At 72.6% G+C, this 57671-nt stretch carries 49 protein-coding genes and 2 rRNA genes (2 of these 51 only partly in view); 40 read left to right on the top strand and 11 right to left on the bottom strand.

The genetic code is table 11. The features are described 5' to 3' along the window. Positions 1-2467 (top strand): 23S ribosomal RNA (locus O7607_RS18935) (it extends 643 nt beyond the left edge of the window). A 75-nt stretch (positions 2468-2542) separates the two neighbouring features. Then, positions 2543-2659: ribosomal RNA gene (gene rrf, locus O7607_RS18940) — 5S ribosomal RNA — on the top strand. A gap of 84 nt (positions 2660-2743) precedes the next feature. Here the strand turns inward: rrf and O7607_RS18945 are convergent. Further along, positions 2744-3421, bottom strand: coding sequence for a hypothetical protein (locus O7607_RS18945; protein WP_269704547.1), 678 nt, complete (start codon positions 3419-3421; stop codon positions 2744-2746). A gap of 69 nt (positions 3422-3490) precedes the next feature. On the opposite strand from O7607_RS18945, the gene O7607_RS18950 reads away from it, so the two are divergent. From O7607_RS18950 to O7607_RS18960, 3 genes are all read left to right on the top strand, one after another. Further along, positions 3491-6109 carry a valine--tRNA ligase gene (locus O7607_RS18950; protein WP_269704548.1) on the top strand — a complete coding sequence of 873 codons (2619 nt, stop codon included), beginning with the start codon at positions 3491-3493 and terminating at the stop codon, positions 6107-6109. Between the two features lie 68 nt (positions 6110-6177). Continuing rightward, a complete protein-coding gene (locus O7607_RS18955; RefSeq protein ID WP_269707024.1) occupies positions 6178-7449 on the top strand; it encodes a bifunctional folylpolyglutamate synthase/dihydrofolate synthase in 1272 nt (423 codons plus the stop codon). Beyond that, complete coding sequence (locus O7607_RS18960) at positions 7446-7835, top strand: DUF4233 domain-containing protein (protein WP_269704549.1); 390 nt, start codon at positions 7446-7448, stop codon at positions 7833-7835. The genes O7607_RS18955 and O7607_RS18960 overlap by 4 nt, the downstream gene beginning before the upstream one ends. Positions 7836-7910: 75 nt before the next feature. Here O7607_RS18960 and O7607_RS18965 read toward each other — a convergent pair whose 3' ends face one another. Further along, entirely contained in the window at positions 7911-9275 is a 1365-nt protein-coding gene (locus O7607_RS18965; RefSeq protein ID WP_269704550.1) for a VOC family protein, read from the bottom strand. A 145-nt stretch (positions 9276-9420) separates the two neighbouring features. Here O7607_RS18965 and ndk point away from each other — a divergent pair, with 145 nt between their 5' ends. Further along, a complete protein-coding gene (ndk, locus tag O7607_RS18970; protein ID WP_269704551.1) occupies positions 9421-9846 on the top strand; it encodes a nucleoside-diphosphate kinase in 426 nt (141 codons plus the stop codon). A 61-nt stretch (positions 9847-9907) separates the two neighbouring features. On the opposite strand, the gene O7607_RS18975 is transcribed toward ndk, so the two are convergent. Continuing rightward, positions 9908-10348, bottom strand: coding sequence for a carboxymuconolactone decarboxylase family protein (locus tag O7607_RS18975; RefSeq protein ID WP_269704552.1), 441 nt, complete (start codon positions 10346-10348; stop codon positions 9908-9910). Positions 10349-10746: 398 nt separating this feature from the next. Here O7607_RS18975 and ileS point away from each other — a divergent pair, with 398 nt between their 5' ends. Both ileS and O7607_RS18985 read left to right on the top strand, forming a co-directional pair. Continuing rightward, entirely contained in the window at positions 10747-13917 is a 3171-nt protein-coding gene (ileS, locus tag O7607_RS18980) for an isoleucine--tRNA ligase (protein ID WP_269704553.1), read from the top strand. 141 nt (positions 13918-14058) lie between these two features. Next, positions 14059-14766 carry a lysophospholipid acyltransferase family protein gene (locus O7607_RS18985; protein WP_269704554.1) on the top strand — a complete coding sequence of 236 codons (708 nt, stop codon included), beginning with the start codon at positions 14059-14061 and terminating at the stop codon, positions 14764-14766. A gap of 4 nt (positions 14767-14770) precedes the next feature. On the opposite strand, the gene O7607_RS18990 is transcribed toward O7607_RS18985, so the two are convergent. Then, complete coding sequence (locus O7607_RS18990; RefSeq protein ID WP_269704555.1) at positions 14771-16732, bottom strand: hypothetical protein; 1962 nt, start codon at positions 16730-16732, stop codon at positions 14771-14773. Positions 16733-16937: 205 nt separating this feature from the next. Between O7607_RS18990 and O7607_RS18995 the strand changes: the two genes are divergently transcribed. The 10 genes from O7607_RS18995 to O7607_RS19040 all read left to right on the top strand — a co-directional run bounded on the left by O7607_RS18995 (position 16938) and on the right by O7607_RS19040 (position 30197). Beyond that, positions 16938-18923 carry a TIGR03960 family B12-binding radical SAM protein gene (locus O7607_RS18995; protein WP_269704556.1) on the top strand — a complete coding sequence of 662 codons (1986 nt, stop codon included), beginning with the start codon at positions 16938-16940 and terminating at the stop codon, positions 18921-18923. 171 nt (positions 18924-19094) lie between these two features. Next, entirely contained in the window at positions 19095-19532 is a 438-nt protein-coding gene (locus tag O7607_RS19000; protein WP_269704557.1) for a hypothetical protein, read from the top strand. 14 nt (positions 19533-19546) lie between these two features. Next, complete coding sequence (locus tag O7607_RS19005; protein ID WP_269704558.1) at positions 19547-21037, top strand: hypothetical protein; 1491 nt, start codon at positions 19547-19549, stop codon at positions 21035-21037. A 10-nt stretch (positions 21038-21047) separates the two neighbouring features. Continuing rightward, positions 21048-22526 (top strand): type VII secretion-associated serine protease mycosin, encoded by a 1479-nt coding sequence (mycP, locus tag O7607_RS19010; protein ID WP_269704559.1) that lies wholly within the window; start codon positions 21048-21050, stop codon positions 22524-22526. Positions 22527-23016: 490 nt separating this feature from the next. Further along, positions 23017-23736, top strand: a complete 720-nt coding sequence (locus O7607_RS19015; RefSeq protein ID WP_269707026.1) for a TIGR03936 family radical SAM-associated protein — start codon at positions 23017-23019, stop codon at positions 23734-23736. Positions 23737-23866: 130 nt separating this feature from the next. Beyond that, complete coding sequence (locus tag O7607_RS19020) at positions 23867-27271, top strand: Rne/Rng family ribonuclease (protein ID WP_269704560.1); 3405 nt, start codon at positions 23867-23869, stop codon at positions 27269-27271. A gap of 295 nt (positions 27272-27566) precedes the next feature. Continuing rightward, positions 27567-27881, top strand: coding sequence for a 50S ribosomal protein L21 (gene rplU, locus O7607_RS19025; protein ID WP_018787289.1), 315 nt, complete (start codon positions 27567-27569; stop codon positions 27879-27881). 11 nt (positions 27882-27892) lie between these two features. Beyond that, positions 27893-28147, top strand: a complete 255-nt coding sequence (rpmA, locus tag O7607_RS19030; protein ID WP_013288010.1) for a 50S ribosomal protein L27 — start codon at positions 27893-27895, stop codon at positions 28145-28147. Between the two features lie 89 nt (positions 28148-28236). Further along, positions 28237-29688, top strand: coding sequence for a GTPase ObgE (gene obgE / locus O7607_RS19035; RefSeq protein ID WP_269704561.1), 1452 nt, complete (start codon positions 28237-28239; stop codon positions 29686-29688). Positions 29689-29747: 59 nt separating this feature from the next. Further along, the gene (locus O7607_RS19040; protein WP_269704562.1) at positions 29748-30197 is read left to right on the top strand and encodes a GNAT family N-acetyltransferase; all 450 of its coding nucleotides are present in this window, start codon (positions 29748-29750) and stop codon (positions 30195-30197) included. Positions 30198-30211: 14 nt separating this feature from the next. On the opposite strand, the gene O7607_RS19045 is transcribed toward O7607_RS19040, so the two are convergent. Both O7607_RS19045 and O7607_RS19050 read right to left on the bottom strand, forming a co-directional pair. Further along, positions 30212-30871: a DUF6766 family protein gene (locus O7607_RS19045; protein ID WP_269704563.1), complete on the bottom strand. Its 660-nt coding sequence runs from the start codon at positions 30869-30871 to the stop codon at positions 30212-30214. An 85-nt stretch (positions 30872-30956) separates the two neighbouring features. After that, positions 30957-31427, bottom strand: a complete 471-nt coding sequence (locus tag O7607_RS19050) for a DUF4383 domain-containing protein (protein ID WP_269704564.1) — start codon at positions 31425-31427, stop codon at positions 30957-30959. 197 nt (positions 31428-31624) lie between these two features. Between O7607_RS19050 and O7607_RS19055 the strand changes: the two genes are divergently transcribed. Genes O7607_RS19055 through O7607_RS19065 form a run of 3 tightly spaced genes read left to right on the top strand, consistent with a single transcriptional unit; the run spans position 31625 to position 33529 of the window. Next, a complete protein-coding gene (locus tag O7607_RS19055) occupies positions 31625-32410 on the top strand; it encodes a hypothetical protein (protein ID WP_269704565.1) in 786 nt (261 codons plus the stop codon). A gap of 31 nt (positions 32411-32441) precedes the next feature. Then, positions 32442-32894 (top strand): phage holin family protein, encoded by a 453-nt coding sequence (locus O7607_RS19060; protein WP_120573620.1) that lies wholly within the window; start codon positions 32442-32444, stop codon positions 32892-32894. After that, positions 32891-33529 carry a DUF3618 domain-containing protein gene (locus tag O7607_RS19065; RefSeq protein WP_269704566.1) on the top strand — a complete coding sequence of 213 codons (639 nt, stop codon included), beginning with the start codon at positions 32891-32893 and terminating at the stop codon, positions 33527-33529. The genes O7607_RS19060 and O7607_RS19065 overlap by 4 nt, the downstream gene beginning before the upstream one ends. 65 nt (positions 33530-33594) lie before the next feature. Here the strand turns inward: O7607_RS19065 and O7607_RS19070 are convergent, their stop codons facing one another. Next, the gene (locus O7607_RS19070; RefSeq protein WP_269704567.1) at positions 33595-34683 is read right to left on the bottom strand and encodes a glycosyltransferase; all 1089 of its coding nucleotides are present in this window, start codon (positions 34681-34683) and stop codon (positions 33595-33597) included. A 122-nt stretch (positions 34684-34805) separates the two neighbouring features. Between O7607_RS19070 and O7607_RS19075 the strand changes: the two genes are divergently transcribed. Together O7607_RS19075 and O7607_RS19080 are read left to right on the top strand one after the other, a co-directional pair. Then, the gene (locus tag O7607_RS19075) at positions 34806-35444 is read left to right on the top strand and encodes an SRPBCC family protein (protein WP_269704568.1); all 639 of its coding nucleotides are present in this window, start codon (positions 34806-34808) and stop codon (positions 35442-35444) included. Next, positions 35441-36619, top strand: a complete 1179-nt coding sequence (locus tag O7607_RS19080) for a zinc-dependent alcohol dehydrogenase (protein WP_269704569.1) — start codon at positions 35441-35443, stop codon at positions 36617-36619. The genes O7607_RS19075 and O7607_RS19080 overlap by 4 nt, the downstream gene beginning before the upstream one ends. 21 nt (positions 36620-36640) lie before the next feature. On the opposite strand, the gene O7607_RS19085 is transcribed toward O7607_RS19080, so the two are convergent. Next, on the bottom strand, positions 36641-37921 hold the full coding sequence (locus O7607_RS19085; RefSeq protein ID WP_269704570.1) for a cytochrome P450: 1281 nt from the start codon (positions 37919-37921) through the stop codon (positions 36641-36643). Positions 37922-38159: 238 nt separating this feature from the next. Here O7607_RS19085 and O7607_RS19090 point away from each other — a divergent pair, with 238 nt between their 5' ends. Next, a complete protein-coding gene (locus O7607_RS19090) occupies positions 38160-38546 on the top strand; it encodes a hypothetical protein (protein ID WP_269704571.1) in 387 nt (128 codons plus the stop codon). A gap of 7 nt (positions 38547-38553) precedes the next feature. Here the strand turns inward: O7607_RS19090 and O7607_RS19095 are convergent, their stop codons facing one another. Continuing rightward, positions 38554-38772, bottom strand: coding sequence for a DUF397 domain-containing protein (locus tag O7607_RS19095; protein ID WP_013287999.1), 219 nt, complete (start codon positions 38770-38772; stop codon positions 38554-38556). A 66-nt stretch (positions 38773-38838) separates the two neighbouring features. Here O7607_RS19095 and pepN point away from each other — a divergent pair, with 66 nt between their 5' ends. The 10 genes from pepN (at position 38839) to O7607_RS19145 (ending at position 50153) form a co-directional block, all read left to right on the top strand. Then, entirely contained in the window at positions 38839-41355 is a 2517-nt protein-coding gene (gene pepN, locus O7607_RS19100; RefSeq protein WP_269704572.1) for an aminopeptidase N, read from the top strand. Positions 41356-41437: 82 nt separating this feature from the next. Beyond that, positions 41438-42034 (top strand): nicotinate-nucleotide adenylyltransferase, encoded by a 597-nt coding sequence (gene nadD, locus O7607_RS19105; protein ID WP_013475510.1) that lies wholly within the window; start codon positions 41438-41440, stop codon positions 42032-42034. Between the two features lie 110 nt (positions 42035-42144). Continuing rightward, positions 42145-42549 carry a ribosome silencing factor gene (gene rsfS, locus O7607_RS19110; protein ID WP_210898053.1) on the top strand — a complete coding sequence of 135 codons (405 nt, stop codon included), beginning with the start codon at positions 42145-42147 and terminating at the stop codon, positions 42547-42549. Beyond that, positions 42546-43175 carry a histidine phosphatase family protein gene (locus tag O7607_RS19115; RefSeq protein WP_047893492.1) on the top strand — a complete coding sequence of 210 codons (630 nt, stop codon included), beginning with the start codon at positions 42546-42548 and terminating at the stop codon, positions 43173-43175. Before rsfS ends, O7607_RS19115 begins: the two co-directional genes overlap by 4 nt. Before the next feature lie 48 nt (positions 43176-43223). Next, entirely contained in the window at positions 43224-44078 is an 855-nt protein-coding gene (locus O7607_RS19120; protein ID WP_269704573.1) for a DegV family protein, read from the top strand. A 9-nt stretch (positions 44079-44087) separates the two neighbouring features. Beyond that, positions 44088-44864: an SDR family NAD(P)-dependent oxidoreductase gene (locus O7607_RS19125; RefSeq protein WP_269704574.1), complete on the top strand. Its 777-nt coding sequence runs from the start codon at positions 44088-44090 to the stop codon at positions 44862-44864. Between the two features lie 449 nt (positions 44865-45313). Next, a complete protein-coding gene (locus O7607_RS19130; RefSeq protein ID WP_433496189.1) occupies positions 45314-46135 on the top strand; it encodes a helix-hairpin-helix domain-containing protein in 822 nt (273 codons plus the stop codon). Positions 46136-46203: 68 nt separating this feature from the next. Continuing rightward, a complete protein-coding gene (locus O7607_RS19135) occupies positions 46204-48555 on the top strand; it encodes a ComEC/Rec2 family competence protein (RefSeq protein WP_269707028.1) in 2352 nt (783 codons plus the stop codon). Positions 48556-48678: 123 nt separating this feature from the next. Next, positions 48679-49659, top strand: a complete 981-nt coding sequence (gene holA, locus O7607_RS19140) for a DNA polymerase III subunit delta (RefSeq protein ID WP_269704575.1) — start codon at positions 48679-48681, stop codon at positions 49657-49659. Further along, positions 49656-50153, top strand: a complete 498-nt coding sequence (locus O7607_RS19145) for a hypothetical protein (protein WP_269704576.1) — start codon at positions 49656-49658, stop codon at positions 50151-50153. The genes holA and O7607_RS19145 overlap by 4 nt, the downstream gene beginning before the upstream one ends. Positions 50154-50555: 402 nt before the next feature. Here the strand turns inward: O7607_RS19145 and rpsT are convergent, their stop codons facing one another. Both rpsT and O7607_RS19155 read right to left on the bottom strand, forming a co-directional pair. Beyond that, on the bottom strand, positions 50556-50822 hold the full coding sequence (gene rpsT / locus O7607_RS19150) for a 30S ribosomal protein S20 (protein WP_013287988.1): 267 nt from the start codon (positions 50820-50822) through the stop codon (positions 50556-50558). Between the two features lie 428 nt (positions 50823-51250). Further along, entirely contained in the window at positions 51251-52327 is a 1077-nt protein-coding gene (locus O7607_RS19155) for a phosphotransferase family protein (RefSeq protein ID WP_269704577.1), read from the bottom strand. On the opposite strand from O7607_RS19155, the gene O7607_RS19160 reads away from it, so the two are divergent. From O7607_RS19160 to O7607_RS19185, 6 genes are all read left to right on the top strand, one after another. Then, a complete protein-coding gene (locus O7607_RS19160; RefSeq protein ID WP_269704578.1) occupies positions 52326-52862 on the top strand; it encodes a DUF4240 domain-containing protein in 537 nt (178 codons plus the stop codon). The two genes, O7607_RS19155 and O7607_RS19160, sit on opposite strands and share 2 nt — an antisense overlap. Positions 52863-52988: 126 nt before the next feature. Then, on the top strand, positions 52989-54866 hold the full coding sequence (gene lepA, locus O7607_RS19165; RefSeq protein ID WP_194802358.1) for a translation elongation factor 4: 1878 nt from the start codon (positions 52989-52991) through the stop codon (positions 54864-54866). 220 nt (positions 54867-55086) lie between these two features. After that, positions 55087-55374, top strand: coding sequence for a GlsB/YeaQ/YmgE family stress response membrane protein (locus tag O7607_RS19170; protein WP_116507974.1), 288 nt, complete (start codon positions 55087-55089; stop codon positions 55372-55374). A gap of 253 nt (positions 55375-55627) precedes the next feature. Further along, entirely contained in the window at positions 55628-55912 is a 285-nt protein-coding gene (locus O7607_RS19175) for a GlsB/YeaQ/YmgE family stress response membrane protein (RefSeq protein ID WP_013287983.1), read from the top strand. A 224-nt stretch (positions 55913-56136) separates the two neighbouring features. Then, positions 56137-57429 carry a sugar ABC transporter substrate-binding protein gene (locus O7607_RS19180; protein ID WP_269704579.1) on the top strand — a complete coding sequence of 431 codons (1293 nt, stop codon included), beginning with the start codon at positions 56137-56139 and terminating at the stop codon, positions 57427-57429. Continuing rightward, positions 57426-57671, top strand: the start of a protein-coding gene (locus tag O7607_RS19185; RefSeq protein WP_269704580.1) for a carbohydrate ABC transporter permease. It continues 741 nt past the right edge of the window; only the first 246 of its 987 coding nucleotides appear in the window; the start codon lies at positions 57426-57428; its stop codon lies beyond the right edge, outside the window. Before O7607_RS19180 ends, O7607_RS19185 begins: the two co-directional genes overlap by 4 nt.

A 57671-nucleotide genomic window follows, 5' to 3' on the forward strand; every position in this document is an offset into this window, starting at 1 on the left:
GTGCCTTTTGAAGAATGAGCCTGCGAGTTAGTGGCATGTGGCGAGGTTAACCCGTGTGGGGGAGCCGTAGCGAAAGCGAGTCTGAATAGGGCGTTTTTAGTCGCATGCTCTAGACCCGAAGCGGAGTGATCTAGCCATGGGCAGGCTGAAGCGCGGGTAAGACCGCGTGGAGGGCCGAACCCACCAACGTTGAAAAGTTGGGGGATGACCTGTGGTTAGGGGTGAAAGGCCAATCAAACTCCGTGATAGCTGGTTCTCCCCGAAATGCATTTAGGTGCAGCGTCGCGTGTTTCTTGCCGGAGGTAGAGCACTGGATGGTCTAGGGGGCCCACAAGCTTACCGAAATCAGCCAAACTCCGAATGCCGGTAAGTGAGAGCGCGGCAGTGAGACTGCGGGGGATAAGCTTCGTAGTCGAGAGGGAAACAGCCCAGATCACCAGCTAAGGCCCCTAAGCGTGTGCTAAGTGGAAAAGGATGTGGGGTCGCATAGACAACCAGGAGGTTGGCTTAGAAGCAGCCACCCTTTAAAGAGTGCGTAATAGCTCACTGGTCAAGTGGTTCCGCGCCGACAATGTAGCGGGGCTCAAGCACACCGCCGAAGCTGTGGCATTCACATTTCAACTTCGTGCCTCCTTGATGGGGTATGCAGGTGTGTGGATGGGTAGGGGAGCGTCGTGCCGGGGGTGAAGCAGCGGGGTGACCCAGTTGTGGACGCGGCACGAGTGAGAATGCAGGCATGAGTAGCGAAAGAAGGGTGAGAAACCCTTCCGCCGGATGACCAAGGGTTCCAGGGCCAGGCTAATCCGCCCTGGGTGAGTCGGGACCTAAGGCGAGGCCGAGAGGCGTAGTCGATGGACAACGGGTTGATATTCCCGTACCCGCGAAAGAGCGACCCTGACGAACCTCGTTGTGCTAACCACCCGAACTGCCGGCGGTCTTCGGACCAAAAGCGGGGAGCGTGGGAACCTGGCGGGTAGTAGTCAAGCGATGGGGTGACGCAGGAAGGTAGCTGAGCCCGGCCGGTGGTTGTGCCGGGGTAAGCGTGTAGGCCGTGCCGTAGGCAAATCCGCGGCGCATACAGGCTGAGACGTGATGCCGAGCCGATTCAGGTGAAGTCAGTGATCCTATGCTGCCGAGAAAAGCCTCTAGCGAGTTCTTAGCGGCCCGTACCCCAAACCGACACAGGTGGTCAGGTAGAGAATACCGAGGCGATCGGGCGAACTGTGGTTAAGGAACTCGGCAAATTGCCCCCGTAACTTAGGGAGAAGGGGGGCCGGAGACGTGAAGCCCCGCGCGGGTGGAGCGTTGTATGGCCGCAGAGAGCAGGGGGAAGCGACTGTTTACTAAAAACACAGGTCCATGCGAAGAAGTAATTCGATGTATATGGACTGACGCCTGCCCGGTGCTGGAACGTTAAGGGGACCTGTTAGCTCTTCGGGGCGAAGCGGAGAACTTAAGCGCCAGTAAACGGCGGTGGTAACTATAACCATCCTAAGGTAGCGAAATTCCTTGTCGGGTAAGTTCCGACCTGCACGAATGGCGTAACGACTTCCCCACTGTCTCAACCACAGGCCCGGCGAAATTGCATTACGAGTAAAGATGCTCGTTACGCGCGGCAGGACGGAAAGACCCCGGGACCTTTACTATAGCTTGACATTGGTATCTGAATTAGCTTGTGTAGGATAGGTGGGAGCCGGTGAAGTCCATACGCCAGTATGGGTGGAGGCAATCTTGAAATACCACTCTGGTTGATTTGGGTATCTAACTTCGGACCGTTATCCGGTTCAGGGACAGTGTCTGGTGGGTAGTTTAACTGGGGCGGTTGCCTCCTAAAGGGTAACGGAGGCGCCCAAAGGTTCCCTCAGCCTGGTTGGCAATCAGGTGTTGAGTGCAAGTGCACAAGGGAGCTTGACTGTGAGACTGACAGGTCGAGCAGGGACGAAAGTCGGGACTAGTGATCCGGCACTGGCATGTGGAAGCGGTGTCGCTCAACGGATAAAAGGTACCCCGGGGATAACAGGCTGATCTTCCCCAAGAGTCCATATCGACGGGATGGTTTGGCACCTCGATGTCGGCTCGTCGCATCCTGGGGCTGTAGCAGGTCCCAAGGGTTGGGCTGTTCGCCCATTAAAGCGGTACGCGAGCTGGGTTTAGAACGTCGTGAGACAGTTCGGTCCCTATCCGCCGTGCGCGTAGGATACTTGAGAAGGGCTGTCCCTAGTACGAGAGGACCGGGACGGACGAACCTCTGGTGTGCCAGTTGTCCCGCCAGGGGCACGGCTGGTTAGCTACGTTCGGAAGGGATAACCGCTGAAAGCATCTAAGCGGGAAGCTCGCTTCAAGATGAGGTATCCCACCCACATTGTGGGGTAAGGCCCCCAGCTAGACGACTGGGTTGATAGGCCGGAAATGTAAGCCCGGTAACGGGTTCAGTTGACCGGTACTAATAGGCCGAGGACTTGACTACCAAGCTGCTACGCGTCCACTGTGCAACTCTGAACAAACCACCACCCACCAGGGTTGGTTGACATGTTCATAGAGTTACGGCGGTCATGGCGGAGGGGAAACGCCCGGTAACATTCCGAACCCGGAAGCTAAGCCCTCCAGCGCCGATGGTACTGCACTCGGGAGGGTGTGGGAGAGTAGGACACCGCCGGACAACCTTTCAAACTCAGGGCCACCCCCAAACGGGGGTGGCCCTGAATTGCGTTTACGGGAAGCCGGCCCGAAGGCCGGCCCTCAATCAGCGGCTCTGAACCGACTCGCGGATCTCGCGGAACAGCGCCGCGGCGTTGTCGACCCGGCGGCCCGGGAACATGCCCATCACCACGCTGCCGTGGTCGGCCCACCCGCAGACCGCGAAGTCGCCGCCGTCGCCGCTTGTCGTACCGCACTTCATGACGCCGCCCAGGCGGCCCGCGTCCACCTCGCGCAGCCCCGCCACCCGGCCGGTCTCGTCGGCCATCAGCCCGAACAGGGTGTCCAGGTCGCGTTCGGGCTGCCAGAGCAGCGTGGTGCCGCCGAACAGCAGCACCGAGCGCTTGGCGTCCCCGCGGTCGGAGTAGACCGCGCCGTAGCCGCGGTCCAGCTCGATGTCGGCGGCCAGCCCGTCGCGCAGGTAGTCGGCGGTGCTGCGGGCCCGCTCACTGTCGTCCCGGACCAGCCCGGCCACCTCGGCCGGCTGGCCGAGCGTGGTGTCCTTCTGCTGGATCACCCGCCAGCCGCTCAGCCCGAGCGCACCGGCCCCGGCCAGGCCGACCGCCAGCAGGGCGGACAGAATGATCTTTCGGCGCCGGGAGACGGGACGGCGTTCGGGCTCCTGCGCGGGATCGCGGCGGCTCAGCTCGATCGGCTCATCGGTCAGCTCGACCGGATCGGAACCCCCGTCGACCGGGCGCTCGGTGAGGTGCGCGTCGGACATGACCGCCACCGTACGCGAATCACAGGTGGTGCACGTCGGGTCCCCGAAAGCGCTCCGTAGACTTTCAGGGTGACCGAGAGACTGGATGCCCGACGCCCCGACGCCCCGACCCTCGCCGGCCAGTACCAGCCCGGCGAGGTAGAGCAGCGACGGTACGAGCAGTGGGTAGCCGGCGGGCACTTCCGGGCGTCGGCAGACAGCGAGAAGCCGCCGTTCACCATCGTCATCCCGCCGCCGAACGTCACCGGCTCGCTGCACATGGGCCACGCGTTCGAGCACACGCTCATGGACGCGCTCACCCGGCGCAAGAAGATGCAGGGGTACGAGGCGCTCTGGCTGCCGGGCATGGACCACGCCGGTATCGCCACCCAGAACCTGGTCGAGCGGCAGCTCGCCGGTGAGGGGCTGTCCCGCCACGACCTCGGACGGGAGAAGTTCGTCGAGCGGGTCTGGCAGTGGAAGGCCGAGTCCGGCGGCGCGATCCTCGGCCAGATGCGCCGGCTCGGCGACGCCGTCGACTGGGACCGAGAGCGGTTCACCATGGACGAGGGCCTGTCCCGGGCCGTGCAGACCATGTTCAAGAAGCTCTTCGACGACGGGCTCATCTACCGGGCCAACCGGATCATCAACTGGTGCCCGCGCTGCCTCACCGCGCTGTCCGACATCGAGGTGGAGCACACCGACGACGAGGGCGAGCTCGTCTCGATCCGCTACGGCGACGAGGTCGTGGTGGCGACCACCCGGGCGGAGACCATGCTCGGTGACACCGCGGTGGCGGTGCACCCGGACGACGAGCGCTACCGGCACCTGATCGGCACCGAGGTGGAGCTGCCGCTCACCGACCGGCGGATCCCGATCGTCGCCGACGAGCACGTCGACCCGAGCTTCGGCACCGGCATGGTCAAGGTGACCCCGGCGCACGACCCGAACGACTTCGAGATCGGCCAGCGGCACGACCTGCCCTCACTGACGATCATGGACGAGCGCGGCGTCATCACCGCGCCCGGCCCGTTTGAGGGCCTGGACCGGTACGAGGCCCGCCCGGCCATCGTCGCGGCGCTGCGCGAGCAGGGCCGGATCGTCGCCGAGAAGCGGCCGTACCTGCACGCGGTGGGGCACTGCTCGCGGTGCAAGACGACCGTCGAGCCGCGGCTGTCGCTGCAGTGGTTCGTCAACACCGCCCCGCTCGCGAAGGCCGCCGGTGACGCGGTGCGCGACGGCCGGGTGAAGATCGAGCCGGCCGAGCTGGCCAAGCGCTACTTCGCCTGGGTCGACAACATGCACGACTGGTGCATCTCCCGCCAGCTGTGGTGGGGGCACCGCATCCCCGTCTGGTACGGCCCGGACGGCGAGATCGTCTGCGTCGGCCCGGACGAGAAGCCGCCGTCCGGCGAGGGCTGGCGGCAGGACGAGGACGTCCTGGACACCTGGTTCTCCAGCGGGCTGTGGCCGTTCTCCACGCTCGGCTGGCCCGAGCGTACCCCCGACCTGGCGAAGTTCTACCCGACGAGCGTGCTGGTCACCGGCTACGACATCCTGTTCTTCTGGGTCGCCCGGATGATGATGTTCGGCCTGTACGCGATGGACGGCGTGCAGCCGTTCGACGTGGTGGCGCTGCACGGCATGGTCCGCGACGAGCACGGCAAGAAGATGTCGAAGTCGTTCGGCAACGTGGTCGACCCGCTGGACTGGATCGACCGGTTCGGCGCCGACGCCACCCGGTTCACGCTGGCCCGGGGCGCCAACCCCGGGCAGGACGTGCCGGTCAGCGAGGAGTGGTGCCAGGGCTCCCGCAACTTCTGCAACAAGCTCTGGAACGCCACCCGGTTCGCGCTGCTCAACGGCGCGCACACCGACGGCCCGCTGCCGGACGCCGGCGACCTCTCCACCGTCGACAGGTGGATCCTGTCCCGGCTGGCGCACGTCACCGCCGAGGTCGACGAGCAGTTCGAGGCGTACGAGTTCGCGAAGGTCTGCGACCTGCTCTACCACTTCGCGTGGGACGACGTCTGCGACTGGTACGTGGAGCTGAGCAAGCCGGTGCTGGCCGAGGGCGGCCCCGCCGCCGACGCCACCCGCCGGGTGCTGGGCCACGTGCTGGACCAGCTCCTGCGGCTGCTGCACCCGGTCATCCCGTTCGTCACCGACGAGCTGTGGTCCGCGCTCAGCGGCGGCGAGACCGTACTGACGGCGTCCTGGCCGGTCGCCGACCGTACCCTGATCGACGACGCCGCGGAGGGCGAAGTCGGCACCCTGCAGCGGGTGGTGACCGAGGTCCGGCGGTTCCGGTCGGACCAGGGGCTGCGTCCCACCCAGCGGGTCGCCGCGCGCCTCGACGGCCTGGCCGGCGCGGGCATCGCGGCGCACGAGCCGCTGGTGCGCTCGCTCGCCCGGCTCGACGCACCCGGTGACGACTTCCAGGCCAGCGCCACGCTGGCCATGCCCGGTGAGGTGAGCGTCGCGCTCGACACCCGCGGCTCGATCGACGTGGCCGCCGAGCGGGCCCGGCTCACCAAGGACCGGGCGGCAGCCGAGAAGGAGGCCACCCAGGCGCGGGCGAAGCTGGACAACCCGGCGTTCGTCGGCAAGGCGCCCGAGCCGGTGGTGGCGAAGATCCGCGAACGGCTGGCGGTGGCCGAGGCGGACCTGGTCCGGATCGACGCCGCCCTGGAGGCGCTGCCCTCGTGAGCGACCGCACCGACCGCACCGCGTTCGCCGAGGTGGAGGCCGCGCTCAACGCGCGCGGCTTCACCCGGATGCACTTCGAGCTGGAGAAGATCGAAACCCTGCTCGACCTGCTGGGCAGCCCGCAGCGGGCGTACCCGTCGATCCACCTGACCGGCACCAACGGCAAGACCTCGACGGCCCGGATGATCGACTCGCTGCTGCGGGCGTTCGGGCTGCACACCGGCCGCTACACCAGCCCGCACCTGGAGACCGTCCGGGAGCGGATCAGCCTGGACGGCGAGCCGGTGGGCGAGGAGCGGTTCGTGTCCACGTACCGTGAGATCGCGCCGCTGGCCGAGCTGGTCGACCAGCGGTTCGCCGAGCCGCTGACGTACTTCGACATGACCACGGCGCTGGCGTTCGCCACGTTCGCCGACGCCCCCGTCGACGTGGCGGTGGTGGAGGTCGGGCTCGGCGGCGCGGAGGACGCGACGAACGTCATCCAGGCCGGCGTCGCCGTGATCACTCCGATCGGCCTGGACCACACCGAGTGGCTCGGCGACACGATCGAGGACATCGCGCTGCACAAGGCGGGCATCATCCACCCCGGCGCCACCGTCATCGCGGCGGCGCAGGAGGAGGAGGCGGCCCGTCCGATCCTGGAACGCTGCGCCGAGGTCAACGCCACTGTCGCGCGCGAGGGCGCCGAGTTCGGCGTGCTGCGCCGGGCGGTTGCGGTCGGCGGCCAGGTGCTGACCATCCAGGGCCTGGGCGGAGTGTACGAGGAGATCTTCATCCCGCTGCACGGCGCGCACCAGGCGCAGAACGCGGCGGTGGCGCTGGCCGCCGTGGAGGCGTTCCTCGGCGCCGGCGCCCGGCGGCAGCTCGACATCGAGGCGGTCCGCGAGGGCTTCGCCGCGACCAGTTCGCCGGGCCGGCTGGAGCGGGTGCGTAGCGCGCCGACAGTGCTGCTCGACGGCGCGCACAACCCGCACGGGATGGCCGCCACTGTCGCCGCGGTGCAGGAGGAGTTCGCGTTCAGCAAGCTCGTCGGCGTGCTGGCGGTGCTCGGCGACAAGGACGCGGCGAGCCTGCTCGAACTGCTCGAACCGGTGCTCGACTCGATCGTGGTCGCGGAGAACAGCTCGGCCCGGGCGATGCCTGTGGACGAGTTGGCCGAGCTGGCGCGGGAGATCTTCGGGCCGGAGCGGGTGCAGGTGGCCCGGGAGATGCCCGACGCCATCGAGGCGGCGGTGGCGGAGGCCGAGTCGGACGTACCGGGTGAGCTGTCCGGGGTGGGCGTGCTGGTCACCGGATCGGTGGTGACAGTGGCCGACGCCCGCCGGCTGCTCAAGCGATGACCGGCCCGCAGCCTCGCCCGACCGGCCCGGAGCCGGCGGGCGGTGAGCGCCGGTCCGGGCTGCGGAACCCGGACAAGGCGGTACGCGGACTCGGCGCCGGCACGATGGCGCTGGAGGCACTGGTGCTGCTGCTGGCGATCCAGCCGATCCGGGTGGTCGGCGGTGACCTGAGCGGCGCGGCGATCGGCGCGATCGTCGCGCTGGCGGTCGCCTGTGTGGTGCTCGCCGGCATGATGCGCCGCCCGTGGGCGTGGCACGCCGGCACCGCGATCCAGGGACTGCTCCTGCTCTCCGGGCTGCTGCACTGGTCGCTGTTCGCGCTCGGGGTGATGTTCGCGCTGGTGTGGGCGTACGCGCTGCACGTGCGGCGGGTGATCCTCGGCTGAGCGTCGTCGCTGCGGGCTGCGCGGTGTTAAGAGGGGCCCCTTCCTCTACCTGAGGCGTTAAGAAGGGGCCCTTCCTTACACCTGGGCGAGGGTGCGCCACTGCGTCAGCGCGACGCCGTGGCCGTCGGGGTCGCGGAAAGCAGCCGCCCACACCTCCAGCTTGGTGCCCCGGTTGACCACGCGCGGGGCGTACGTGAACCGGACGCCGGAGTCGCGCAGCCGCTCGTACGCGCCCTGGATGTCGTCGACCTCCAGGTTGACGTGCACCAGCCGGCGGCTGATCGGGGCGGCACCGGTCACCCGGCGCAGCACGAGCCGGGTCGGGCCGGAGGAGAGCACGGCGTTGCCCTCGCCCCGGTCCAGCTCGTCGAAGCCGAGTTCCCGGTAGAAGTCGAGGGACCGGTCCAGGTCGGTGACGAGCAGCGTGATGCCGACGCCGCTGATCGGGCTGGCCAGCTCGTCCGGTTCGGCCGCGCCGGACGGGCCGAAGATCGCCTCGTCCAGCTCCTCGGCCGTCGGCGGTACGTCGGAGCGCCGAGGCGCGTCCGACGGGTCGTCCAGCGCCAGGTCGATCGGGTCGGTCCCGGTGTCGGCCGGCCCCGATCCGGCCCGTGCGGTGTCGGCCGGCCCGGTGTCCGCCGGCCCGGGGTCGACGAGCACGGTCTGGACCGGCACCGTGTCCACCGGCTCCTCGGCCGGCGAGCGGGGCGCCGGGGCACGGCGGGGGAGCGGGCCGGGGCCGGCCGCCCGGTCGGTCCGTTCGACGAGCTGTCCCTCGAGCACCACCGGGCCGCCGGGGCTCTGGTGCAGCACCACCGGCTCGCGTTCCTCGGCGCGGGGCGGCACGTCGTCCAGGTACGGGTCCGGCGCGGGCGGGTGGTCGTCGCGGAAGTCGTCCTCCGGCGCGCGCCCGGCCCACGGCGGCGCCTCCTGCGCGATCAGCGGCTCGTCCAGCGGGTCCGGCTCGGCGGCGTACTCGGGCGGCAGGTCGGCGACCGCGGCGGCGCTCTCGGCGTGCGTGGGCACCTCGTCCCAGAGCACGCGTACGTGCCGCTGGTCGTCCAGCGCCACCCGGACCGGCAGCGCCTGGCCCAGCGAGGGCCACTTGGCGACCGGCACCCGAGGCTCGATGATCTTCTTGGAGCGGGGCGGCAGCCCCGGCGCGTCGATGACCAGTTGCAGCTCGCACCGGCCGAACGCGTACTGGGTGGGTGGTTCGGAGGCGCTGTGCACGTGCCCCAGGCCGATCACCCAGGTGCGGCCGCCGCCGCGTACCGTGGCCAGGGCGATCGCCAGCACCAGCAGCGCCACGCCGAGGGCCACGATGGCCCAGCTGGTCATACCGAGCCCGAACACGGTCACGAAGGTGGCGACGGTGCCGAGCACCGCCCCGATCAGTTTGCGTACCGGCGCGATCGTGCGGTTCCCGCCATTCGCCACAGTGGACCTCCCAGGGGTTCCAGGGCCAGGCTAGGCCGCCGCGGCGGGCCAGGGAAGACGCAGCCGCCGCACCGGCGCCGGGACCGGGTCGCTACGCTGACCGTACCCAGCCGAACCCCGTTTGAGTGCGCAGGAGGAACCCAGCGTGTCCAGCAGCAGCCCGGACGAGCGGACGCTCGTACTGATCAAGCCCGACGCGGTGCGCCGCGGTCTGGTGGGCGAGATCCTGTCCCGTTTCGAGCGCAAGGGCCTGCGGATCGACGCGATGGTGAGCCGGACCATGGACGGCGACTTCGCCGACCAGCACTACGCCGAGCACGTCGAGAAGCCGTTCTACCCGCCGCTGAAGACGTTCATGACCAGTGGCCCGCTGGTGGCGCTGGTGCTCTCCGGCGATCAGGTGATCGAGGTGGTGCGCGCGATGATCGGCAGCACCGACGGCCGCAAGGCCGCCGCCGGCACCATCCGCGGTGACCTGTCGCTGTCGAACCGGGAGAACCTGGTGCACGCCTCCGACTCGGCGGACAGCGCCAAGCGCGAGATCGCGCTCTGGTTCCCCGAGCTGGCCTGACCGATACGCCGACGGCCCCGGCCCGCGCCTTCGCGGGACCGGGGCCGTCGTGTGTCGGCTGTCAGACCGACGCCGGCGGCTGCGTCTGAGAGGTCACCGCGACCCGGTTCCACACGTTGATGGTGGCGATCGCCACCACCAGGTCGGCCAGCTCCTTCTCCGACCACACCTTCGCCGCGGCGTCCCAGACGTCGTCCGGCACGCCGTGCTCGCCGAGGCGGGTCACCGCGTCGGTGAGGGCCAGCGCGGCCCGCTCCCGCTCGTCGAAGAACGGCGCCTCCCGCCACGCCGCGACCGCGAACAGCCGGCGGCTGTCCTCCCCGGCCCCCAGCGCCTCCCGGCTGTGCATGTCCACGCAGAACGCGCAGCCGTTGAGCATCGACGCCCGCAGCTTCACCAGCTCCAGCACGGTGTGGTCCACGTTCGTCCGGACGTACTTCTCCAGGCCCAGCACGGCCTGGTACGCCTCGGGTGCCACCGCTGCCATGTCCATCCGGCTCATCGCCGCCTCCTTGAGGTTCGGGTACGCGGACAGGACGGGACACGGCGGGTGCGGTGTGACGGCACGGCGGTGTGACGGTGGTCATGACCGGGTCAACCTCATGATCGCCGGGGCGGGCGATACTCGGCGGCGCCGGGGGCGGGGGGTCGAGTACGCTTGAGCGCACAGGCGACGACCCGGCCATCACCGGTGAGCCTCCGGAAGAACGGCCGGGTCACCGGCTCAGTAGAACCGGACGGGACGGCCCGTCACAGCCGGCCAACGAGCGGGCGGTCGCACCTCGACCGCCAAGCGGGGTGGTACCGCGGGCCACGCCCGGGCGCCGGTCACGGCGTACCGGATTCGGCTCGTCCTCGCAGACCACGGACGAGTGAGCTGCTGAGGGAGAGCGACAGGCGATGGCCTATCCGTTGCACGACCCGACCGGCGCCGGTGTCCCGGCGAGCCCGGACCTGCCCGCGGTCGAGCGCCGGGTGCTGGAGCACTGGACGGCCGACAAGACCTTCGAGGCGTCGGTGGAGGCCCGCGACGCGGGCCGGAACGGCGAGAACGAGTACGTCTTCTACGACGGCCCGCCGTTCGCCAACGGCCTGCCGCACTACGGCCACCTGTTCACCGGCTACGTCAAGGACGTGGTGCCGCGCTACCAGACCATGCGCGGGCGGCACGTCGAGCGCCGGTTCGGCTGGGACTGCCACGGCCTGCCCGCCGAGGTGGTGGCCGAGAAGCAGCTCGGCATCACCACGAAGGCGGAGATCCTCGACCTCGGCGTGGCCCGGTTCAACGACGCCTGCCGCACGTCGGTGCTGGAGTTCACCCACGACTGGGAGCGGTACGTCACCCGGCAGGCCCGCTGGGTCGACTTCGCCAACGACTACAAGACGCTCGACCTGGACTACATGGAAAGCGTCATGTGGGCCTTCAAGACCCTGCACGACAAGGGCCTGGTCTACGAGGGCTTCCGGGTGCTCGCGTACTGCTGGCGGTGCGAGACGCCGCTGTCGAACACCGAGACCCGGATGGACGACGTCTACCGGGACCGGCACGACCCGACGCTCACCGTCTGGTTCGAGCTGACCGCTGACGAGAACGCGCCGGAGCCGCTGCGCGGGCCGGTCAAGCTCGGCGTCTGGACGACAACGCCGTGGACGCTGCCGTCGAACCTGGCGCTCGCCGTCGGCCCCGACATCGAGTACGCCGTGCTGGAACACCGGGGTTCCCCCGACAGCGAGCGCAGTGGTGAGCGCTACGTCGTCGGCGCCGCGCGCCTCGGCGCGTACGCCAAGGAGCTGGAGGGGTACGAGCAGGTCGGCACCGTGTACGGCCGCGACCTGGTCGGACGCCGCTACACACCGCTCTACGACTTCCTGGTCGAGCCGGCCGGCCCGAACGCCTACCAGGTGCTCGGCGCGGACTTCGTCACCACCGAGGACGGCACCGGGATCGTCCACCTGGCGCCCGCCTTCGGTGAGGACGACCAGAACACCTGCAACGCCGCCGGCATCCCCACCGTCGTGACCGTGGACGACCACACCCGGTTCACCGCGCTGGTGCCGCCGTACCAGGGCGAGCAGGTCTTCGACGTGAACAAGCCGGTGATCCGGGAGCTGAAGGAGCGGGGGGTGGTGCTGCGCCAGGACACCTACACCCACTCCTACCCGCACTGCTGGCGCTGCGACACCCCGCTGGTCTACAAGGCGGTGTCGTCGTGGTTCGTGGCGGTGACCAAGTTCAAGGACCGGATGGTCGAGCTGAACCAGCAGATCAACTGGACGCCCGGCCACATCAAGGACGGCTCGTTCGGCAAGTGGCTGGCGAACGCCCGGGACTGGTCGATCAGCCGCAACCGGTTCTGGGGCTCGCCGATCCCGGTGTGGAAGTCCGACGACCCGAACTACCCGCGGGTGGACGTCTACGGTTCGCTGGAGCAGATCGAGCGGGACTTCGGCGTACGCCTGACCGACCTGCACCGGCCGGCGGTGGACGACCTGGTCCGCCCCAACCCGGACGACCCGACGGGCAAGTCGATGATGCGCCGGGTGCCGGAGGTGCTGGACTGCTGGTTCGAGTCCGGCTCGATGCCGTTCGCCCAGGTGCACTACCCGTTCTCCAACCGCGAGTGGTTCGAGCACCACTACCCGGGTGACTTCATCGTCGAGTACATCGGGCAGACCCGCGGCTGGTTCTACACCATGCACGTGCTGGCCACCGCGCTGTTCGACAGGCCGGCGTTCCGCAACTGCCTGAGCCACGGCATCCTGCTCGGCTCGGACGGACGCAAGATGTCCAAGAGCCTGCGCAACTACCCGGACGTCTACCACGTGTTCGACTCCTACGGGTCGGACGCGATGCGGTGGATGCTGATGTCCTCGCCGGTGCTGCGCGGCGGCGACATGGCGGTCACCGAGTCGGGCATCCGGGACGCGGTGCGCCAGGTGCTGCTGCCGCTGTGGAACGTCTGGTACTTCTTCTCGCTGTACGCCAACGCCGACGGCTACACCGCGCGTCGGCGTACCGACTCGGCGAACGTGCTCGACCGGTACGTGCTGGCGAAGACCAACGAGCTGGTGGCGACCGTCGGCGCGCAGATGGACGCGTACGACATCTCCGGTGCGTGCGCCACCGTGCGGTCCTACCTGGACGCGCTCACCAACTGGTACGTGCGCCGGTCCCGGGACCGGTTCTGGGCCGGGGACGCGGACGCGTTCGACACGCTCTCGACGGTTCTGGAGACGCTGTGCCGGGTGGTGGCGCCGCTGGCGCCGCTGACCGCGGAGGAGATCTGGCGCGGGCTGACCGGCGAGCGGTCGGTGCACCTGACCGACTGGCCGGACGCGGCCGAGTTCCCGGCCGACCACGAGCTGGTCTCCGCGATGGACAACGTCCGGGCGGTCGCCTCGGCGGCGCTGTCGCTGCGCAAGGCCAAGGGCCTGCGGGTGCGGCTGCCGCTGGCGAAGCTGACCGTGGCGTCGCCCGTCGCGGACCAGCTGCGGCCCTTCGCCGACCTGGTCGCCGACGAGGTGAACGTCAAGGAGGTCGTGCTCACCGACGAGGTGTCCGCGTACTGCCAGCAGGTGCTCACCGTGGTGCCGCGGGCGCTCGGCCCGCGCGTCGGCAAGGCCGTCCAGCAGGTGATCAAGGCGGTCAAGGCGGGGGAGTGGGAGCTGCGCGACGGCGCCCCGGTCGCCGCCGGGGTCACGCTGGCCGAGGGCGAGTACGAGCTGCGCCTGGTCGCCGCCGACGCCGAGCACTCCGCGCCGCTGCCAGGCGGTGAGGGAGTGGTCGTGCTGGACACCGAGGTCACGCCGGAACTGGCGGCCGAAGGGCTGGCCCGGGACGTGGTCCGGGTCGTGCAGCAGGCCCGCCGCGAGGCCGACCTGGACGTCTCCGACCGGATCACGGTGGCCGTCTCCGCGTCCGAGGAGGTGCGCGCGGCGGTCGCCGCGTACACCGGGTTCGTGGCCCGGGAGGTGCTCGCCGACAGCATCGACTTCGCCGAGGGCCTCGACGGCTTCGCCGGCGAGGCCGGCGAGGGCGAGCGCGTGACCGTGACGGTCCGCAAGGTGTGAGCGGACCGGGCCCTCCTGCACCCCCTCGGGTGGAGGAGGGCCCGGCCCCAGCGAGTGGACTGCGGGCCACCCGCTCGGTGGCGGACGGCCGCGTCCGCTACCGTGACAGCGCCTGTTTCACGTACGACCGCCGGAGGACCCGTGCCCCTGCTCTACACCATCGGCAAGCTCACCGTGGCGCCCGCGCTCCGGTTGGCCTTCCGTCCGCACGTGGAGGGTTTGGAGCACATCCCGGCGACCGGTGGCGCGATCTTCGCCAGCAACCATCTCTCCGTCGCCGACGAGCTGCTCCTCGGCACCGTGGTGCCCCGTCACCTGGCGTTCTGGGCCAAGTCGGAGTACTTCAAGGGCACCGGGGTCAAGGGCGGCTTCTCCAAGTTCGTGCTCACCGGGCTGGGCGCCATCCCGGTCGAGCGGGCCGGCGGCCGGGCGGCGCTGACCGCGTTCGACGCGGCGATCCCGGTGCTCAAGGCCGGTGACCTGGTAGCCGTCTACCCGGAGGGCACCCGCTCCCCGGACGGGCGGCTCTACCGCGGGCGTACCGGCACCGTCCGGCTGGCGATCGCCGCGAATGTGCCGATCATCCCGGTCGGCGTGACCGGCACCGACAAGGCCCAGCCGATCGGCACGCGGATCCCGCGACCGGGCCGCGCCAAGATCACCATAAAGTTCGGCAAGCCGCTGGACTTCACCGGCCGTCCCGACGACCGCACGTCGCTGCGCGCGATGACCGACGAGATGATGGCCGAGATCCAGAAGCTCAGCGGCCAGGAGTACGTCCCGCGCTACGCCCCGAAGCGCGCCGACCAGGCCACCGGCGACCAGGCCGGCGGCGAGCAGACCGCCTGAGCGGTCACGACTTCGGCACCACCACGCGCTTGCGCAGGTCGTTCAGCAGCCGCCCGCTGTCGTCCACCGACAGCCGGGTGAACACGCCCGTGGTGAGGCTGCCGTGGTCGGCCGATACGCAGACCACCACCGAGTCACCGTCCGCCCGGCCGACCGCGCAGCGTTCGTGGCGTCCCCGTACGCCGGTGTCCACCACCACCGACTCCTGCAGGGCGTAGTCCCCGGCGAGGCGCTCGAGTTCCGACTTGGCGTCCGACTCCGGGTTGAACCGCAGCCCGGTGCTGCCGAACAGCGTCACCCGCTTGCCGTCGCTCGTGCTGTAGATGCCGGCGAACGTGTCCTCGGCCAGCAGGTTCGACTCGCGTACCCGGGACTTCAGCTCCTCGGCGGCGGCCCGGCTGGTGTCGTCCTGGCGCAGCCGCATCGAGTCGATCTGGTCCGGGAGGGTGGCGCTGGCCGGGTACTGGCTGGAGATCGGCTGGAACCACCAGAGCGGGAGACCGCAGCAGCAGGCGACGGAGAGCAGCAGCACCCAGGGCCAGCGACGCCGGCGGCGGGTCCACTTGGGCGGCTGCTGCCAGCCCGGCGGCGGCGCGACCGGCGGCCCGGCCTTGCCCCGGCGCTGCTTCGGCGGCCGTCCGGGCTTCGCCGGCGGCGCGACGGGCGCCGCCGGTGGCAGGGGACGCGCGGCCGGCAGGCCGGGATGGTGCGGCGGCGAGACCGGCCGGGCCGGTCCGGGGTACGGCGGGCTGGGCGGCGGTGAGACCGGCCGGGCCGGTCCGGGGTACGGCGGGCTGGGCGGCGGTGAGACCGGCCGGGCGGCGGGCGGCGCGGCATGGGCCGGTGGTGCCGACTGCGGCGCGGGTTGGGCCGGGTGGGCCGCCGGTGGCGCCGGGTGGGCCGGATGGGGGTTCCCCGGCGTGGCCCAGGGCGCGGTGTAGGGCAGCGTCGGCGTCAGCGGCGGCAGTTCGGGCGCGTGCAGCTCCCAGCCGGTGGTGTCGACCCCTGCCCACGGGTCGACAGGTGTGGCCTCTTCCGGCGACGCGTGCGGCGGCACCGGCGTGGGCTCGGCGGACTCGCCCCAGGCAGGCCGGCGCGGCGGCGGTGGCGGTACGGCGGCGGAACCGCTCCAGCGGGGCGCGGACGCCTCGACCCGGGTCGGATCCGGGGTGTTCTCCACGCGGGTCGGGTCCGGCGTGTTCGCGGCCCGCGCGGAGACCGGGGCGTTCTCGACCTTGGTGGGGTCCAGAGTATTCGCGGGCCGGGGCGGCTGCGGCGCGACGTCGATCCGGGTCGGATCCGGCGGGCGCCCGGTCCGGGGCGTGGGGACGGGCGTGGTGCGGCCGGGAACCGCCGCGGATCCCCGGGCCCGGGTGACAGATACGGGCGGGGTGGCGTCGACGCCGTCCGGCGCTCCGGCGTCGACGGTCGGAGCCTCGTCGCCGGTGGGCGCGTCGGCCGGCATTCCGGCGTCGTCGGTGGGGGCGTCGGCGGCCGTCGCGCTCGCGTGGGCGTCGGCCGTGCCGGTGGGGACGGTGGCGTCGTCGGCCGGTGGGTGCGGGCTCGCGTCGTCGAGCGGGGCGGTGCCGGCCGGGTCCGCCGGTGCCGGTCCGGCTCGTCGGTCTCGCGGTGCCGGTTCAGCCTGGTCGTCCCGCAGAGCCTGCTCGGCCGGTTCGTCCAGCCGAGCGGGTTCGGCCTGTTCCGACTGCTCGTCCGGCGCGACGTCGGACGGCCGGCGGTGGGGCGTACCGTCGTGCGGCCCGCTCTCGGCGGCGCCGGACGGCTGGTCGGCCGGCACCCCGTCGGAGGTCCGGTCGTCGGTGGCGGCCTCCGGCGTGCCGGACGGGGACGCCGGAGCCGAGGCGCCGGTGGCGTCCTCGGTGTCGGCGGCGGTCGGCGGCTCGGTGACGGACGGCCTCTCGGCCCCGTCGGCCGGCCGGTCCGCCCCCGGCTGCGGCTGCGGCATCGCGGCTATCTCCTCTCGCGCCCGTTGCGAGGTTAGTACCGCCCCGCCACCCAGGACGAATTCGCCCGCTCCCCGGCCCCACTCCGGTGATCAAGGAGTTCGTGTCCGTCGGGAGCGCCGGAGAGCGCACAAACTCCTTGATCAACCCGGCGGACACGGGCGCGGGCGCGGGGGAGGGCGGGGGCACCGCGTACGCTTGGGCATCATGAGTGCCCCGTCCACGACCCCGCGTCCTGCCGCCGCCAACTCGGTCTGGCCCCGGCTGGAGCCGTTGCTGCCGCAGGTGACCAAGCCCATCCAGTACGTGGGTGGAGAACTCGGCGCGGTGGTCAAGGACTGGGACGCCGCGACCGTCCGGTGGGCGCTGATGTATCCGGACGCGTACGAGGTGGGCCTGCCCAACCAGGGCGTGCAGATCCTGTACGAGGTGCTCAACGAGCTGCCCGACGTGCTGGCCGAGCGGACGTACGCGGTCTGGCCGGACCTGGAGAAGCTGATGCGCGCCCACGGCGTGCCGCAGTTCACCGTCGACGCCCACCGTCCGGTGCGTGACTTCGACGTGTTCGGCGTCTCGTTCTCCACCGAGCTGGGCTACACCAACCTGCTCACCGCGATCGACCTGGCCGGCATCCCGATGCTCGCCGCCGACCGCACCGACGCCGACCCGGTGATCGTGGCCGGCGGGCACGCCGCGTTCAACCCGGAGCCGATCGCCGACTTCGTCGACGCCGCGGTGCTCGGCGACGGCGAGGAGGCGGTGCTCGAGATCACCGCCATCGTGCGGGAGTGGAAGGCCGAGGGCTCCCCGGGCGGCCGGGACGAACTGCTGCTGCGGCTGGCCCGCACCGAGAGCGTCTACGTGCCGCGCTTCTACGACGTCGACTACCTGCCCGACGGCCGGATCCAGCGGGTCGTGCCGAACCGCCCGGACGTGCCGTTCCGGGTGCACAAGCGCACGACCATGGACCTGGACGCCTGGCCGTACCCGAAGAAGCCCCTGGTCCCGCTCGCCGAGACGGTGCACGAGCGGTACGCGGTGGAGATCTTCCGGGGCTGCACCCGGGGCTGCCGGTTCTGCCAGGCCGGCATGATCACCCGCCCGGTGCGGGAGCGTTCGATCACCACCGTCGGCCAGATGGTCAAGGAAGGACTGGAGTTCTCCGGCTTCCACGAGGTGGGCCTGCTGTCGCTGTCGTCGGCCGACCACTCGGAGATCGGCGACATGTGCTCCGGCCTGGCCGAGCAGTACGCGGGCACGAACGTCTCGCTGTCGCTGCCCTCGACCCGGGTGGACGCGTTCAACATCGACCTGGCCCAGGAACTGTCCCGCAACGGGCGCCGGACCGGTCTGACCTTCGCCCCCGAGGGCGGGTCGGAGCGGATCCGCAAGGTGATCAACAAGATGGTGTCGAAGGAAGACCTCATCCGCACCGTGGTCACCGCGTACTCCAACGGCTGGCGCCAGGTGAAGCTCTACTTCATGTGCGGCCTGCCCACCGAGACCGACGAGGACGTCCTGGAGATCGCCGACATGGCGCACGAGGTGATCCGGGCCGGCCGCGCGGCCACCGGGTCCAAGGACATCCGCTGCACGGTCTCCATCGGCGGGTTCGTGCCGAAGCCGCACACCCCGTTCCAGTGGGCCTCGATGGAGCGGCCGGAGGTCATCGACGGCCGGCTCAAGCTGCTCAAGCAGGCCATCAACAGCGACCGGTCGCTCGGCCGGGCGATCGGCTTCCGCTACCACGACGGTGAGCCGTCGCTGATCGAGGGCCTGCTGTCGCGGGGCGACCGCCGGGTCGGCGCGGTGATCCGCAAGGTCTGGGAGAACGGCGGCCGGTTCGACGGCTGGAGCGAGCACTTCTCGTACCAGCGCTGGGTCGACGCCGCCGCCGAGGTCCTGCCGGCGTACGGCGTGGACCTCGACTGGTACACCACCCGCGAGCGCGAGGAGCTGGAGGTCCTGCCCTGGGACCACCTCGACTCCGGCCTGGACAAGGACTGGCTCTGGCAGGACTGGCAGGACTCGCTGTCGGAGTACGAGCAGGACGACTGCCGCTGGACGCCCTGCTTCGACTGCGGCGTCTGCCCGTCCATGGACACCGAGATCCAGATCGGCCCGACCGGCCGCAAGCTGCTGCCGCTCACCCCGGTCAACGGGCTGAAGCTGCCCGCAGCCGCCCAGGGCTGAGGCCGCCGACACCACCACGGAGCGCGGGAACCCGACCGGGTTCCCGCGCTCCGTGGTCTTTTCCCGGTGACCGGCGCGGTACGCGGGGTGGGGGTGCCCCGACTGGTCCTTCCTCGATACGCTGCGTCCGTAATGGACCGGCCGGGGCCGGCAGCGGGGAGGACAGGCAGCATGGGCATCAATCCGCCGGACACCGGCGATCTGCACGTCAGCGTCGAGGACCTGGATGCGGCGGCCGAGTACATCGAGCGCCTCAAGCAGTACGTCGAGGACACCATCTCCTGGGAGATGGAACGCATCAAGGAGAACATGAAGGGCGACAGCAACAGCCCGCAGATCGTCTCGAACGGCACCCCGTTCGGCGCGTTCGCCGACGCCCGGTTGCAGTGGCAGGCGCTGGAGCGCTCCACGGCCAACATGGAGGCGCACCTCAAGGGCCTCTCCGCCAAGCTGGCCGGCCTGAAGAAGGGCACCGAGGACATCGCCAAGGCGTTCCGTGACGCCGAGGAGCGCAACGCCGCGAACGGCAAGGACATCGAGCGGCTGCTGGAGTCCGCTGCTCCGCCGCCCGGTGGCGCCGAGCCGCCCACCTACCCGTACACGGCCTGAGAGAGGAGACGGTCATGGCTGGAGCCACCTGGGAACGCTGTGTCCGCGAGGTGACGCTGTCGGCGGATCCGTACACCGTCGGCCTGGTCGGCTCGGGGTGGAGCAACCTCTCCACCGCTCTCGGCCACCTGCGCGACTCCCTCGTCGGCCGGTCGTTCGTCGGCCCGATCGCGGCCGGTCAGGAGCGTCCGCACACCGGCGGCCTGCCCGGGATGCTCGCCGGCTGGAAGGGCAGCGGCGGCGACGCGTACCGCGAGCACCTGTCCGAGATCGGCAAGGACATCGAGGAACTCATCACGCACGCCAGCAACGTCGGCGGCGCGCTGTCGCGGATCGAGGGCGACATCCGCAAGACGGTGGCGAGCATCCCGATCCCGCTGATGGACAACTTCGGCTGGAACGAGTGGAGCCTGCCCGGCGGCACCGAGCTGGACGACGCACGCGACGGTGAGAGCCAGTCCGGCTTCCTCGCCGCCTTGCGCAGCGACTACCAGGGCAACCAGGCGTTGTACGCCGACGGCGCGTTCCGCGACAAGGCCGACGACCTGGAAGCCACCATGAAGATCGACGGCAACGCCAGCGACCAGAAGCGTGGCGGCTGGTGGGACACCAAGTCGCACCTCGACAACTGGTACAACGACAACCAGAAGGCGGCCAACGCGGCGATGGCGCCGTTGCCGGCCGCGGTGGAGGCCGAGCGCCCCAAGCTGGCCGTACCCCAGCACAAGGGCGACTTCGGCGACGGCTACCGGGGCGACCCGCGCGTTCCCCCGACCGGCGTACCCGGTGGTGGCCTGCCCGGCGGCGGCGCACCCGGCGGCGGCATGCCGGGCGGCGGCATGCCCGGCGGCGGTGGCGGCCCGATGCCGTCCATCGGCAGCACCGGCATCGGTGGCGGCACGCCCGGTGGCGGTTCGTACACGCCGCCGCCCGGCGCGCCCGGCGGCGGCATCCCCGGCGGCGGCTCCTACACCCCGCCGACCACCGGCGGCCCGCCCGAACTCGGTGGCGCCCCCGGCTCGGGCACCCCGGAGTACGGCAGTGGTCTGGCCGGCGCGGGCGGGCCCGGCACGATCACCGCAGGCGGGCCGAGCACCCTCGGTCTGGGCGGCGGTGGCGCGGGTGCACTGAGCGCCGGTGGTGGCGGCGTCGGCGGCGGTGGCGCCGGCCTGGGTTCGGCCGGTGGGATCGGCGGCGGCGGGATCGGCGCGGCCGGCGGCATGGCCATGGGCGGCCTGCCCGGCATGGTCGGCGGCGGTAACGGCAAGGTCCCGCCACTGACCAGCGCGGCCAGCGCGTTGAAGGCCGCGGCCGGGGCGGGACCGGGCGGCGCGGCCGGTGCGCGTGGCGGGATGGCCGGCGCCGGGATGATGGGCGGCGGGATGATGGGCGGCCACGGCGGCGCCGGCCACGGCGGCGACGCGGCAGGGCACTCGTCATGGTTGACTGAGGACGACGATCCGTGGGGCGCCGGTGACGGTGCGTCCCCGGGCATCCTGCGATGAGGACAGACGGATGAAGGTGCACGTCGGTGCGCTCCGGCCGGTGGCGGCCGGCCTGCTCGCCGGGCTGATGCTGCTGGGTGCCGCCGCCCAGCCGGCGGTCGCCGCTCCGCGCCGTGCCGAGCAGTGGTATCTGGACGAGCTGCGGATCGACAGGGCGCACCAGATCTCCACCGGCCGGGGCGTCGTCGTCGGCGTGGTGGACACCGGCGTCGACGCGGGGCACCCCGACATGCGGGGCCAGCTGCTGGCCGGGGGGAGCACCCGCGACTCCGGCGACGGGCGGCGCGACCCGGACGGTCACGGCACCCACATGGCCGGGATCATCGCGGCCAACGGGACCGGGGTGGTGGGCATCGCGCCCGACGCCCGGATCCTGCCCATCCGGAAGCCCGCCGGCGACGCGTTCACCTCGGACGACTCCGCGCGGGGCATCCGGATGGCTGTCGACGGCGGGGCGAAGGTGCTCAACCTGTCGTACGGCGGCGCCGGAGCCGTGGAGGAGATCGAGGAGGCCGCGATCCGGTACGCGCTGGAGCGCGACGTGGTCGTGGTGGCCGCCGCCGGGAACGTCCGGCAGGCCGGCCCGGACGTCACCTCACCCGCCAAGATCCCCGGCGTGATCGCGGTGACCGGCACGGTGCGGGGCGGAGGCTTCTGGTCCGGATCGGCCCAGGGCCCGGAGGCGGTGATCGCCGCGCCCGGCGACGAGGTCTACAACATCGGCCCGGACCGGGGCTACGGCTGGGGTGACGGCACCTCCGACGCGGCCGCCGTCGTCTCCGGCGTCGTGGCGCTGATCCGGTCGAAGCACCCGAAGCTCTCCGCGCCCGATGTGATCAACCGGATCATCCGTACCGCCCGGGACGCCGGTCCGCCCGGCCGGGACCCCCGGTTCGGCTTCGGCCGGATCGACCCGGTGGCGGCGCTCACCGCCGACGTGCCGTCGGTGTCGGCGAACCCGCTGCTCGGGGCCGCCCCAGCGAGCGGGTCCGCGCCGCCGGCCGCCGCCGAGGACGACAACTTCGACGTGACGAAGTACGGCGACCGGGGCGGTCCCACCGACCAGCAGGTGATGGTCATCGGCATCGGCATCGCCGTGGCGGTCGTGGTGCTGCTGACGCTCGTGGTGTTCCTGATCTGGAACCGCCGCCGTCACCGGCGCGAACTGGCCGAAGCCGGCTCGATCCCGGACGACGCGCTGGACCGGATGAACGGCGGTGGGCAGGGTCCGCCGGTGCCCGCCGGTCACGCGGCCGCCCCACCGCCCGGCTACGGCGGCTACCCGCCACCCGGCGCGCAACCTCAGCCGGGCGGATACCCGCAGCAGGGCGGATACGCCCAGCCGGGTGGATACGCCCAGCCGGGTGGACATCCGCAGCCGGGCGGGTATCCCCAACCCGGTGCGGGCGCCTACCCGCCCCAGGGCCAGGTCCCCCACGCCCCGCCTGGTCAGAGCCCGTACGCCCCACCCGGCGACAACCGCTCCTGACCCGTCCCGCGCCGGAGGCCCGGCGGCGTGCACCAGCACCCGCCGGCCCTCCGGCAGCCCGGCGCCGAGCGCCCGGCGCCCGCAGCTCGGGCGCCCGCAGGTCGCCCTCGCAGCCCCAACCCGCGCGTCCCGCCTGCACCCCACACCCCGCACCGCGCCCGCCCCGCACCCCGCCCGCACCCGCTCCGCTCCGTCGATCATGAAGTTGGCGGCATGATCAGAGATCAACTTCGCCGTCAACTTCATGATCGACGGGGTTGGGCGGGGTTGGACGGGGTGGGGTGGGAGGCGGCGGGGTGGGAGGCGGTGGGGTGGAGGGAAGGGCGGCGGTGTTTGTGGGGGTTTGGGGTGGGTGGGGTGGCCCCGGGTGTGGGGCGCGGCGGGCGCTGCGCCAGGATGGGACCGATACGCAGGCACAGCCGAGGAGCTCACGATCGCCAGAAAGCCTCAACCCGAGGGCGGCCAGGCCCCCGTCGTCCAGCGGGTCCGTATCCGGTACGCCAAGCGTGGTCCGCTGCGGTTCACCTCGCACCGGGACTTCGCCCGGGCCTTCGAGCGCGCGTTGCGCCGGGCCGGTGTGCCGATCGCCTTCTCCCAGGGCTTCACCCCGCACCCGAAGATCTCGTACGCCTCGGCCGCCCCGACGGGTGTGGCGAGCGAGGCCGAGTACCTGGAGATCGGGCTCCGGGAGCCGGTCGACCCGGCGCGGCTGCGCGAGGCGCTCGACGCCGCGCTCTCGCCCGGACTCGACGTCCTCGACGCGGTGGAGGCCACCGGCGGCAGCCTGGCCGACCGGATCGAGGCGTCGTACTGGCGGATCGAGCTGCCCGAGGTCGATCCGAAGGTGCTCGCGGCCGCCGTGGCGGCGTTCACCGCCGCCGAGGAGATCCAGGTCGAGCGGATGACCAAGCAGGGGCGGCGTACGTTCGACGCCCGCGCGGCAGTGGTGTCTATCGATGTCATGGCTCCGGCTGAGACGCCTTCCGGGGCGGCGGCCGTGCCGTGTGCGATACTCGAACTGGTCGTGCGGCAGGTCACCCCGTCCGTTCGGCCCGATGACGTCCTGTCCGGCCTCCGCGCGGTGGCCGCCTTGGAGCCGCCGGTCACCCCGAAGGTGATCCGGCTGGCGCAGGGCACGCTGACCGCGCAGGGCGAGATCGTCGATCCGTTGGAAGCGGATCGCGACGGGGCAACCATCGGAGAGCGCTGACCGTCGGTCAACGCTCTGGCAGGCAGACTTCGGCGGTCGCGCGCCTGCGCGCCCGGCGGAAACACCTTTGCGGCAACCCTGCGTGGCAGCGCTCACCCGCGCCCGGGGCGGCCAGAACTGGAGAACGTCCATGCTCGAGAACGAGCCCGAGGGCAGCGAACGGACCGGCGCAGAGCCGGCCGGGACGACCGCCGACAGTGCCGGCACCGCCTCCGGCAGCGCCGCGAACACGACGCCGGCTGGCGCCGAGGGCGCCACCACGGAGGGCACCGCCACCGTGGAGGGCACCGCCGTCGCGGAAGGCACCGCCACCGTGGAGGGCGCCGCCGAGACCAAGCCGCCGGCCCGGAAGCGGGCCAGCCGTCGCAAGGTCGCCCCGCTGAACCAGCCGGAGCAGACCGACGCGCCCGTCGAGGCGTCCACGGCCGCGACGGGCAGCGGCGAGTCGCCCCAGGCCGAGGTGTTCGCACCGGTGGCCGGCGAACTGGACACCGCGCCGAAGACCACCCGGCGGCGCCGTAAGGCGACCCCGGCGAAGGCGGTCGAGGAGCCGGTGGCCGCGGCCGGGGTGGAGGCGGCCTCGGAGGAGGTCGTGCCGCCGGTCAAGGTGACCCGGACGCGTCGCCGCAAGGCCACGCCGCCGGCTGCCGAGCCGGTCGCGCCGGACGAGACCGCCGGGCAGACGTCCGCGGACGTGATCGACGGGCCGGTCTCCGCGGCCGGTGGCGACCTGATCGCCGAGGGACGCGCCGACATCGACGGCGGCGAGGCAACCGCCCCGGACGGGACCGCCGTCGGGGAGACCGCGGGTACCGCCGCCGGGACCGGCGGGCGGACCCGCACCGGACGGCGCGCCGCCGCCGGCAAGACCACCGCCGCCGGCGACAGGACCACCGGCGGGAACGAGGGCACCACCAGCGGGAACGAGGCCGCCGGCGCCGGCATGGCGAGCACGGGCGGCGTGGCCGCCATCGGTGAGCCCACCGGCGAGGACATCGAGGACGAGGACGCCGAGAGCGAGACCGGCGAGACCGTCGAGGACGCGAGCGGCGCGTCGGCGCGTACCGCAGAGGTCGACCTGGCCCGCAGCGGCGGCCCGGCGGACGCGACGGGCGTCGTGTCGACGGGCGCCGCCGTGCCGCGCGCCGCCGAGGAGCCGGCCGAGACGCCGCCGGCCACCGGCCGCCGTCGTCGTGCCGCGCTCTCCGCGCCGACCGTCCTGTTCATGGCGCCGCAGCCCGACGAGGCACCCGCCGTCCAGGTCACGTACCCGGCGGCGGAGGAGCCGATCGAGGAAGCGGTCGAGACCGGCCGGCGCCGCCGTCGCGGCCGCCGTGAGGTCGAGCCGGTCGAGGCCGAGGTCGAGCCCGAGGTCGCCGAGGAGGAGCCGGCCACCGAGGCCGAGGAGACCGCCGAGACGGACGAGGACGACGAGACGGCCGCGGGCCGCCGTCGCCGTCGCCGGGGCCGCCGGGGTCGTGGCCGGGGCAAGGGCGGCGCGGACGAGGCCGACGACGAGGACATCGAGGAGCCCGTCGCGGCGGAGACCGCCGAGGGCGAGGCCGAGGAGACCGCCGAGGACGAGGAGGCCGAGGGCGAGGGGATGACCCGTCGCCGTCGCCGCCGTCGTCGCCGGGGGGCGGGGGAGTCGGACACCGCCGCCGAGGACGGCGTGCCGACCGTCGTCAAGATCCGTGAGCCGCGCAAGCCGGTCGACGAGGTGCAGGGCGTCTCCGGCTCGACCCGGCTGGAGGCCAAGCGGCAGCGCCGCCGGGACGGCCGCGAGCAGCGGCGTACCCGGCCGCCGATCCTGAGCGAGTCGGAGTTCCTGGCCCGCCGCGAGGCGGTGGACCGGGTGATGGTGGTCCGCCAGCGCGGCGACCGCACCCAGATCGCCGTGCTCGAGGACGGGGTGCTCGTCGAGCACTACGTCACGCGGAACTCGTCCGGCACCATGGCCGGCAACGTCTACCTGGGCAAGGTCCAGAACGTCCTGCCGAGCATGGAGGCGGCGTTCGTCGACATCGGGCGCGGGCGCAACGCGGTCCTGTACGCCGGTGAGGTCAACTGGGACGCCACCGGCCTGGAGGGCCGGGCCCGCTCGATCGAGCAGGCGCTGCGCTCCGGCGACTCGGTGCTGGTGCAGGTGACGAAGGACCCGATCGGGCACAAGGGCGCGCGGCTGACCAGCCACATCGCGCTCTCCGGCCGGCACCTGGTCTACGTGCCGAACGGCAACGCGTCCGGGATCAGCCGCAAGCTGCCCGACACCGAGCGCAAGCGGCTGCGGGACGTGCTGAAGAAGCTGGTGCCGGACGGCGCCGGGGTGATCGTCCGGACCGCGGCCGAGGGCGCCAGCGAGGACGAGCTGGCGCGTGACGTCAAGCGGCTCCAGGCGCAGTGGGAGGACATCCAGGCCAAGGCGACCGAGGGTGGCGCCCCGGTGCTGCTCTACGAGGAGCCGGACCTGGTCATCCGCGTGGTCCGGGACCTCTTCAACGAGGACTTCCGCGAACTGGTCATCGAGGGTGAGTCCGCGTACGGCGAGGTCGAGTCGTACCTGTCGCACGTGTCTCCGGACCTGGTGGCGCGGCTGCGCCGGCACGCCGGGGTGGCGGACGTGTTCGCCGAGTACCGGATCGACGAGCAGATCCTCAAGGGGCTGGACCGGAAGGTCTTCCTCCCCTCGGGCGGTTCGCTGGTGATCGACCGCACCGAGGCGATGACTGTCATCGACGTCAACACCGGCAAGTACACCGGCTCCGGCGGCAACCTGGAGGAGACGGTCACCCGCAACAACCTGGAGGCGGCCGAGGAGATCGTGCGCCAGCTGCGGCTGCGTGACCTCGGCGGCATCGTGGTGATCGACTTCATCGACATGGTGCTGGAGTCGAACCGGGAGCTGGTGCTGCGCCGGCTCACCGAGTGCCTCGGCCGGGACCGCACGAAGCACCAGGTCACCGAGATCACCTCGCTCGGCCTGGTGCAGATGACCCGCAAGCGCATCGGCGCGGGCCTGCTGGAGGCGTTCAGCGAGACCTGCGAGTGCTGCAAGGGCCGGGGCGTGATCATCCACACCGAGCCGGTGCCGGAGAAGCCACGCGGCGGCGCGGGGGAGAAGGTCAAGGCGGTCGCCTCGGCGGTGGCCGCGCCGGCCGAGGAGAAGAGTGGCCGGCGCCGGGGCCGCAAGGCCGCCGCGGAGAAGCCCGCCGTGGAGGCCGCGCCGGAGCAGCCGGCCGCGCAGCCGCAGGCTGCCGCCGAGCCGCCCGCGGCCGTCGCGCCGCCGGAGCGGACCGTCGCCGAGGTGGTCGAGAACGACGACGACTACTACGACACCCAGGGCTACGACCTGTCCCGGTTCGAGTCGGAGACGCCGGCCGCCCCGGCGGTCGCGGACAGCCAGGAGGGCGACTCGGCCCGGCTGGCCGCCGCCGACGACCCGGACGCGATCGGAGACGGGGACAACGACGACGACAGCGGTGCCCCGCGCCGGCGGGCGCGGCGCGGCGGGGCCCGGCGGCGTACCCGGCCGTGAGGCTCTGACCTGCTCGAACAGGACCCCTGAATCCGTGCGCTATGGGTGGATTCAGGGGTTCTGTCGTGTCCGTCGGCCCGCCGGGACGGCGCGGACCGCGGGGCCGGTTTGGGGGGCGGGCCGGGTATGCCGTACGCTTGCCTGCGGCGCACTTTGGTGTGCCGAGTTCCCGCGTGCCCGCGCTGCCGGTGTCACGGCTCCCGGCGAGACGCCGTGGGAACGACCGCGAACGGTGTGACAGCCGACAGCGGTGGAATAGACGCCAGTAGCCTCAACGACAGGGAGTCCGCCTCCGATGTACGCGATCGTCAAGACCGGCGGCAAGCAGTACAAGGTCGCCGAGGGCGACGTGATCGAGGTCGAGAAGCTCGCCGGTGCCCCCGGCGACGCGGTGAAGCTCACCGCGGTGCTCCTCGTCGACGGTGACGACCTGGTGACCGACGCGGCCAAGCTCGCGAAGGTCGCGGTGTCCGGCGAGATCGCCGCGCACACCAAGGGCCCGAAGATCCGGATCCACAAGTTCAAGAACAAGACCGGCTACCACAAGCGCCAGGGTCACCGCCAGCCGCTGACCCAGGTCAAGGTGACCGGCATCTCCAGCGGGAAGTAGGTCGTCCTCCAATGGCTCACAAAAAGGGTGCGTCCAGCTCGCGTAACGGCCGTGACTCCGCGGCCCAGCGACTCGGCGTGAAGCGCTTCGGTGGTCAGGTCGTCAGCGCGGGTGAGATCCTCATCCGTCAGCGTGGCACCAAGTTCCACCCCGGTGACCTGGTCGGCCGTGGCGGCGACGACACGCTGTTCGCGCTGGCCGCCGGTTCGGTGCAGTTCGGCACCAAGCGCGGTCGCAAGACCGTCAGCATCGTGCCGCAGCAGTAGTTCTCCTGCGAAGCGGGCCGCGGACCTCGAGTCCCGGCCCGCTTCGCTTTTCCCCGTGCGGGGCGGACCCCGCTGGAAGGATTGGCGTCGTGACGACGTTCGTTGACCGGGTCGTCCTGCACATGCAGGCCGGCGACGGCGGGCACGGCTGTGTCTCGATCCACCGGGAGAAGTTCAAGCCGTTCGGCGGGCCGGACGGCGGCAACGGCGGCCACGGCGGCAGCGTGTCGCTGGTGGTCGACCCGCAGGTCACCACGCTGCTCGACTTCCACTTCCGGCCGCACCTGAAGGCCGAGAACGGCAAGGGCGGCGCCGGCTCGAACCGGGACGGCGCCAACGGCCGCGACCTGGTCATCAAGGTGCCGAACGGCACCGTCGTGCAGAGCCTCGACGGCGAGGTGCTGGCCGACCTGGTCGGCGTCGGCACCACGTTCGAGGCGGCCCGGGGCGGCCGGGGCGGGCGCGGCAACGCCTCGCTGGCGAACGCCCGCCGCAAGGCACCCGGCTTCGCCGAGCTGGGGGAGCCCGGCGACCGGCTGGACGTCGTGCTGGAGCTCAAGAGCGTCGCCGACGTGGGCCTGGTCGGCTTCCCGTCCGCCGGCAAGTCGTCGCTGATCTCGGTGATCTCCGCGGCCAAGCCGAAGATCGCCGACTACCCGTTCACCACCCTGGTGCCGAACCTGGGCGTGGTGCGGGTGGACAACCACACCTTCACCGTCGCCGACGTACCCGGCCTGATTCCGGGTGCGGCCAGCGGCAAGGGCCTCGGCCTGGAGTTCCTCCGCCACGTCGAGCGCTGCGCCGTACTGGTGCACGTGATCGACACCGCCACGCTGGAGCCCGGCCGCGACCCGCTCGCCGACATCGACGCCATCGAGTCCGAGCTGTCCCAGTACGGCGGCCTGACCGACCGGCCCCGGCTGGTCGCGCTCAACAAGGTCGACGTGCCGGACGGCAAGGACCTCGCCGACATCGTCCGCCCCGACCTGGAGGCGCGCGGCCTGCGCGTGTTCGACGTCTCCACCGCCACCCGAGAGGGTCTGCGCGAGCTGATGTACGCGATGGCGGAGCTGGTCGACCAGGGCCGCCGCGCCGCCCCGCCCGCCGAGCCGACCCGGATCGTGATCCGCCCGAAGGCGGTCGACGACGCCGGCTTCACCATCGAGGCCGAGCCGGACGGCTCGTACACGGTGCGCGGCAGCCGGCCGGAGCGCTGGGTCAAGCAGACCAACTTCGACAACGACGAGGCGGTGGGTTACCTGGCCGACCGGCTGGCCCGCCTCGGCGTCGAGGAGAAGCTCGCGAAGGCCGGCGCCCAGGCCGGCGACCTGGTGCGCATCGGTGACCGGGAGTTCGACTGGCAGCCGACGCTCTACGCCGGCGTCGACTTCGTACCCGGCAACCGGGGCACCGACGTGCGGCTGGAGGAGAAGACGAACCGGCCGTCGGCGTCGGACCGGCTCGCGGCCCGCAAGGCCCGCCGGGTCCGGCCGGAGGACGAGGTCGAGGCCGCGCCGGCGGCGGAAGCGGACGCCGAGTAGCCGTTTCCGGGTCGGTGGCGGGAAACCTGCGCGAAATCCGGCGGATCTAGCGTACGGGCATGTTGATCGAGTCCCGTCCCGCCACCGATCCGGAGATTGCCGCGCTCGTCGTCGCCCAGCAGCGTGAGCTGCGCGACGCGGACGGCGGGCTGGACGGGCAGGTCACCGTCGTGCACACCGACATCCACTACCTGGCCGCAGTGGTGGGCGGCCGGGCGGTCGGCTGCGGCGGGCTCCAGGCGCTCGACGCCGACACCGGTGAGCTGAAGCGGATGTACGTGCGGCCGGCGTTCCGGGGGCGGGGCATCGCCCGGCAGCTGCTCGTGGCGCTGGAGGAACTGGCGTTCCAGGCGGGGCACCGCACGGTGTGCCTGGAGACGGGCACCTACCTGCCGGCCGCGATCGGGCTCTACCGGTCCAGCGGCTACGAGCCGATCCCGGTGTACGGCGAGTACGTGGACAACCCGTACAGCGTCTGCTTCGCCAAGCGGCTGCCGGTGGCGGCCTGATCGGCGGCTGACGCTCAGGCGCTCGTCTGCGCGTGCGGCGCGGTGACCGGCTTGGACTCCGGGCTGGCGTGCTGGCGCAGCACGATGCTGAGCAGGATCAGCACGCCGACGGCGAGGAACTCGCTCTGCCAGTTCTGCATCGACTGGAACCAGAAGTCGCTGGTGCCGAGGAACTGCCACGCGCTGATCGGGGCTGCGCCGCTCTCCAGCGCCTGCTCCTGGTTGTAGGCGGCCACGCCGCCGAACAGGTGCCCCAGGAACGCGCCCCCGAAGATCATCAAAAGCGCGATGGAGAGGCTGTTGCGGTAGACCACGAGCGGCAGCCCGCCGACGCGTACCGGCCACGGCGAATCGGGGCGGGCGTGGTCGCGGTTGTCCTCCGGCCGGTCCGTCTGGTCCTCCGGCTTCGACTCGGCCGAGCCCTTCTGCACCAGGTACGCGGTGAGCAGCACGTACCCGCCCATCTGGAGGAACTCCGACTCCCAGTTCTCGAACACCGCCTCGGCGAAGTGCCCGGTGCCGAGATAGGCCCACCAGCTCAGCGGCTCGGCGCCGTACCGGCTCAGCTCCTCGTTGTGCACCTGCCAGCCGAACACGCTCTGCAACAGCAGGAAAACCAGGAACGCGCCGAGCATGGCGACCGAGAGCATGTTGTCGCGCAACCACCGTGGCATCGCCGGACCTCCTCGACCCGCTCGCGGTTGCCCTCCTGCCCGGCATCGGGCCGGGGCAAACGCCGCACCGGCGTGTCGCGCCTGGTCAGGGGCGGTCGAACGGGGCTTCCACCCGGGTGCCGGTGCCGAGGTTGTTGTTGAGCAGCAGGCCGGCGGCGAGCATGCCGAAACCGAGGACCAGGTGCAGCCAGTTGTCGGCGTCGTTCACCGGCACGAAGTTGGCAGCGGTGTCGCGGTCGATGGCGAAGCCGTACAGCCAGAGCACCAGGTAGAGCGCGCCGCCACCGGCCAGGAAGACCCGTGCCCCGGCCAGCCGCCGGGCCATCACCAGACCGACCAGCCCGAACAGCAGGTGCACCAGGTTGTGCAGCACCGACACCTGGAACACCCCGAGCAGCTTCGCCTCGGAGTGATGCCCGGCGAACGTCAGCTCGCCGTAGTGCGTGGTGATGCCGGGAATGAAACCGAGCACGCCGATGAGCGCGAAGACGGCGGCCGCCGCGAGGGCGACCTTCTGCACCGTAGGCCGGGCGTGTTCGCGCACGTCACGTGCCATCCCTGTCACCCCCGTGGAACTCGCCGCCGCCCGGGCGGGCAGGCACCCCATTGTCTGACCGGGGTGGGGCGCTTCCGCAGAGAATTCACGAATCAGGCATGGACCCACCGACCCGGGGTAGGGCGATTGTCACGCGGAAACAAATCCGCGTACCCCCCGAAGACAACCGCTGGGAAGACACGAGCGGAAGGGACATCATGACTCAGGATCTTTCCCCCAGTTCGGCCACGTACCAGTCGACGAACGGTGGTGGCGGTGTACGGGACCAGGCCCGCCAGGTCGGCTCCGACGCCGCGAACGCGGGCGGCGCCGTGGCGCAGACCGCCAGGGAGCAGGGCCGGGAGGTGGTGGGCGAGGCCAAGCGGCAGGCCCGCGACCTCTACAGCGAGACCCGCAGCCAGGTCACCGCGCAGGCCGGTCAGCAGCAGCAGCGCGCCGCCAGCGGACTGCGCTCCCTCGCCGACGAGATGCGCACCATGGCGCAGCAGGGCGGTGGCTCCGGGCCGGTCACCGAGCTGGCCCACCAGGCGGCCGAGCGGGTGCACGGCGTGGCCGGCTGGCTGGAGCAGCGCGAGCCGGGCGACCTGCTCCACGAGGTGAAGAACTACGCCCGCCGCAACCCCGGCACGTTCCTCGTCGGCGCGGCGCTGCTGGGCGTGGTCGCCGGACGGCTCACCCGCAACATCACCGCGCTCGGCGACGACAGCGCGGCGCGGCCGGCGTACGACCCGGACCGTACCGCCGTCATCCCGACCGCGCGTGAGATGCCGGACCAGGTGCCGCCGGGCGGCTACCTCGACCCGACGCCGGGCAGCTACGCCGAGCCGGACCCGGGCTACTCCGCGCCGGGCGCGACCTACCCGACCGGCGGCGCCCCGAACACCTGGGCCGACCCGGCGGGTGGCACCGGTCAGCCGCTGCCGCCGCCGGAGCGCACCGACCCGCTGCCGGGCGTCCCGTCGACCGGCGCTCCCCGCCCGTGACCGGCCGCACCGGCAGAAGGGAGGCGACGGCATGACCGTACCCACGCAGGACCCCGGCTATCAGGCGGCGGGCGCCCCGCCCCACGCCGACGAGGTGCGGAGCAGCTCGATCGGCGACCTGATGCGTCAGGTCACCACGGACCTGTCCACGCTGATGCGCCAGGAGGTCGAGCTGGCCAAGGCGGAGATCCGCCAGGAGGGCAAGAAGGCGGGCAAGGCCGCCGGACTGTTCGGCGGCGCCGGCTTCGGCGGCTACATGGTGGCGCTCTTCGTCTCGATCGCGATCTGGCAGTTCCTCGACAACGTCATGGACTCCGGGCTGGCCGCGCTGATCGTGGCCGTCATCTGGGCCGCTGTCGCGGCGGTCCTGTACTCGATGGGCAAGAAGAACGCCGAGCGGATCCGCGGCCTGAAGCAGACCAACGACAGCGTGCAGCGCATTCCCGACGCGCTCAAGCCGCACCCGGAGGGAGTGACCCGATGAGCACCGATCCCGAGCAGATCCGCCGCGAGATCGAAGCCACCCGCAACAACCTCAGCTCGGACGTGGACGCCTTGGCGTACAAGGTCAGCCCGAGCCGCATCGTCGACGACCGCAAGCAGCGCGTCCGCAGCGCGCTGACGAACGTGAAGGACAAGGTGATGGGAACCGCATCGGACCTCGGCCACAGCACCGGCAACGCCGCCCACTCGGTGGGCGACCACGCCTCCTCGATGGCGTCCACGGTGGGCGACAAGGCGCAGTCCGCCGCCGCCACGGTGAGCGACGCCGCGCACCGGGCGCCGGAGGTGGTGCGGCGCAAGTCCGAGGGCAACCCGATCGCCGCCGGGGTGATCGCCTTCGGTGTCGGCATGCTGGTCTCCTCGCTGATCCCGGCCACCCGCCGCGAGCAGCAGGTCGCCGCGCAGGTCAAGGAGAAGGCCGCCGAGCACGGCGGGGTGGTGAAGGAGAAGCTGGGCGAGGTCGCCGGTGAGCTGAAGGAGGAGCTGCGCGAGCCGGCGCAGCACGCCGCCGAGTCGGTGAAGGCCACCGCGCAGGACGCCGCGCACACGGTCAAGGATGACGGCCGCGCCGCCGCCCAGGACGTCCGGCACAGCGCCGAGCAGGTGCGGTCCTGAAGGTCCGCACCTCCGGTTAGGAAGGGCCCCTTTTTATCGCCCAGGCGATAAAAAGGGGCCCTTCCTTACACCTCGGCGCGCAGCGGTGGTGGGGGCACGGCTCCGGTTTCCACCCAGAGCACCAGGTCGTCGGGGCGGCGCCGGGTCATCCGCCGGCGGAGAACCCGTGTGGAGTTGGCCGCCGTCCGCAGCCGGGCGCCCGCGTAGGGCACCCCGCCGCGCAGCCGCCGGCCCACCGCCAGCCAGGCGCACAGGCCGCGCTCCAGCACCCAGGCGGGCGCGGCCAGGCTCGTGTGCGCCGGGAAGACGCGGGCACCGCCCGCCCGTCGCCGGCCCAGCTCCGCCACCGCGACGGTCGCCAGCCCGGCCCGCAGCAGCAGCCCGGTCCGGCGGGTGGCGAGCGCGACGGCCGTCGCCGGCAGCACCGCCAGCGCGGCCAGCAGCCACCCCGGCCGGGCCGTCTCGTCGTACGCCTGGCGGACGCGCTGCCCGAGGAAGTGCGCGGCGGTGGGCGGGAGTCGCCGCACGTACAGCCACGCCGGGGTGGCGGTGCTGCCGCCGTACGCGCGCACGGTCCGGACCAGTTCCAGGTTCTCGAAGAGCACGTCGGGGTCGTAGCCGCCCATCGCCAGGAACGTGCTCCGCCGCACCGCGAGCGTGCCCGGCCAATCGCCGCCGACCACGCGGGCCAGCAGCGTCCGGCCGGTGTCCCACCAGGCGTGCCAGGGCAGCGGGTCGAAGTGGTTCTGCGGCCGGACCAGGTCCACCCCGTCCAGCATCTGGTGCACCGCGCACAGGGCCGGCAAGTCGTACCGGACGTCGTCGTCGGCGATCACCACGTGCTCGTGCCGGGCCAGCGCGACGCCGGTGAGCACGCCGAGCACCTTGCCGTTGCGACCGCGCAGCGCCGGGTCCGGCGGTACGTGCCGCACCAGCCCGCGCCAGGCGTCGGCGTGCCGGGCGAACAGCTCCGGCGCCGATCCGTCCACCACCACCACGTCGACCCAGCGGCTCAGCTCGCGCAGGTACCCGGTCAGCTCGTCCAGGCCCTCGTCGTCGCGTGCGCGCAGCGGCAGGACGTACGCCATCGGGAGCCGGACCGGCGCGGACGCGGCGGCCTGGTCGCGCGGCTGCGCGACGGTCAGTCGGGTCACGTCGCCTCCCTTCGGGTCGGGGTGACGCGACTTGCCCGGAATGCGGCTGCTGAAACCGTTTCGGGCGGGCTGTGTCGGGTAGCGCAGCCGGATACGGACGGTCCGAGTCGGGAGGAGACGTGATGCCCAGCAACGCGACGAGATGGACGCTGGCCGGCGCTGCCGCGGTGGCCGCGCTCGGAGTCACCCGGACGGTGGCCCGTCGGCGGCACCGGCACCAACCCGACCGGGAGGACGGCTGGTACGTGGTGCGCCGCGGGATCACCGTGGACCGGCCGGTGGACGAGGTGATCGGGTTCTGGACCGACCGGGAACGGCTCGACCGGGGGCTGGCCGAGTGGGCCACGCTGGAGCAGCTCGACGCGAACCGGTGGCGCTGTGTGGCAGCCGACCCGGCCGGCGGCGGCACCGAGTGGCGGGCCGAGATCACCGTCGACGGGCCGGGCCGGTTGAGCTGGCGGGTCACCGACGGGCCGGTCGCCCAGCGCGGCCGGGTCGAACTGGCCGCCGCCCCCCAGGACCGGGGCACCGAGATCCGGGCCGAGCTGCGGTGGCGTTCCGGGCCGATCCGGCGGGCGGCCGGCCTCGTCGGCGGCAGCGACCCGGACCTGGGACTGCGCACGGCGCTGCGCCGGATCAAGTCGCTGGTCGAGACCGGCCAGGTGCTCGACACCCGGCACGACCCGTCCGGGCGCAGCCCGCGCCAGGAACGGGCGACGGACAAGGTACGCGAGAAGCTGATGGCGGGAGGGCGACCGTGAGGGCGTTGTGCTGGGAGGGCGTCGGCAAGCTGGCCGTGCGGGACGTGCCGGAGCCGACCATCAGGTCCGGCGGCGACATCATCGTCAAGGTGCGCGCGAGCAGCGTCTGCGGCTCCGACCTGCACCTGATCAACGGTTACCTGCCGGCGATGCGCGAGGGTGACATCCTCGGCCACGAGTTCATGGGCGAGGTGGTCGAGACCGGCCCGGACGTGCGGCGCATCTCCGTCGGCGACCGGGTGGTGGTCGGCTCGGTGGTGGCCTGCGGCTCGTGCTGGTACTGCCGCACCGAGCAGTTCTCGCTCTGCGACAACTCCAACCCGCAGCCGGTCTTCACCGAGAAGCTGTGGGGCCACTCGCCGGCCGGCATCCTCGGCTACTCGCACGCGGCGGGCGGCTACGCGGGCAGCCACGCCGAGTACATCCGGGTGCCCTTCGGCGATGTCGGCGCGTTCACCGTGCCGGACGGGGTGCCGGACGACTCGGTGGTGTTCGCCTCGGACGCCATGCCGACCGGCTGGATGGCCGCCGACTTCTGCGATCTCAAGGGCGGCGAGGTGGTCGCTGTCTGGGGCGCCGGTGGCGTCGGCCAGATGGCGGCCCGGTCCGCGCAGATCCTCGGCGCCGAGCGGGTCGTGGTCATCGACCGGCTGCCGGAACGGCTCGCCACCGCGGCGCAGCGCCTCGGCGTGGAGACGATCAACTACGCGGAGACCGACGTGCTGGAGGCGCTGCGGGAGATGACCGCCGGGCGCGGCCCGGACGCCTGCATCGAGGCCGTCGGCATGGAGTCGCACGACGTCGGCCCGGCGTACGCGTACGACAAGGCCAAGCAGACGGTACGCGCACAGACCGACCGCCCCACCTCGGTCCGGCAGGCGATCATGGCGGCCCGCAAGGGCGGCACGGTGAGCATCGTCGGCGTGTACGGCGGCCTGGTGGACAAGTTCCCGCTCGGCGCGGCCATGAACAAGGCCCTGGTGCTGCGGATGGGACAGATGCACGCCCAGCGCTACATCCCGATGCTGCTGGACCGGGTCGCGGCCGGCGAGATCGACCCCGGCTACCTGGCCACCCATCCGATGTCGCTGGAACAGGGCGCCCGGGGTTACGAGATCTTCGAGAAGAAGGAGGACGGCTGCCTGCGTACCGTGCTGCACCCGCAGGCCGCCTGACCCGTCCGGGGGTGCGCCCGTTCAGCGCGGCGGGCGTACCCCGCCCGGGCGTGCCCCGTCGAGCGGGCGTACCCCGTCGAGCACCAGCCCGCCGGGCGGCAACGCCGGCATGGTGCCGAGGTCGAGCGCCAGGTCCTGCGGCGGTACGCGGTAGCTCATCGCGCCGGTCAGGTTCGACACGGCCCGCTTCATCAGCTCGATCGTGATCCACTCACCGGCGCAGCGGTGGCCGGTGAAGTGGTCGCCGCCGCCCTGCGGGACCAGGCCGAAGGGATCGTCGCGCCACCCGGCGAAGCGTTCCGGGCGGAACTGCTCCGGCTCGGGCCACACGTCGGGGTGGTGGTTCGTGCCGTACAGGTCGAGCAGCACCCGCCGGCCCTGCGGGAACGCGTACCCCCGCCACTGGAACGAGCGGCGCACCCGGGCCGCGGCGACCGGGAAGAACGGGTAGTAGCGCCGTACCTCCTGCACGAACTGCTCGGTCGCGGCGTCGTCGCCGGGCAGGCGGTCCCGCCAGTGCGGGTGGTCGTGCAGCGCCAGCGCGGCGAAGACCACGTACCGGTCCACCGCGACGGTGGGGCGCAGCACGTTCAGCAGCTCCACAGCGGCGATCCGGCGGGGAAACGGCAGGCCCCGCTCGTCCCGGTGCCCGGCCACCACCGCCAGCGCGCTGCCCTCCGGGGCGGGCACCGTGCCGGCGCGTACCCGCTCGATCAGCTCGCCGGCCCAGCGTTGCGCGCACCGACGGCCGAGCCGTCCGCGCCAGTGCCGGGGGCCCAGCGCGGCCGGGGCCTCGATCATCGCGTGCATCTCGGCGGTGCGGCGCGGCACGTCGGCCTCGGCCGGCGGCACCCCGGCCCAGGCCCAGACCGTACGGGTCAGGATCTCGCCCACCTCGTCGTAGAGCACCACCGGGCCGCCCTCGGCCCAGTCGGGGATCCGGGCCCGCCACTGCTCGTCGAAGATCTCCCCGAGGCGGCGGATCGCGGCCGGGGTCATGATCGACATGAACATCGCCTTGCGGACCCGGTGCGCCTGCCCGTCGAGGCCCTGTACGCCGCCGACGCCGGTGAGCGTGCGCTGCCCGCGCATCGGCATGGCGCCGCGCCGGACGAACCGCTCCTCGTCGTAGAACAGCTCGGCGGCCTCCCGGCCGCGCAGGCAGATGGTCGGTTCCAGCAGCAGCCGGGTCTGGAAGACGTCGGTGCCGAGGCGGTCGCAGCGGGAGCCGACGAAGCGGTAGCCCTCCCGGAGAAACGCGATCGTGCTGTCCGGGCTCCGGTCGCTCGGCATGGTGCTCATCTCGACTGCTCCTGATGCGGTTCGGCGGCGTTGCCTACCTACCCGGCGCGGCGCGGCCGAACCCTCCATCTCAGCAGCTCGGGCCCTTCGGGGGAGGGGCCGGCCACGCGGGGCGGTGCTGGCCCCTCCCCGGGGGCGGAAAAGCTGGTTCCCTCGGGTTCGCGGACCGGCGGTGACCGGTCCGCGAACCGCCGGCGCGGCGTCCGGCGGCGGTCACCGACGACGGGGGAGGGCACTGATGCGTGACGACAGGGCGGTGCGACGGCACCGCGAGGCAGCGGCCCGGCTGCGCGGCGACGGCCGCGACGGGCCGCTGATCGGCGGGCCCCGGCGCCCCGAGGGCCGCCCTCCGCGCTACTTCACCGTGCACCTGGGCTTCGCCGCCGCCGACCCCGCCGTCGCGCGGGAGCACGCCGTGGCGTACGCCGAAGCACTCGGCCTGCTCCGCCCGGAGCTGGCACTCGGCGCGGCGGCGCTGTCCCCGGCGGACGCCTGGCACCGCGCCGAGCGGCTGTTCTGCGACGCCTCCGGGCCTGACGGCGAGCGCTGCGCCGACGTGGCCGGTCACCTCGGCTTCCACCACGCGCCCGGTCCGGGCGGACTCGGCTGGGGCGACGGTGACTGAAGCGCGTTCAGTCCAGGTCGAACTCGCCGTCCTGGGCGCCCGCGACGAACGCATCCCACTCGGCCTGGGTGAAGACCAGCACCGGCCCGTCCGGCTCGGCGGAGTTGCGCATACCGATCAGGTCATCGACGAAGGCCACTTCGACCGCTCCCTCGGAGGTGTCGCCCTCAGCCCGCTGCCAAACCGCCCGGGAGAGGTCGAAATCGCCCTTGGGGTGCTGACCCATCGCTGTTCCTCCATCGCCATGCGTAACGAGACGGCCCGAGCGGACCTCATCGGGCAGGATAAGCGGATGCCGAGCCTCACCCGTGCAGAGGCGACCGCGCGCCGCGCGTCGATCAGTGTCGAGTCCTACGATGTGGACCTCGACCTGACCGGCGACGCCGAGCGGTTCCGCTCCGCCGTCACCATCCGGTTCCGGGCCACCCCCGGCGCCGAGACCTTCGTCGACGTCAAGCCGCGCCGACTCCTCGCCGCCCGCCTCAACGGCCGCGACCTCGACCCGGCCCTGCTCGCCGGCGACCGGCTGCCGCTGACCGGCCTGGCCGAGGACAACACGCTCACCGTCGAGGCCGAGATGGTCTACTCCAACACCGGCGAAGGGCTGCACCGTTTCGTCGACCCGGCCGACGGCGAGACGTACCTGTACGCGATGTCCTTCCTGGACGACGGGCCGCGCATCTTCGCCGCGTTCGACCAGCCCGACCTGAAGGCGCCGGTGACGCTGACCGTCACGGCGCCGCCGGAGTGGACAGTCGCCGCCAACGGGGCGGACGCCGACCGCCCCGCGCCCGGCCGCTGGGAGTTCGCCACCACCGAGCCGCTCGCGACCTACTTCGTCTCGCTGATCGCCGGGCCCTGGCACGTGCTGCGCGCCGAGCACGACGGCATCCCGCTCGGCCTCTACTGTCGGCGCTCGCTCGCCGCCCACCTGGACGCCGACGCCGAGGAGATCTTCACCGTCACCCGGCAGTGCTTCGACCGCTTCCACGAGCTGTTCGCCGAGCGCTACCCGTTCGGCAAGTACGACCAGGCGTTCGTGCCGGAGTTCAACGCCGGCGCGATGGAGAACCCGGGCCTGGTCACGATCCGCGACGACTACGTCTTCCGCTCCGCTGTCACCGACACCCAGCGGGAGCTGCGCGCCACCACCATCGCCCACGAGATGGCGCACATGTGGTTCGGCGACCTGGTCACCATGAGCTGGTGGGACGACCTGTGGCTCAACGAGTCCTTCGCCGAATACCTGGGCACCCGGGTCACCGCCGAGGCGACCCGGTTCGACCGGGCGTGGACCACGTTCGCGAGCCGCCGCAAGGGCTGGGGCTACACCGCCGACCAGCGCCCCTCCACCCACCCGGTGGCGCCGGAGGAGGTGGCCGACGCCGCGCGGGCGCTGCTCAACTTCGACGGCATCTCGTACGCCAAGGGGGCCAGCGTGCTGCGTCAGCTCGTCGCCTGGCTCGGTGACGAGGCGTTCCTGGCCGGGCTGAACGCGCACTTCGCCGCGCACCGGTTCGGCAACGCGACGCTCGCCGACCTGCTGGCCGCCCTGGGTACGGCGAGCGGCCGCGACCTGGACGGCTGGGCGGAACGCTGGCTGCGCCGCGCGCAGGTGAACACGCTGCGGGTCGAGACCGCTGTGGACGCCGACGGGCGGTGGACCGAGGTGGCGATCGTGCAGACCGCCCCGGCGAGCCACCCGGTGCTGCGGCCGCACCGCATCGGCGTGGCCCACCACATCGCTGACGGCCCGGCGTACCGGTTCGAGGTCGACCTCGACCCGGACGCCGACGGTGGCCGCACTCCGCTGCCGGAGCTGGTCGGGCGGCCCGCCACCGGGCTCGTGCTGCCGAACGCCGGTGACCTGACGTTCGCGAAGATCCGGCTCGATCCGGCCTCGGCGGACGCGGTGCCGCTGTTGCTTCCCGGCCTCGACGACTCGCTGGCCCGGGCGCTGCTCTGGGCCGAGACGCTGGACGCGGTCACCGACGGCGAACGGCCGGCCGGCGCGCTCGCCGGGCTGATCGGGGCGGCGCTGCCGGCCGAGACCGAGGTGACGATCGTCGAGGACGTGCTGCTGCTCAGCCGCCGGCTGATCGACCGCTACCTCGACCCGCTCGCCCGGGACGCGGCGCTGCTGCGGGTGGCGAACGCCTGCGCGGCGCTGCTCGACTCGGCGCCCGCGGGCGGTTCCCTGCAACTGGCGGCGGCGCGGGGTCTGGTCGGCGCCACCACCGACACCGCGATGCTGACCGGCTGGCTCGCCGGCAAGGGGGTGCCGCCAGGGCTGGCGATCGACACCGACCTGCGCTGGGCGGTGCTGCGCCGGCTCGTGGTGCTCGGTGCGGCCGGCGCATCGGAGATCGACGCCGAGGCCGCCGCCGACCGCAGCTCCACCGGCGCCGAGCAGGCCGCCGCGTGTCGGGCCGCGCTGCCCGACGCCGACGCGAAGCGGGCCGCCTGGGAGATCGTCACCCGCAGCACCGAGCTGTCCAACCGGCTGGTCGAGGCCACCGCCGAGGGCTTCTGGCAGCCCGAGCAGGCCGAACTGACCGCCGGGTACGTGCAGCGCTACTTCACCGACATGCCGATGGCGGCGCGTCTGCGTACCGCGTGGGTGGCCGACGCGGTCACGGTGGCCGCGTACCCCCGCTACGCCGTGGCGCAGACCACCCGGGAGATGGCCGCGGCGCTGCTGACCCGCGACGACCTCACGCCCGGCCTGCGGCGGTGGGTGACCGACCTGGACGACGACATGCGCCGGGCGCTCGTGGCCCGGACGGCGGTGGCCGCCGCGGCGGCCTGACCGGGCACGCCGGGCGGGGCTCACCCGCCCGGCGTGACCGACCCCGCCCGGGGCCGTCCGGCGGGCAGCCTACGATCGCGGGGTGGAGGAAGACATCCGGCGGGTCGGGATCATGGGTGGCACGTTCGACCCGATCCACCACGGGCACCTGGTGGCGGCGAGCGAGGTGGCCGACCGGTTCGGCCTGGACGAGGTCGTGTTCGTGCCGACCGGGCAACCGTGGCAGAAGGCGGAGGAAGCGGTCACCCCCGCCGAGGACCGCTACCTCATGACGGTGATCGCCACCGCCTCCAACCCGCGTTTCCAGGTGAGCCGGGTCGACATCGACCGGGGTGGTCCCACCTACACCGTCGACACGCTGCGCGACCTGCACGCCGAGTACGGCCCGAAGGCGCAGTTGTTCTTCATCACCGGTGCGGACGCCCTAGAGCGCATCCTCTCCTGGAAGGACCTGGACGAGGCGCTCGAACTGGCCCACTTCATCGGCGTGACCCGGCCCGGCTTCGAACTCACCGACAAGCACCTCCCGGCCGACTCGGTCAGCCTGGTGCAGGTGCCGGCGATGGCGATCTCCTCGACCGACTGCCGCGCGCGGGTCGCCCGGGGGGAGCCGGTGTGGTACTTGGTGCCCGACGGTGTGGTGCAGTACATCGCGAAACGGCGTCTTTACCAGCGGTGATTCGCCCCTTTGTGTCCCGGTTCATGCCTGTAATCGACGAGAACTGACAAGTCGCCGCACCGCCGGGTGTGAGACGCTTGGAGGGTCGCACGGTTGATCGAAGGAGAACGGTGACAGTTTCCGAACGCGCGCACGAGCTGGCGATCGCCGCCGCCCAGGCCGCGGCCGACAAGAAGGCACAGGACATCGTCATCATCGACGTGGGCGACCAGCTCGCGATCACCGACGCGTTCCTGCTGGCCGCCGCTCCGAACGAGCGTCAGGTGCTCGCCATCGTCGACGCCATCGAGGAGCGCCTGCTCGAGCTGCCGGAGAAGGCCAAGCCGGTGCGCCGCGAGGGTGAGCGCGGCGGCCGCTGGGTGCTGCTCGACTACGTCGACATCGTGGTGCACGTCCAGCACACCGAGGAGCGCGAGTTCTACGCGCTCGACCGGCTCTGGAAGGACTGCCCGCAGATCCCGTTCACCGATCGCGACCTGGCCGACTCGGCCGCCGGCACCGCCACCGCCGAATGACCCGCCTGATCATCTGGCGGCACGGCAACACCGACTGGAACGCCGCGAGCCGGGTCCAGGGGCAGACCGACGTGCCGCTCAACGACCTCGGCCGGGAACAGGCCCGCGCCGCCGCGCCGGTGCTCGCCGCGCTGCGCCCGGACGCCATCGTCGCCAGCGACCTGCGCCGGGCCGCCGACACCGCAGCCGCGCTCGCGGCGCTGACCGGGCTGCCGGTCCGCTCCGACGCCCGGCTGCGCGAACGGCACTTCGGCCAGTGGCAGGGCCTCACCCTGACCGAGGTGGCCGAGCGGTTCCCCGACGAGTACGCCCGCTGGCGGGCCGGTGACCCCGACCCGGGCGCCGGCATCGAGCCCCTGGGCGACCTGGGCGCCCGGCTCGGCGCCGGCTTCCAGGACGCCGCCGACCTGGCCACCGGCGGCACCGTCGTGGTGACCACCCACGGCGGCGGCGCCCGGCAGGGCGTCGGGCACCTGCTCGGCTGGGACCACACCGTGCTGCGCAGCCTCGGCTCCCTGGCGAACTGCCACTGGACCGAACTGCGCCACGACGACGTTCGGGGCTGGCACCTGCGGGCGCACAACGTCGGGCTGATCACCCAGCCGGCGCTCACCGACGCGGTCTGACACCTCCGCCCCCGGCACCTCACAGCGCCATCGGCTAGCGTGCCGGTCATGCCCGTCGCGGTCGTCACCGACTCCACCGCCTACCTGCCCCCCGACCTGGTCCGCGCACGCGGGCTCACCGTCGTCCCGCTGACCGTCGTGCTCAACGGTGCGGAAGGACTGGAGGGCATCGAGACCTCCCCGGCCGACGCCACCCGGGCGCTGAGCGGCCGGCGGGTCTCGGTGAGCACGTCCCGGCCCGCGCCGGAACAGTTCGCGCAGGTCTACCGCGCGCTGCTCGCCGACGGCGCCGACGGCGTGGTGTCGGTGCACCTGTCCGCCGAGCTGTCCGGCACCGTCGAGGCCGCCCGGCTGGCCGCCGCCGAGGTCGGCGACGACCGGGTCACCGTCGTCGACAGCCGATCCACCGGCATGGGTCTCGGCTTCCCGGCGCTCGCCGCCGCCGCGGCCGCCGCGCGGGGCGCCGACCTGACCGGGGTACGCGACGCGGCGCTGGACGCGGTCGCCCGGACCACCATCTACTTCTACGTCGACACGCTGGAGTTCCTGCGCCGGGGCGGCCGGATCAACGCGGCCGAGGCGCTGCTCGGCACCGCCCTCTCGGTCAAGCCGATCATGCACATGCCGGACGGCGCGATCGTGGTCAAGGACAAGGTCCGTACCGCCAGCCGGGGCGTGGCACGCCTGGTCGACCTCGCCGTCGAGGCAGCCGGTGACGCCGAGGTGGACCTCGCCGTGCACCACCTCGCCGCGCCGCAGCGGGCCGAGCAGTTGCTGGCTGCGCTGACCGAGCGGCTGGGCGACCGCCTGCACGACACCTACGTCACCGAGGCCGGAGCCGTGGTCGCCGCCCACGCCGGGCCGGGGCTGGCGTGCGTGGTGGTCCACCGCCGCACGCCCTAGGGTGGCCGGATGAGCCCACTGTCGTACGTCGTCACCGGAGGCGGGCGCGGCGTCGGACGGGCGATCGTGGAACGGCTGGCCGCCGACGGCGGCACTGTGGTCGTGGTCGAGCGGGACACCGGCGCGCTGGACTGGCTGGCCCGGCACCCACTGGCCGACCGGCTGCACGCGGTGACCGGGGACGCCGGCGACGAGGCGGTCACCGGTCGGGCCGCCGACCGCGCCGAGGCGTCCGCGCCGCTGGCCGGCTGGGTCAACAACGCCGCCGTCTTCCGCGACGCCGACCTGCACCGCGCGCCCGCGGCCGAGGTCGTCGACCTGATCACGCTCAACCTGCGCCCCGCCGTGGCCGGGGCCGGCACCGCCGTACGCCGCTTCCTGGCCGCCGGATCCGGCGGCGCGATCGTCAACGTCTCGTCCCACCAGGCCCGCCGGGCGGTGCCGGGCGCCCTGCCGTACGCGACCGCCAAGGCCGCGCTGGAAGGGCTGACCCGGGCGCTCGCCGTCGACTACGGTCCCCGCGGGATCCGCGCCAACGCGGTCGCGCTCGGCTCCGTCCACACCGAACGGCACGCCGCCTACCTCGCCGGGCTCGACCCGGCCGGGGTGGCGCACGTCGACGCGGAGATGGCCCGGTTGCATCCGGTCGGCCGGATCGGGCGTACCGACGAGGTGGCCGAGGTGGTCGCGTTCCTGCTCTCCGAGCGCGCCTCGTTCGTGAACGGCGCGACCGTGCCGGTCGACGGGGGCCGGGCCGCGCTCGGCCTGGACCCGGAGGCGCGCTGAGCTTCGTCTCCAGGCCCTAGCACAGTCAGGGCTTGATCGGGTCGCCGTCCACAGTGCCCGCGTCGTCCACAGGTGAGGCTTCACCGGCCGACGGTTGACGAGCCGTCGCCGTAGCGTCCCGAGCCGTGCCAGACGACGAGGAGACGACGGTACGGCGGCGGCTCGCCCGGCTGTCCGGGTTCGAGGACGCCGCCGCCGTCCCGCCGTTCCCCGCCGACCGCTCGGGCGAGGCCGGCCATCGCGCCGGCGAGGCCCAGCTCGGCCCGGATCTCGGCGCGCAGGGCGGCCGGGCGGCGCGGCCCTCCCGGCGGTCCGGGCTTTCCCGGTCCGGAGCGGACTCCGGCCCTTGGCCTGACAAAGCCGGGCCGATCTTCAACGGCGGTTCCGTTGCGGCCTTTGGGCACGCCGCTGGCGGGGCTGGGCCGGATGTCCGAGGCCGGCTCGGGCCGGTGCCGGACGAGATCGAGCCGGGTTTCGGCCTGCGCCCTGGCCTCCCGGAGCGGTACGGCGGGCGGGAGCATCCGTTCGGAGTTGATCCGGCCTCCGCCGAACCGGACGCCGACGGGCACGGGCTCGACGACCCGCCGGCAGCCGAGCGCAGCCTGGCGTCCCGGCTACCCGGTCCCGGGGCGTTCGATCCCGGCCGCCGGGGCGTACGCGCGCTCGCGGCGGTGGCGGCGGTGGTGGTCACAGTGGCCGCCGTCTGGGCGTGGCGCTCCCGTCCCAGCGCCGAGCCCGTCCAGCCGGTCGCGGCGTCCGCCGAGGCGCCGGTGAGCGCGGCGACCGAAGCGGTTCCCGGGGTGCCCGCGCCGGCCGGCACACCCGGTCAGGTGGTCGTCGCGCTGGCCGGCAAGGTCCGCCGCCCCGGCCTCGTCCGCCTGCCGGCCGGTGCGCGAGTGGCCGACGCGATCGAGGCGGCGGGCGGTGCGCTGCCCGGCGTCGACACCGCCCTGCTGAATCCCGCCCGCAAGGTCACCGACGGCGAGCTGATCCTGGTCGGCGTCACCGCCCCACCCGGCCAGGCCGCGCCCGGCCCGGCGGCCGGTGGCGCTGCGCCGGGCGGTTCGGCGGCACCGGCCGGTCCGGTCAACCTGAACACCGCCACGCTGGCCCAGCTCGACGCGCTGCCGGGCGTAGGGCCGGTGCTCGCCCAGCGGATCCTCGACCACCGGGACCGCAACGGCGGGTTCCGCTCGGTGTCCGACCTGCGCCAGGTCGACGGCATCGGCGACGCCCGGTACGAGCAGCTCAAGGAACTGGTGACGGTGTGACCGTCCGACGCGGGCCGCGCGGTCACGGCCTTCGCGCGGCTCTCGACGGGGAGGCGGCCGGCCGCGACGTGCCCGACCTGCGGCTGGCCGGGCTGGCGGTGGCGGCCTGGCTCGCCGCGCTGGCCGGACTGCACCTCAGCGTCGGTGTGAGCGTGTGGCTGGCCATCGTCGCCGCCGCGCTCGCCCTGCTCGCGGGCCTGCACCTGTGCGGCGTGCTCGGCCGGCCGGGTGCGACGGTCCGCCGCTACGGCTGGATCGCGGTCGCCGTGCTGCTCGGCGTGCTCTGCGGGGCGGCGGCCACCGGCGCCCGGGTCGCGGTCCGCGACGCCGCCCCGGTCCGCGCGCTCGTCGCCGATCGCGCCCTGGTCATCGCCGAGCTGCTGTTGCGCGACGATCCCCGCCCGGTACGCGGTGCGCCCGGCCGGCAACCGATGCTGCTCGTCCGCGTGGACCTGATCCGGCTCACCGGCCCCGACGGCGCTCGCGTCACCGGCCCGGTACGCGCGCTGGTGCTCGCCACCGACCCCGCCTGGCGTCCACTGCTGCCCGGGCAGCGGGTGACGAGCCGGGGGCGACTGTCCGCACCGCGCGGCGGCGACCTGACCGCCGCCGTGCTCTCCACCGCCGACCCGCCCACGCTGCGCGGCGACGCATCGTGGCCGCAACGGGCCGCGGGCGTGCTGCGCGCCGGGCTGCAACGGGCCTGCGAGCCGCTGCCGGACGCGCCGGGCGGGCTGTTGCCCGGCCTCGTGGTGGGCGACACCAGCCGGCTGCTGCCGGAGGTGGAGGAGGACTTCCGGGCCACCGGGATGACCCACCTCAACGCGGTGTCCGGCTCCAACGTGGCGATCGTCGTCGGGGCGGTGCTGCTGCTGGCCCGGTGGGCGCGTGCCGGTCCGCGTACCGCCGCCGTGCTCTGCGTCCTCGCGCTCGTCGGGTTCGTCATCCTGGTGCGGCCCTCGCCCAGCGTGGTGCGTGCCGCCGCGATGGGCGCGATCGGGCTCGCGGCGCTCGCCGCCGGGCGGTCCCGGTCGGCGCTGCCCGCGCTCGCCGCAGCGGTCACCGGGCTGGTCCTGTACGACCCGGACCTCGCGGGCGACCCGGGTTTCGCGCTGTCGGTGTGCGCGACCGGGGGACTGCTGCTGCTCGCGCCCGGCTGGCGGGACGCGCTGCGGCGCCGCGGCGTACCGGCCGGGCTGGCCGAGGCGCTCGCGGTGCCGGCATCCGCGCAGCTGGCCTGCGGCCCGGTGGTCGCCGGGCTGTCGGCGACGGTGAGCCTGGTGGCGGTACCGGCGAATCTGCTGGCGGTGCCGGCCGTCGCACCGGCCACTGTGCTCGGCGTACTGGCGGCGGTGCTGTCGCCGGTGTGGCCGGGTGGCGCGGAATTCCTGGCCTGGCTGGCGAGTTGGCCGGCGCGCTGGCTGGTGGCGGTGGCCGGGCACGGGGCGGACCTGCCCGCCGGGAACCTGCCGTGGACGGGCGGGGTGGCAGGGGCTCTGCTGCTGGCGGCGGTGAGCGTGGGGCTGCTGCTCGCCTTCCGGCGACGCCGGGCACGGCGACTGGTCGTGGTCGTCGTGGTGGCGGTGGTGCTCGGTGCGGTGCCGGTCCGGCTGTTCGCCTCCGGCTGGCCGCCGCGCGGCTGGGTGGTGGTGGCGTGCGCGGTGGGGCAGGGCGACGCGGTGGTGCTGCCGATCGCCGCCGGCCGGGCTGTCGTGGTCGACGCCGGCCCGGAGCCGTCCGGCGTGGACGCCTGCCTGCGCCGCCTCCGCGTACGGGAGGTGCCGCTGCTGGTGGTCAGCCACTTTCACGTCGACCACGTGGGCGGCGTGGCCGGGGTGTTCCGAGGGCGGCGGGTGGGTGCGGTGGTGGGTCCGCCCTGGTCCGAGCCGCCCTACGGCGCCGCCCAGGTCCGCGAGGCGGCCCGCCGGGCCGGTGCGCCGCTCGCCGCGGTGCAGGCGGGCTGGCGGTGGCGGGCGGGCGCGGTGGACCTGGTGGCGGTCGGGCCGCCGTACCCGCTGCGGGGCAGCCGGTCCGACCCGAACAACAACTCACTGGTGCTGGCCGCCACCGTGGGCGGGGTACGGATCCTGCTCACCGGCGACGCCGAGACGGAGGAGCAGCGGGCGATGCTGGAGACGACAGCGGCCGCCGGGATCCGGGCCGACGTGTTGAAGGTCGCCCACCACGGCTCGGCGTACCAGGATCCGGAGTTCCTGGGCGCGGTACGTCCGGCCGTGGCGCTGGTGAGTGTGGGCGTCGACAACGACTACGGGCATCCGAACGCCGGGTTGCTGGACCGGCTGACCCGGGGCGGGGCGCGGGTGCTGCGTACCGACACCGACGGGGACGTCGCCGCGGTCCGGGCGGGCGCCGGTCTCGCCGTGGTGAAGCGCGGCGCCGACAACGGGCCGCAGCGATAGAGAGGGGGGATCTTGTCGCGGTAGATGGTAGATCAAGGCAAATGTCTGGATTTGCGCTGTGTGCGGGCTGCGCCGTCACAGTCCCCGATGAGCAGGCCCGGCCGGGTCGGAGGGCGTGCGAGTATGGGCGACGTGACCCCCGCCGACCTGCCTCCTATTGTGCTCGTCCTCGGCGACGAGGAGCTGCTCGCCACGCGAGCGGTCACCGAAGCCGTCGCCCGGGCCCGCGAGGTGGACCCCGACGTGGACGTGCGGGAATACCAGGCCGGCACGCTCACCGTCGGCGAGATCGCCGAGATGCTCAGCCCGTCGCTGTTCGGCGGTCGCCGGGTGCTCGTGCTCCGCTCCGGTCAGGACGCCCGGAAGGACCTCGTCGCAGCGCTGCTGGCGTACGCGAAGAATCCCGACCCGGACGTACAGCTGGTGGTGCTGCACCTGGGCGGGGCCAAGGGCAAGGCGTTCGCCGACGGCCTGCGGGCGGCGGGCGCCACTGTGGTGCCGGCCGTGAAGCTCAAGGGCGACCGGGAGCGGGCCGCCTTCGTGCGGGACGAGATCCGTCGCATCGGCGGCAAATGCACGCCTGACGCGGCGGACGCCCTGGTCGCCGCCGTCGGGAACGACATGCGTGAGCTGGCCGCCGCCTGCTCGCAACTGGTCGCCGACACCGACGGCCGGATCGGCGCGGACACGGTCGCCCGGTACTACCGGGGACGGGCCGAGGTCACCGGATTCACCGTCGCCGACGCGACGATGGTCGGTGACGTACCCGGGGCGCTGGAGGCGCTGCGGTGGGCGCTGCACGTCGGCGTCGACCCGGTGCCGATCGCGGACGCGCTGGCAGACGGCGTACGAACCGTTGCCCGGGTCGCCGCCGCCGGCCGGGGCAGCGCGTTCCAGCTGGCCAAGACGCTCGGCATGCCGGCCTGGAAGATCGAGAAGGCCCAGGTACGCGCCCGGGGCTGGACGCCCGAGGGCCTCGTCGAGGCGATGCGGGTGGCAGCCGAGTGCAACGCGGCGGTCAAGGGCGGCGCCGACGACCGGGCGTACGCGCTGGAGCGAGCCGTGTTCGCGGTGGCGGCGGCCCGGCAGGGCGGCGCCCGGTGACCCGAGCGTGGTCGACGGTGGCCACGGACGAGGAGCGGTACCGCCCGCTCTACGCCCGGGTGCTGGGACTGCGCTTCGTCAACCCGGGTGGGGTGCTCTGCTTCCTCTTCTTCGAGGGCGCGGTGGCGCTGGCCGTGCTGCTCGCACTCGCCGAACTGGTGAGCTGGTGGGCGGTAGTGGTGCTGCCCGTCGCGGTGGCCGCCATGGTCAAGCTCAACGACGTGGTGGCCGAGATGGTCGTCCGTACTGCCGCGCAGGTGCCCGAGCAGGAGCGGGATCGCTTCCGCCGCCAGATGGAGCCGGTGATCGGCCGGGCGCGGGTGCCGGCCACTGCCCGCGCGCTGCCGGGCGGTGCGGCGAGCCTCGGGTCGCTGCCGGGCGGTGCGGCACCGCCGAGCGCCCGTGCGTTGCCGGGTGGCGCGACCACCGATTCCCGGGGCGTCCGCTACCACCATCCGCGACGCGCCACGTTCGACCGCCCCAACGAGCAGTAGCGACCCACCGCGCTAGGCCCTCCCGCCGCCTCGCGCTGCGCCAGCCGGACGCCCCGTGCTCTCCCGCCGCCCCGCACTGCGCTGCCGCACCACGTTGCCGCCTTGCCTGCGCTCGCCGAACGCCCCGTGCTCTCCCGCCGCCCCGCGCTGCGCCCTCCGGACACGCGCGCTCCCACAGCCAGAGCCTCCGCCGACCGGCCGTGGCGCGATCACCCCGCAGATCTTGGTACGAAACGGCCCTCATAGGGGCCGAAATCGTCCAAGATCTCCGGGCTCCCGACGCGCGCAGCGCGTAGCGCGACGCACGCGCACGTGATGCGACCCGCTGCGGGGGAGTGCGGACAGGCGGAAGCCCCGTGGGCGCGGTGGCCCCGGGGCTTCCGGTGGGTTCTGTAGCGCTGGTCAGGCAGAGAACGAGGCGACGCGCTTGGCGATCGCCGACTTCCGGTTGGCCGCCTGGTTCGAGTGGATGACACCCTTGCTGGCAGCCTTGTCCAGCTTGCGGGTGGCCTCACGCATGAGCACGGTGGCCTTCTCGGTGTCGCCCGCCTCGGCAGCCTCGTGGAACTTCCGGATGGCGGTCTTCAGGGACGACTTGACCGACTTGTTACGCAGCCGGCGCTTCTCGTTCTGCCGGTTGCGCTTGATCTGGGACTTGATGTTCGCCACGCGACAGCCTCGTCTTGATAGCTCGGGTTGGTCTGCTTTCGCGCACGACGAGCATGCGTCATCGCCGCGCGAAAAGCCAGGCTACCAGGTTGGCCCCGGACGAGCCAAAACGCCTCCAGCCGGGCGGGACAGACGCCCCTCCACCAGCCCGCCGCCACCCACCAGCCTGCCGCCCGCCGGGAGCCCGCTGCCCGCCGGGAGCCGCCGCCAGCCGGGAGCCATGCCGCCGACCGCCCCCGGCTGGAAGACAGTGGCCGGCCCGAGCCGGCCGTGCCGGCCGAGCCGTGCCGTGCCGAGCCGTGCCGTGCCGTGCCGAGCCGTGCCGTGCCGAGCCGTGCCGTGCCGTGCCGAGCCGAGCCGAGCCGAGCCGAGCCGAGCCGACCGGGCCGAGCCGACCGGGCCGAGCCGGCCGTGCCGAGCGGATCCGATCACGAGGGGCGCGGGTGCCGTGCCCAGGACCAGCCCTGCCGCTCGGCCAGCCACCCGAGCGCCTGCTCCCCGCTCCACCGCTGGTGGGCGCGCAGATGGGGGGAGGCGTTCGACGGTCCGGCCGCGGCGCCGGTCAGGAAGTACCCGGCCAGCGCGGCGAGCGTCACGTCCAGCGCGTCGGCGGGCGCCCCGGCTGCCGCCGGGTGACCCGCGAATGCGGCGTCCGCGTCCAGGCCGCTGGCGTACGCGGTGAGCAGCAGCCCGGCCAGGTCGAACCAGGCCGGCCCGTGGCAGAGCCAGGGCCAGTCGCACAGCCAGGCGCGGCCGTCGGGGTCGATCAGGAGGTTGTCCACCCGCAGGTCGCCGTGGGCCAGCCCGGGGGCCGCGTCGGCGTACCCGGGCAGGCGCGATTCCAGCGCGACCAACTCGGCCAGCGGGGCACCGGCGGCCTGCTCGGGCGGCGGCTCGCGCCCGGCGGCCACCTCGCCCCACCAGAGGATGTCGTCGCGGGCCAGGTCCGCGAGGCGGGGGAGCCGGAGCGCGGCCAGCTCCGCGGGCGGGCCGGCGAGCGCGGCGGCCACCTCGGCGTACGTGGCGAGGGCGGCGTCCAGCTCGGCCGGCGCCCAGGGCAGCGCGGGGGTGTGCCCGTCGATCGCGTCGAGGGCGAGCGCGTACCAGCCGGACTCGGTGAGCGCCCAGCGTGGCCGGGGCACCGGCAGCCCGGCCGGGAGCCGGGCGAGGATCGCCGCCTCGTGGGCGTACCAGTCGACCAGGTGCCGTTGTCCGTGCAGCGCCGCCGCCTTCACGAAGACGCGTTCCCCGGTGGGGCCGGTCAGCACGGCGGCGAAGCCGCTGGTGAATCCCCCGCCCGTCACCCGTACCGCCGCCGGTTCGCCGCCGATCCGGGCGGCCAGCGCGCCGCGCAGCCCGGCCGGCAGGTCGGCCCAGCCGGGCCGGACCGCTGTCGACCCGTACGGAACGGGCGGTAGGGAGATCGCGCGCACCGCACCATGCTGCCGCACCGGCGGCGCGCGACGGTCCGGCGCGTCGGTGGGCTCTGCCAGACTGCCCCCCATGAGGACCGACGAGTTCTGGCAGTTGATCGACGACGCCCGCGCCGGCGCCGGGGGAGAGCCCGACGCGGTGGCGGCCCGGGCGGTCGCGCTGCTGGCCGAGCGCGACCCGGAGGAGATCGTCGGCTACGCCCACCACCAGCGGCGGGTGCTCGCCGCCTCCTACAAGGTCGACCTCTGGGGCGCGGCGTACCTGATCAACGGGGGTGCCTCGGACGACGGCTTCGAGTACTTCCGGGGCTGGCTGATGACTCAGGGCCGGGCGGTGTTCGCCCGGGCGGTCGGCGATCCGGACGCGCTTGCCGAGCTGCCGCAGGTCCGGGCCGCGGCGCTCAGCGGCGAGGAGTTCGAGTGCGAGCAGATGCTCGCGGTGCCGTGGGACGCGTACCGGAAGGCCACCGCGTCCGACCTGCCGGCCGAGCGTGACCCGGTGCCGGTGCCCGACCTGAACGACTTCTGGGACTTCGACGACGAGGAGGAGGCCCGCCGCCGGTTGCCGAGGCTGGCCGCCCTCTTCGTCGAGCCACCCATGGAATAGCCGAGCCACCCGTGGAATAGCCGTGGAGTGAAGGGGGAGTCCGGGCGGGCGCCGGGCGACGTGGGACCATGGAGGGGGCCGGCGGCGCGTCGGCCCGCTCACGTCAGCCGACCAGAACGGACCGCTGTGCCACCGACGCTCGATCCCGGCGCGAACGCTCCTGGTGCCACCGACCCGGCGCGCATCCGGAACTTCTGCATCATCGCCCACATCGACCACGGGAAGTCGACCCTGGCCGACCGGATGTTGCAGCTCACCGGTGTGGTCGACCCGCGGCAGATGCGCGCGCAGTACCTGGACCGGATGGACATCGAGCGCGAGCGCGGCATCACCATCAAGAGCCAGGCCGTGCGGATGCCGTGGACGATCCGCGAGGGCGACCGGGCCGGTGAGAGCGCCGTGCTCAACATGATCGACACTCCGGGCCACGTGGACTTCACCTACGAGGTGTCCCGTTCGCTGGCCGCCTGCGAGGGCGCGATCCTGCTCGTCGACGCCGCGCAGGGCATCGAGGCGCAGACGCTCGCCAACCTCTACCTGGCGCTCGAGAACGACCTGCACATCATCCCGGTGCTCAACAAGATCGACCTGCCGGCCGCCCAGCCGGAGAAGTACGCCGAGGAGCTGGCGCACCTGATCGGCGGTGACCCGGCGGACTGCATCCGGGTCTCCGGCAAGACCGGCGAGGGCGTGCCGTACCTCCTGGACGAGATCGTCCGGCAGTTCGTGCCGCCGGTGGGCGAGGCCGAGTCGCCGGCCCGCGCGATGATCTTCGACTCGGTGTACGACGTGTACCGGGGCGTGGTCACGTACGTCCGGGTGATCGACGGGCGGATCTCGGCCCGGGACCGGATCAAGATGATGTCCACCGGCGCCGTCCACGAGCTGCTGGAGATCGGCGTCATCTCGCCGGAGATGGTGAAGGCCGACGCGCTCGGCGTCGGCGAGGTGGGCTACCTGATCACCGGCGTGAAGGACGTGCGCCAGTCCCGGGTCGGTGACACGGTCACCATCAACAACAACCCGGCCAAGGAGGCCCTCGGCGGTTACAAGGACCCGAAGCCGATGGTCTACTCGGGGCTCTACCCGATCGACGGCTCGGACTACCCGAACCTGCGTGAGGCGCTGGACAAGCTCAAGCTCAACGACGCCGCGCTGGTGTACGAGCCGGAGACCTCCGGCGCGCTGGGCTTCGGCTTCCGCTGCGGCTTCCTCGGCCTGCTGCACCTGGAGATCATCCGGGAGCGGCTGGAGCGGGAGTTCAACCTCGACCTGATCTCCACCGCGCCGAACGTGGTCTACCGGGCCATCCAGGAGGACGGCGAGGAGATCGTGGTCACCAACCCGAGCGAGTACCCGACCGGCAAGATCGCCGAGGTGTACGAGCCGACGGTGCGGGCCACCGTGCTGACCCCGAACGACTACGTCGGCGCGGTGATGGAGCTGTGCCAGGGCCGCCGGGGCAGCCTGCTCGGCATGGACTACCTCTCCGCCGACCGGGTGGAGCTGCGCTACACGCTGCCGCTGGCCGAGATCATCTTCGACTTCTTCGACCAGCTCAAGAGCCGCACCAAGGGTTACGCCTCGCTCGACTACGAGCCCTCCGGCGAGCAGGCGTCCGACCTGGTGAAGGTCGACATCCTGCTGCACGGTGAGCCGGTCGACGCGTTCAGCGCGATCGTGCACAAGGACAAGGCGTACACGTACGGCACGACGATCGCGGCGAAGCTGCGCACGCTGATCCCGCGCCAGCAGTTCGAGGTGCCGATCCAGGCGGCCATCGGCAGCCGGGTGATCGCCCGGGAGACCATCCGCGCGATCCGCAAGGACGTGCTCGCCAAGTGCTACGGCGGTGACATCAGCCGCAAGCGCAAGCTGCTGGAGAAGCAGAAGGAGGGCAAGAAGCGGATGAAGATGGTGGGCCGGGTGGAGGTCCCCCAGGAGGCGTTCATCGCGGCGCTCTCGTCCGACTCCGGCGACGGCAAGCCCGCCGGCAAGAAGTAGCAGTCAGGCTCCGCGCAGCGGCCGGCATCCTCGTCCCGAGGGTGCCGGCCGTTCGCGTACCCAGGAAATTTTCAGCCGGCGGCAGCGCTCCCACCTGCGGGTTCGTCCCGGCAGGGGAGCGGCGGCCGATGCGGCCGGTTTCGTTTTTCGATGCGTCGGGCACTGAGCGGACACGACAGCAAACGCACAGAACGTGCGAAATCGCTTAGGAGGACCGACCGTGGAGTTCACCGTCTGGGGCATCATCACCGCGCTCGTCGTGGGTCTGATCGTCGGCGCGCTGGGCCGGCTGGTCGTGCCGGGCCGGCAGAACATGCCGATGTGGCTGCACATGGTGATCGGTGTCGGCGCGGCGCTGCTGGGCACCGTCCTGGCCCGCGCGCTCGGCATCGCCACGCAGACCGCCGGCATCGACTGGGCCGAGCTGGCCGTGCAGGTCGTGCTCGCCGCCATCGGTGTGGCCCTGGTGGCCGGCGTCGGCCGCCGCCGCAGCGTCTCGCGTTACTGATCGACGCATCACGCGCCTCGACGGGCGCCCGGCCGTATCGGCCGGGCGCCCGTCGGCGTATTCGGCGCATTGAACCCCGTCGGTGCCCCTGGCTCGCCCCGGGCGCCGGGTTTCGGGGAGAAGTAGCAGGTCAGGGTACGTCTGAACAATTCGTCATCGGAGTCGGTTTGGATTTCCGGGCGGTCGGGAACTTAGCGATCACGACAGTAACCACACGAAAACGTGTGACCGGTTCTTAAGGAGGAGGGCGACCATGGAGCTCACCGTTTGGGGCATCATCACCGCGCTGGTCGTTGGTCTGATCGTCGGCGCGCTGGGCCGGCTGGTCGTGCCGGGCCGTCAGAACATGCCGATCTGGCTGCACATGCTGATCGGTGTCGGCGCCGCGCTTCTGGGCACGATCGTGGCCCGGGCCTCCGGCTTCGCCGAGACCGCCGGCATCGACTGGCGCGAGCTGATGCTGCAGGTGCTCTTCGCCGCGATCGGTGTGGCCCTGGTGGCCGGCGTCGGCCGTCGCCGCGGCGTCTCGCGCTACTGACCCCCGCACCACGCGCCTCGACGGGCGCCCGGCCTCAGCGGCCGGGCGCCCGTCGGCGTGTGCGGCCCCTGAGCTGGCCCGGACGGCATCGATGTCGGCCGGGCCGCGGCTGCGATACGGTCGCCTGTGCCCTCCGTCACGAACACCCCCTGTTGTAAAGGAAATTTTCCTACTAAGGTGCGGCGGAGAAGGTTAGTGCCAAACGGCCCTGAGGGAGATATGGCGTGAACAGGTGGAAGCGGCTGGCTCCGGTCACCGCCATCGTGGCGTCGGCCGCGTTGGTGCTGACCGCGTGCGGTGGCTCCGGCGACGACGACAAGGCCGCCGACAACAGCAAGCTCACTGTGTGGATGATGGGTGAGGGCGGCGACGCCCAGACCGCGTTCCTCGACAGCGTCGAGGCGGAGTTCAAGAAGAAGCACCCCGAGACCGACGTCGTGGTGCAGTACATCCCCTGGCTCGAGGCGCCGAAGAAGTTCCAGGCCGCGCTCGCCGGCGGGGAGGGCCCGGACGTCACCGAGCTGGGCAACACCGAGACCCAGGGCTGGGCCGCGCAGGAGGCCCTGGCCGACGTCTCGGACAAGTTCAACGGCTGGTCCGAGGGCAAGGACATCCTGCCCGATCTGGTCAAGAACGCCCAGCTCGACGGCAAGCAGTACGGCGTGCCCTGGTACGCCGGCGTCCGCGCCGTCTACTACCGCACCGACTGGTTCGCCGAGGCCGGAGTGAAGCCGCCGACGACCTGGGACGAGATGGTCGCCGCCGCGAAGGCCGTGCAGGCCAAGAAGCCCGGCACCTACGGCATCGCCCTGCCCGGCAACTCCGAGCTGCCGTTCTACTCCTTCCTCTGGGGTGCCGGCGGCGAGATCGCCACCAAGGAGGGGGACAGCTGGAAGTCCGGCTACAACACCCCCGAGGCGCAGAAGGCGGTCAAGTTCTGGACCGACCTGGTCACCGTGCACAAGGTCGCCCCGCCGGCCGCCGCCGGGTGGAACGAGGTCGACGCCCGTACCCAGTTCGCCACCGGGAAGGCCGCCATGGCGTTCGCCGGTAGCTGGCAGGGCGGCGCGATGAAGAAGGACAACCCCGACATCGAGAAGGTGTGGGGCACGTTCCCGATCCCCGGCCCGGACGGCAAGCCCGCCCCGGCGTTCGCCGGTGGCTCCGACATCGCCATCTGGAAGGACAGCGAGCGGCAGACGCTGGCCTGGGACTACATGACCGTGCTGCTGAGCAAGCAGAAGGACAAGGAGTTCGCCAGCAGCCTCGGCTTCTTCCCGGTCTACCAGGACCTGGTCAGCAGCGGCGACTACGCCAACGACAAGGTGATGGCCGCGTTCGCGACCGCCATCCAGAACACCAAGCTGACCCCGCTCACCCCGAAGTGGGTCGAGGTCAGCCGGACCAAGACGGTGACCCAGGCGATGAACAGCTCGGTCATCAAGGGCCAGAAGACGGTCGAGAAGGCCACCGCCGACGCGGCCACCGAGATGGAAAGCATTCTCAACGCCAAGTGACCACGCTGACCGAGGCCACCGGCGAGGCCGCCGCGCGGGACACCCCCGCGCGGCGGCGCCGTCGCCGGGTGGACCACCTTCCGTACCTGCTTCTCCTGCCCTGCCTGGCGATCATCGCCGTGCTGCTGCTCTGGCCGCTCGGCCAGGTCGTGTGGATGTCCTTCCACAAGCTGGACAGCGTCCGGCAGCTGCGCGGCGACCGCGAGTGGCCGTGGGTCGGCCTGGCCAACTACGCGCAGATC

The sequence above is a fragment of the Micromonospora sp. WMMA1949 genome (genome assembly GCF_027460145.1).
Lineage (GTDB): Bacteria > Actinomycetota > Actinomycetes > Mycobacteriales > Micromonosporaceae > Micromonospora.

What these genes read in the sequence shown, in the direction of transcription:
- O7607_RS19040 (WP_269704562.1), top strand. Translation starts at nt 29,748, where the DNA reads ATGTTGATCGAGTCCCGTCCCGCCACCGATCCGGAGATTGCCGCGCTC.
- mycP (WP_269704559.1), top strand. Translation starts at nt 21,048, where the DNA reads ATGAAGGTGCACGTCGGTGCGCTCCGGCCGGTGGCGGCCGGCCTGCTC.
- O7607_RS19160 (WP_269704578.1), top strand. Translation starts at nt 52,326, where the DNA reads ATGAGGACCGACGAGTTCTGGCAGTTGATCGACGACGCCCGCGCCGGC.
- holA (WP_269704575.1), top strand. Translation starts at nt 48,679, where the DNA reads ATGGGCGACGTGACCCCCGCCGACCTGCCTCCTATTGTGCTCGTCCTC.
- rplU (WP_018787289.1), top strand. Translation starts at nt 27,567, where the DNA reads ATGTACGCGATCGTCAAGACCGGCGGCAAGCAGTACAAGGTCGCCGAG.
- O7607_RS19115 (WP_047893492.1), top strand. Translation starts at nt 42,546, where the DNA reads ATGACCCGCCTGATCATCTGGCGGCACGGCAACACCGACTGGAACGCC.
- O7607_RS18995 (WP_269704556.1), top strand. Translation starts at nt 16,938, where the DNA reads ATGAGTGCCCCGTCCACGACCCCGCGTCCTGCCGCCGCCAACTCGGTC.
- O7607_RS19085 (WP_269704570.1), bottom strand. Translation starts at nt 37,921, where the DNA reads ATGAGCACCATGCCGAGCGACCGGAGCCCGGACAGCACGATCGCGTTT.
- O7607_RS19050 (WP_269704564.1), bottom strand. Translation starts at nt 31,427, where the DNA reads ATGGCACGTGACGTGCGCGAACACGCCCGGCCTACGGTGCAGAAGGTC.
- rpmA (WP_013288010.1), top strand. Translation starts at nt 27,893, where the DNA reads ATGGCTCACAAAAAGGGTGCGTCCAGCTCGCGTAACGGCCGTGACTCC.
- O7607_RS18975 (WP_269704552.1), bottom strand. Translation starts at nt 10,348, where the DNA reads ATGAGCCGGATGGACATGGCAGCGGTGGCACCCGAGGCGTACCAGGCC.
- pepN (WP_269704572.1), top strand. Translation starts at nt 38,839, where the DNA reads ATGCCGAGCCTCACCCGTGCAGAGGCGACCGCGCGCCGCGCGTCGATC.
- O7607_RS19020 (WP_269704560.1), top strand. Translation starts at nt 23,867, where the DNA reads ATGCTCGAGAACGAGCCCGAGGGCAGCGAACGGACCGGCGCAGAGCCG.
- O7607_RS19120 (WP_269704573.1), top strand. Translation starts at nt 43,224, where the DNA reads ATGCCCGTCGCGGTCGTCACCGACTCCACCGCCTACCTGCCCCCCGAC.
- O7607_RS19075 (WP_269704568.1), top strand. Translation starts at nt 34,806, where the DNA reads ATGCCCAGCAACGCGACGAGATGGACGCTGGCCGGCGCTGCCGCGGTG.
- O7607_RS19060 (WP_120573620.1), top strand. Translation starts at nt 32,442, where the DNA reads ATGACCGTACCCACGCAGGACCCCGGCTATCAGGCGGCGGGCGCCCCG.
- O7607_RS19155 (WP_269704577.1), bottom strand. Translation starts at nt 52,327, where the DNA reads ATGGGGGGCAGTCTGGCAGAGCCCACCGACGCGCCGGACCGTCGCGCG.
- O7607_RS18990 (WP_269704555.1), bottom strand. Translation starts at nt 16,732, where the DNA reads ATGCCGCAGCCGCAGCCGGGGGCGGACCGGCCGGCCGACGGGGCCGAG.
- O7607_RS19005 (WP_269704558.1), top strand. Translation starts at nt 19,547, where the DNA reads ATGGCTGGAGCCACCTGGGAACGCTGTGTCCGCGAGGTGACGCTGTCG.
- ileS (WP_269704553.1), top strand. Translation starts at nt 10,747, where the DNA reads ATGGCCTATCCGTTGCACGACCCGACCGGCGCCGGTGTCCCGGCGAGC.
- O7607_RS19095 (WP_013287999.1), bottom strand. Translation starts at nt 38,772, where the DNA reads ATGGGTCAGCACCCCAAGGGCGATTTCGACCTCTCCCGGGCGGTTTGG.
- O7607_RS19000 (WP_269704557.1), top strand. Translation starts at nt 19,095, where the DNA reads ATGGGCATCAATCCGCCGGACACCGGCGATCTGCACGTCAGCGTCGAG.
- O7607_RS18960 (WP_269704549.1), top strand. Translation starts at nt 7,446, where the DNA reads ATGACCGGCCCGCAGCCTCGCCCGACCGGCCCGGAGCCGGCGGGCGGT.
- O7607_RS18945 (WP_269704547.1), bottom strand. Translation starts at nt 3,421, where the DNA reads ATGTCCGACGCGCACCTCACCGAGCGCCCGGTCGACGGGGGTTCCGAT.
- O7607_RS19125 (WP_269704574.1), top strand. Translation starts at nt 44,088, where the DNA reads ATGAGCCCACTGTCGTACGTCGTCACCGGAGGCGGGCGCGGCGTCGGA.
- O7607_RS19090 (WP_269704571.1), top strand. Translation starts at nt 38,160, where the DNA reads ATGCGTGACGACAGGGCGGTGCGACGGCACCGCGAGGCAGCGGCCCGG.
- O7607_RS19045 (WP_269704563.1), bottom strand. Translation starts at nt 30,871, where the DNA reads ATGCCACGGTGGTTGCGCGACAACATGCTCTCGGTCGCCATGCTCGGC.
- O7607_RS18955 (WP_269707024.1), top strand. Translation starts at nt 6,178, where the DNA reads ATGCACTTCGAGCTGGAGAAGATCGAAACCCTGCTCGACCTGCTGGGC.
- O7607_RS19055 (WP_269704565.1), top strand. Translation starts at nt 31,625, where the DNA reads ATGACTCAGGATCTTTCCCCCAGTTCGGCCACGTACCAGTCGACGAAC.
- O7607_RS19175 (WP_013287983.1), top strand. Translation starts at nt 55,628, where the DNA reads ATGGAGCTCACCGTTTGGGGCATCATCACCGCGCTGGTCGTTGGTCTG.
- O7607_RS19065 (WP_269704566.1), top strand. Translation starts at nt 32,891, where the DNA reads ATGAGCACCGATCCCGAGCAGATCCGCCGCGAGATCGAAGCCACCCGC.